A 56,222-nucleotide genomic window follows, 5' to 3' on the forward strand; every position below is an offset into this window, starting at 1 on the left:
GCAGCTCTTCGTCGTCGACCATGTCGACCTTGTTCATGAACACGACCAGCGCCGGAACGCCGACCTGACGGGCGAGCAGGATGTGCTCGCGCGTCTGCGGCATCGGGCCGTCCGCCGCCGACACGACCAGGATCGCGCCGTCCATCTGCGCCGCGCCGGTGATCATGTTCTTCACATAATCGGCGTGGCCGGGGCAATCGACGTGCGCGTAGTGGCGGTTGGCCGTCTCATACTCGACGTGCGCCGTCGAGATCGTGATGCCGCGCGCCTTCTCTTCCGGCGCCTTGTCGATCTGGTCGTAAGCGGTGAAGGTCGCGCCGCCGGATTCCGCCAGCACCTTCGTGATCGCCGCCGTCAGCGACGTCTTGCCGTGGTCGACGTGGCCGATCGTGCCAACGTTGCAGTGCGGCTTGTTCCGCTCAAACTTTGCCTTCGCCATCGCTTTGGTCTTTCGTTCCCGACGTTCCGGACGCACACAATGGCCCGGCCGAGATCGTTCGTACCGAGGCGCGCGCGGGTTGGAGCGGGTGAGGGGAATCGAACCCCCGTCGTAAGCTTGGAAGGCTTCTGCTCTACCATTGAGCTACACCCGCCGAGCCATCCCGCCGGCGCGACCGTCCGGGGCAACACGATCACGGACAAGCCGTGGAAAGTAAATGGTGGAAGGGACTGGATTTGAACCAGTGTACGCTTACGCGGGCAGATTTACAGTCTGCTGCCTTTAACCACTCGGCCACCCTTCCATTCCGCTCCAGGCTGTGCCCGTCGCGGAGTTCGGCACTATCGCGATTTTTCGACCCTTGTCAACAAACAAAAAGGAGTTCACACCAGAAAAATGAACCGACCCCTTGCGGTCGCCGCCACGCCCCCGCCCTCGCCTGTGAGACTCATGACGCGCTCCAAACCCTCTTCGTCCGCCCAAACCTCCGGTCGCCCCACGGGGAAATCCTCGGGCGCTCCGCGCGGGGCGCAGGGCGTTCTGCTCTATGGCCTGCACCCGGTCGCCGCCGCCTGGGCGAACCCGGAACGGCGCGTCCACCGCCTGCTCGCCACCGAGGCCGGACGGGCGGCGCTGGAGGGAACGATCAACGCCGCGCGGACGGCGGGGCTGACCCGTCCCGGCCTGACCCTGGTCGAAAAAGCCGACCTCGACCGCATGCTGCCGCCGGGCGCCGTCCACCAGGGCGTCGCCATCGACGCCGCCCCGCTGCCGGAGTTGGACATCGACGATCTGTGCAACGAGTTGGCGGAGCAACCCCAAGCGGTCATCGTTGTCCTGGATCAAGTCACCGACCCGCACAATGTCGGCGCCATCCTGCGTTCGGCCTCCGCCTTTGGCGCCAAGGCCGTGGTGGTGACGGAACGTCACGCCCCGGAAACCACCGGCGTGCTGGCGAAAAGCGCGTCGGGGGCGCTGGAGTCCGTGCCGCTGATTCGCGTCGGCAACCTCGCCCGCGCCCTGACCGACCTTCAGCAGGCCGGGTTCTGGAGCGTCGGTTTGGCCGAGTCGGGCAAGCAGACTCTGGCCCAGCTCAATCTGACCGGCAAAACCGCTTTGGTGATGGGGGCCGAGGGCAGCGGGTTGCGCCGCCTGACCATGGAACGCTGCGACACCATCGCCCGTCTGCCCACCATGGGGCCGGTCGGCAGCCTGAACGTGTCGAACGCCACGGCGGTGGCGCTGTACGAGGTGGCGCGTTTGCGCTCGTAACCCTTGTTCCCGGCGCGGCGCGGCGCTAATGTGCGCCTCCGCCCCGCTGCGGACGCCGGATTAGCTCAGCTGGTAGAGCAGCTGATTTGTAATCAGAAGGTCACGGGTTCGATTCCTGTATCCGGCACCAGTTCTTCGATGGAACCGCCATCATTTTTGCAAGCCCCGCGCGATTTCGCCGGGGCTTTCGCGTGTCCAACCGGCGGCGGCGCGGCAAGATCCGCATGATTTCTGCGCTCCATTCCCGACGGTTCTGACAAAGGCGACACACCAGCGCGAGCTATGGCGAAAAGCATAGCGCCCCCCCAAACGTCTGCTGTTCGCAATCGCCGCACAAAGACCATGGCCGGTTCAATCAGGATTCCCCCTTATTCCGCGCCAAATTTTCTGTCCTCAGCTCCAATGACGACGCCATCACTGTGGCTCTATGCCGCATCTGCGAAGGTTGCTCTTGGCCTGTTGCCTTCCTACGCTGTTCTCTAATGGAGCGCACTGAAGGACGGACAAGGCGCGAGTCAACGCGCCGCCGTTTTTCGCCGCCGGGCGGCGTGTTCCGGTCCCGCCTTGCCTTCGTCCCGGCGCGAAGGCGGACGCGCTTTGCTTCTTGTGTGCTCATGGACGACATTGGCCGACCGCCGCCCGACGACTTTCAATTGGCCGTTCAGGTGCATCATCGCCTTCGCCGCGCCCATCAGCGCGCGTCGGCCATCTTCCTCGACGCCATCGGCGACTCGCAGTTGACGCCGACCCAGTGGGCGGCGCTGGCCACGCTGCACAGCGAAGGCGCCCTGTCGCAAAACCAGTTGGGCCGCCTGACCTACATGGACCCGGCGACGACGCAGGGCGTCATCCTGCGGCTGGTCGAACGCAATCTGGTGGAGCGCAATCCCGATCCGCAGGACCGCCGCCGCACCAGCGTGGAATTGACGCGAATCGGTCGGTCCCTGGTGGTTGAGCGGATGCACAACGCCATGGTCGCCCACGACCGCACGCTGGAACCGCTGTCGCCGGACGAGCGCGCGCAGTTCCTGGATTTGCTTCAGCGGTTGATGTGACGACGGGGCGCGCGCGTTCTAGACGGTGACTTTTGCGCCGGGTTTGCTATGAACGCAGGGCGCGCGGTTGACCCGGAATTGTTCTGGGGACGACTGCCGTTCGCTCACCGTCACCCCAAGCCGGGACGCCCGCCGATGATGAACCGCCGCCACACCCTTTCGCTGCTGGGCGCCAGCGCCGTCGCGCTGTTCGCCGCCCTTCCGGTCGGAAGCCAACCGGCCTTCGCGCAAGCGGCCCCCCCATCCCCCCCGGTGCGGGTCGGCGAGATCAACAGCTACACCGGCCTGCCCGCCTTCACGATTCCCTACCGCCAGGGCTGGCAGCTCGCCGTCGAGGAGATCAACGCCAAGGGCGGCCTGCTCAGCGGGCGCAAGCTGGAGGTCGTCTCGCGCGACGACGCCGGCAAGCCCGACGACGCCGTGCGGGTGGCGCAAGAGTTGCTGAGCAACGAGAAGGTCGATCTGCTGGCCGGAACCTATTTTTCGCACATCGGGCTGGCCGTCGCCGATTTCGCCGCGCGCAACAAAATCCCCTTCGTCGCCGCCGAACCGCTGACCGACGCCATCACCTGGAGCAAGGGCAACCGCTACAGCTTCCGTCTGCGCCCCAGCACCTACATGCAGGCGGCGATGCTGGTGGAGGAGGCGGCGAAGCTGCCCGCCAAGCGCTGGGCCACCGTCGCGCCGAATTACGAATATGGCCAATCGGCGGTGACGTGGTTCAAACAGTTGCTGAAAGAGAAACGCCCCGACGTCGAGTTCGTCGCCGAACAATGGCCCGCCCAAGGCAAGCTGGAGGCCGGGCCGACCGTCCAGGCGCTGGCCGCCGCCAACCCGGAGGCGATCTTCAACGTCACCTTCGGCGCCGACCTCGCCAAATTCGTCCGCGAGGGCGAGGGGCGCGGGCTGTTCAAGAACCGCGCGGTCGTCAGCCTGCTGACCGGCGAGCCGGAATATCTGGAACCGATGAAGGACGAGGCGCCGGAGGGCTGGATCGTCACCGGCTACCCCTGGGACCAGATCGACACGCCCGAACACAAGGCCTTCCGCGACGCCTACGGCGCGCGTTTCAAGGAAGCGCCGCGCCAGGGGTCGGTCGTCGGCTACAGCACGCTGAAGGCCATCGCCGCCGCCGTGGACAAGGCCGGTTCGACCGACCCGGAAAAACTGGCGGCGGCGCTGAGCGGCCTGTCCATCGTCAGCCCCTTCGGCCCCATCACCTTCCGCGCGTCGGACCATCAGGCGACGATGGGCGCCTATGTCGGGGCGACGACGGTCAAGGACGGGCGCGGCACGATGAAAAACTGGCGCTACGCCGACGGCGCGGCCTATCTGCCAAGCGACGAGGCCGTGCGGGCGCTGCGCCCGGCGGAATAAGGGCGCGCGCCACCGGCCCCCTCCCCAGCCCTCCCCCGCTGCGCGGGAGAGGGGGCCTTTCCGAACAGCGGCGTCCATCCCCTCTCCCGCAACGCGGGGGAAGGTTAGGGAGGGGGCGCCGCAAACATCGCAAGCCCCCGCACGGCCCATGTCCTTCCTGCTCGTCCAGTCTCTCAGCGGACTCGCCACGGCGGCCACGCTGTTTTTGGTGTCGTCGGGGCTGACCATCGTCTTTGGCGTCACCCGGATCGTCAATTTCGCCCATGGCTCGCTCTACATGCTGGGGGCTTATCTCGGCTGGTCGTTGATCGAGCGGTTCGGCGGAACCGTCGGCGGTTTCTGGGCCAGCGTGGCGGCGGCGGCCCTGGGCGCCGGGGCGTTGGGGGCGGCGATGGAGGTCGGCTTGCTGCGGCGGCTGTACCGCTCGCCCGAACTGTTCCAACTGCTGGGCACCTTCGGCGTTGTGCTGATTCTGCAAGACGTCGTCGCCTGGATGTGGGGGCCGGAGGATCTGCTGGGCCGCCGCGCGCCGGGGTTGAAGGGATCGGTCGAGATTCTCGGCCAGCCCTTCCCGCTCTATGACCTGATGCTGATCGGGTTGGGGCCGCTGGTGCTGGCGCTGCTGTGGCTGCTGTTCACCCGCACCCGCTGGGGCGTGCTGGTCCGCGCCGCCACGCAGGACCGCGACATGGCGTCGGCCCTGGGCGTCGATCCGGCGCGGCTGTTCACCGGCGTATTGTTTCTCGGATCGGCGCTCGCCGGGTTGGGCGGGGCGCTGCAAGTCCCGCGCGAGGCGGTGAATTTGCACATGGACATGGCCATCATCGTCGAGGCCTTCGTCGTCGTCGTCGTGGGCGGCATGGGCAGCCTGACCGGGGCCTTTCTCGCCGCGCTGCTGATCGGCCAGTTGCAGGCTTTCGGCATTCTGGTGTTTCCGCAAATCACGCTGGTCCTGGTGTTCCTGTTCATGGCGGTGGTGTTGATCCTGCGCCCGCACGGGCTGCTGGGCCGGGCGGAGGACGCGCCGCCCAGCGCCGCCGCCGCGCACGCCCCGCCGATGGTCGCCGGGCGCGGAGTCGGCTGGGCCGCGCTGGGGCTGCTCGCCCTGCTGGCGGCGGCGCCGCTGGTGGCTGGGGATTACGCCGTCATTCTGCTGACCGAAACGGTGATCCTCGCTTTGTTCGCCGCCAGCCTGCATCTGTTGATCGGGTTGGGCGGGCTGGTGTCCTTCGGCCACGCCGCCTATTTCGGCCTGGGCGCCTATGGCGCGGCGCTGGTCGTCAAGCATCTGGGCGCGCCGATGCCGCTGGCGCTGGCCGCCGCGCCGCTGGTCGCCGGGCTGGGCGCGGTGGCGGCGGGCTGGTTTTGCGTCCGGCGGTCGGGGCTGTATTTCGCCATGCTGACCTTGGCCTTCGCGCAAATCGCCTGGTCGGTCGCCTTCCAATGGTCAGGCTTCACCGGCGGCGACAACGGCGTTTTGGGGGTGTGGCCGTCCGGTTGGGCCAGCGGCAAGGCCGTCTATTATTGGCTGACGCTGGGCCTGTGCGCGGGCGCGCTGGGGTTGCTGCGCCGCGCCGCCTTCGCCCCCTTCGGCTACGCCCTGCGAGCCGGGCGGGATTCCAGCCTGCGCGCCGAGTCGGTGGGCATCGACGTGCGGCGGCATCAGTGGTTCGCCTTCGCTCTGGCCGGATCGGCGGCGGGGCTGGCCGGGGGGCTGTACGCCTTCGCCAAGGGCAGCGTCTTCCCCACCCTGATGGCGGTTCCGGCGTCGGTGGACGCGCTGGTCATGGTGCTGATGGGCGGCGTGCAAACGGTCAGCGGGCCGTTGGCCGGGGCCGGGCTGTTCCATCTGCTGGAAACACAGGTGATGCGGGCGACCGATTGGTGGCGCCTGCTGCTGGGGCTGGTCATCGTCGCGCTGGTGCTGCTGTTCCCCAGGGGGATCGTCGGCTTCCTCGCCGGGCTGCGGGGGCGGTCATGAGTCGGCTGGAGGTGCGCGATCTGTGGCGCGGTTTCGGCGGCGTGCAGGCGGTGCGCGGCGTGTCCTTCACGCTGGAGTCGGGCGACCTTCTGGCGCTGATTGGGCCGAACGGCGCCGGGAAAAGCACTTGCTTCAATTTGCTGAACGGCCAGCTTCGCCCCGATCAGGGCAGCGTCCGGTTGGACGGAACCGATCTGGTCGGGCTGCCGCCGCGCCGGATTTGGGCGCTGGGAGTCGGGCGGACCTTCCAGATCACCGCGACCTTCGCTTCGATGAGCGTGGCGGAGAATGTGCAGATGGTTCTGCTGTCGCGCGCCCGCCGCCTGTTCGGCCTGTGGCGACCGGCGGCCCGCCAGTTCCGCGCGGAGGCGCTGGCCCTGCTTGACCGCGTCGGCATGGCGGCGCAGGCCGACCGCCCTTGCGGCGTGCTGGCCTATGGCGACCTGAAGCGGGTCGAACTGGCGATGGCGCTGGCCAGCGACCCGAAAATTCTGCTGATGGACGAGCCGACCGCCGGGATGGCCCCGACCGAACGGCTGGAACTGATGGCCTTGACCGCCGCCCTGGTGCGCGAACGCGGGTTGGCCGTGCTGTTCACCGAGCATGACATGGACGTGGTGTTCGGCCACGCCACCCGCCTGCTGGTGCTGGATCGCGGCCAACTCATCGCCGAAGGACCGCCAGACGCGGTGCGCGCCGACCCCCGCGTCCAGTCCGTCTATCTGGGAGGCGAGGCGTGACCGCGCAAACCGCAACCGTCCAAACCGCCTCGCCCGAACCGCTGTTGCGCGCCGAGTCGCTGCAAGCCTGGCATGGCCGCGCCCACATTCTGACCGGCGTCGATCTGACGGTCGGACGGGGCGAGGTGGTGGCGCTGATGGGCCGCAACGGCGCGGGCAAGACCACGACGCTGAAAGCGATCATGGGGCTGATCGAGGCGCGATCCGGGCGGGTGACGCTGGACGGACGGCCCATCGACCGGCTGCCGCCCCACCGCATCGCCCGGTTGGGCGTCGGCTATGTCCCGGAAGACCGCCGGATCTTCGCCGATCTGACGGTGGAGGAGAATTTGGCGGTCGGGCGTCAGCCGCCGCGCCCCGGCGCGCCGGAATGGACGCCGGAAAAGCTGTTCGACCTGTTCCCCAATCTGGCGGCGCTGCGCGGGCGACGCGGCACGCGGATGAGCGGCGGCGAGCAGCAGATGCTGACCCTGGCCCGCACGCTGATGGGCAACCCGTTCCTGCTTCTGCTCGACGAACCGTCGGAGGGGCTGGCCCCCTTGATCGTCCGCCAGATGGCCGAGGCGGTGCGCCGCCTGAAGGCCGAAGGCTTGTCGGTTCTGGTGTCGGAGCAGAATGTCGGCTTCGCGGCGGCGGTGGCCGACCGGGCGAGCGTCATTGAAAAAGGGCAAGTGCGCTGGTCCGGCCCAATGGCCGATCTGATGGCCGACGAGTCGGTGCAGCGGGCCTATCTGGCTTTGTAAGGATTTTTGAACGGCGCGCGGTCAGGCGAACATGTCCAGCAGACGCTTGGTGTTCTCCTGCGTCGCCTCGAACACTTTGGCGTTGGCGGCGAAATCGACTTGGGCCGAGGAAATGCTGAGCACCACCGCCGGGTCGAGGTTGCCCGCCGCCAATTGTTCCGCCCCATCGGAAACCCGCGCCTGCGCGTCTTGCAAACCGCTGAGCGCGGTCGCCTGCGGCTGAACGAGCGAGGGGGAGGAGGTGGCGGAACCGATGTCCATGGCCATGGCCTTCAAAACGCGGGAACAACCCAAGCCTAACGCCGCAGGGGTAAAGCCTTGATGAACGCCCTCACTCAACGCCGCCGCACAAAAAAACGGCAGAAACGAAAATTGTCTGGCGATCTGTTGCGCGTTGGCAACAGATCGCCATCAAACATCGCCGCGCAGCCCATGATGACCAGAAGGGCTTGCGGGAAACCCTGATTTTGTTATTTTTGCAGTGCAGCAAGCGATTGCTGCTTCGCCCTTCTTGGGCGTTTCCTCCCTAAACTCAAGGCCGCTGTCTCAGCGGCCTTTTTTCTGCCAGAAATCCAGGGGGTTGGGCAATCCCTAACAAAAGTCATAGAAAACGCGCCAGATCCCGCCTCAGCTCTGGTTGAAGGGCGAAGCCTGTCAGACCGCTTTGCAGGCTTGTGATCGGCAGAAACCACAAGACGCCCATCAAACAATTTTCCATCTCTTCATATCTTTGATTATCCAAGATGTTTCTCCGCTACCCCCGATGAGCTCATTCACCCAGCTCCAGACAAGCCGTCTGACGACTGACGAACGCTTGACGGTCCGGGAGAGCGATGCGGCGACGAGTCGGGTGCAAAAAATTTTGCGCAAATGGCCGCAGCCTTACGGAATCCCTGCCCCCCAGGTCCAAACTGTCGTATAGAGGCCGTCGAACACCGATCATCCCCCCTAGCGATCAGCGGGAGCGTCTCATGGACATCGCAATCATGGTTCTGGCCGTCCTGTTCTTCTTCTGGCAGACCGTTTCTGAATGATTGGTCGGGCGGCGCGCCGCCCTTTCCATCATAGCGACGCCAATAGGGCGGACTCGATGATCGGGTCCGCCCTTTTCGTTTGATGGCCTTGACCCGCGTCCAGAACCGCTCACTCAGCGGCGGCTGACGGCTCCAGCCGCGCTTGCGTGGCGGCGATCAGTTGCAGCGTTTCCATGATTGAACCGATGGCCTCGTGCAAGTCAGCCTGTTCGGTCGAACCCGACACGCTGAACAACACGCTTTCCAACTCGACCGCCGCGTCTTGCAGACTGGCGCAGGCTTGCTCCAAGTGACGGCCCGTCGCCGGACGATTTGCAAAATGCGAACGCGACGCGCTTTTTCCGCCGCGAATCGCGTTCCGGTTTGCAAAATGCAAAACCGCCTCGGCCGCAACGCCGCGCATCCCCAGTTTCTTCCGCATCATGGGCCTATCCCCGCTTGCTCTGACCAATGGCGTAGCAAAATCCACGCCAAAAGTAGGAGATCATCGGTCACTCCGCCAGCCGGACGCCAGCCCGCCAGCGGCCCGCGCTGCGACCTCCATCGGCACGATGGTGAACGCCCAAACCATCCGGCTCTCCGTCGCGGAACTGCCCGGCGAATTGACCGCCATCGGGAAAGCTCATGACCCCCAAGCCCGCCATCAGATCCGCCGTCCATTCCCCTTCGTAAAGCGAGCCGCCGGCAAAGCGGTACACGCCAAAACCATGGCGCTGGGGACGCGCCAAGGCCGCCCCCGCCGCCAACCAGGAGCCGTCGTAACGGTCGCCGTTGGGAAACTCATAGCTCCAAAAGGCGCCGTCATCCCCGGCCCGCGCGCGATCCGCCGCACGTCGGGCCTCCGCCGCCGCCAAAACCGCGCGCCGCCGCATCGTCTCGGCCTCGTCGGACGGCGGGGCGACGGGCGTGGAATCGTCTGGCTTCGCGACCGGAGCCGTTTCGATCACGCCACGTTCCTTGGCGGCCACCGGCGGCGGCGGCTCCCCCCAACGATCCGACAATGTTCCAGCGGTGACGTAGCCGACCCGGCCAGCCCCGTCGCGGATCTTCACCCAGTTTCCAGCCCCCGGCGCGGCCAACACCGTGACCGCCGCCCCCGGCGCCAACGCCGCCACCCCACGGGCGCCAACCGCCGGACGCTCGAAAATCATGCCGGAGCGAACCGCCGTGTAAGCGCCGGGCGGCAAAGCCGATTTTTCCGCCGCCAGCGCCGCCCCGTCAAACAGCCCCGCGCCCAACCAAACGGCCAGCGCCAGACGTCGCAGCATCGCCCTCATTCGCCCCATCCCGTGGCCCCTCGCGTCCCGCGTCCAAGGATTGCGCCGCCTTCCGTCAGGTTGCGCTTTTCCTTTGCGGCAAAGCCGCCTATATGACGCGCTTTCCGATTCGTTCAAAGGAACCCCTCTCATGCCGCCCGCAAAGCCGACCGTCGCCAAGATGACCGACACCGAAGTCGCCCGTGTGCAGGCCTATCTGCGCAAGACGCTCGGCAACGCCAAAATCGTGATCGAGCCGCCAGCCAAGGCAGGTCAGTCGGCGGAGGTCTCCATCGACGGCGAGTTCATCGGCACGCTGCACCGCGACGTGGACGAGGGCGAGGTCTCCTACGATCTGCACATGTCGATCCTGGAAGAAGACCTGCCGGAACTGCCGACGATTCCGCGCCGCTGACACGCGTTTGACGACACGCGTTTGACCGCCCTCCGATAAACCGATTGACCGCCCCGCCCCATCCGGGTTGGCTTGCGGGAAATCGGCTTATCGGCTGTGCGCGCGCAACTCCGCCGACAAAGCCGCCAACAGCGATTCCCCGGACGACAGGCTCAGGCCGCGCGCCAGAACGACGCCCTTCCGTCCGCCGCGCCGGTGCATGACCAACCGGACCCGGCGGCTTCCCGCCGCCTTCATCGCCGCCTTGACCGCGTCGTTGGCGATCACGCCGCCGGTCGCCAACGCCAATTCGGCCTTGTGACCATAGGCGTGCTCCGGCTCGATCCAGGCGAAGAACAGCGGACGCCCCCCGACCAGCGGGTATAAGGCCAGATCGCGAATCACCTCATGCGGATAAACGCGGCTGCCGTCGACCGTCAGACCGGCGGGCGTCACCCCCAACCGCACGGCGCGCCGCCGCACCGTCTCCGTCAGCATCACCACCCACAGCAGCAGAACCGGCACGGCGCAAAAGGCCGCCAACCATTGCAGCATCGTGGCGATGTAATTGGGGGCCAGCCCGGCCCCCGCGATAAAGCCAATCGCCAGCAATCCCGCCATCAAGAGATAGCGCGTGCGGATGCGCGGACTGACCGCCGGGGTGGCGATGAACACAGCCCCGGCGGCGCTGTCCTCACGCGTGATTTCCAAAGGTTGGGAAGCGGACCGCATGGCTGCGACTCTGCGGGCGGGTGGACGCGCCGTCCAGGGGTTTTTTCTGTTTTCCCCCGATAAATCAACCGACTGGCGGCAACCTCTTGTAAGGTTTGGGGACTCTGGCGTCGCGTCGGCGTCGGTGCTAGCGTGACGAACGCCCCACGCATGATCCGCGCAAGAAGGATCCCCCCTCCGTGCACAGCCCGTCACCGCCCCACGCCAGCGGGGCGACCGTCCGCCAAGCGCCCGCCCATCCCGCGCCAATCGTTCAGGCCAAAAACCTGTCGCTGATCTACCCGACCGCCGACGGCAAGCCGGTGACGGCGTTGAGCGAGGTCAGCCTGACCATCGCCAAGGGCGATTTCGTCTCGCTGATCGGGCCGAGCGGCTGCGGCAAGACCACCCTGTTGCGCGTCATCGCCGATCTGGAGCGCCCCACCGCCGGAACCATCACGGTGGAGGGGCTGACGCCGGAACAGGCGCGGTTGAAACGGCTGTACGGCTATGTGTTCCAGGCCCCCGCCCTCTATCCCTGGCGGACGGTGGAGCGCAACGTCATGCTGCCGCTGGAGATCATGGGACTGCCGCGCGCCGAACGGCAGGCCCGCGCGCGGGAGGAGTTGGAGCGCGTCGGCCTGTCCGGGTTCGAGCGCAAATTTCCCTGGCAACTCTCAGGCGGCATGCAGCAGCGCGCCTCCATCGCCCGCGCCCTGGCGCTGAAGCCCGATCTTCTGCTGATGGACGAGCCGTTCGGCGCGCTGGATGAAATCACCCGCGACCATCTGAACCTGCACTTGACGCAACTGTGGCGCGGAACCGGAAAAACTTGCGTCTTCGTTACCCACTCCATCGCCGAAGCCGTCTTCCTGTCCACCCGCATCGTGGTGATGAGTCCGCGCCCCGGTCGGATCCTCGACGTCATCGACTGCGATCTACCGCGCGAGCGCACGCTGGACATCCGTGAATCGCCGGAATTCGCCGCCATCGCCCACCGCGTCCGCGACGGGCTGAAGGAAGGCCACAGCTATGACGATTAAGCGCGGGCTTTCCCCCTCCGTCCTTCCGGTCGCCGTGATGACCTTGCTGCTGCTGGTCGTCTGGTACGCCGGGGCGGCGTGGCTCAATCTGCCACAGGCTGAAGAGGCGTTGACGCGCGCGGGCAAGCCCTTTGGTTTCGCCGATCTGCTGACGCAGGCCTACGGCATGAAGCGCCCGATCCTGCCGACGCCCGACCAAGTGCTGACGGAGCTGTGGACCTCGCTGACGGGGTACGCCCCGACCAGCCCGCGCAATCTGCTGTTCCACGCCGGGGTGACGGCGCAGGCCGCCCTGACCGGGCTGGCGATGGGCGTGGTTCTCGGCACGCTTCTGGCCGTCGGCATCGTCTACACCCGCACGCTGGAAGCCAGCCTGCTGCCCTGGGTCATCGCCTCGCAAACCGTGCCGATCTTGGCCATCGCGCCGATGATCGTCGTCATTCTGGGCAATCTGGGTTTCACCGGCCTGCTGCCCAAGGCGGTGATCTGCATGTATCTCTGCTTCTTCCCGATCACCGTCGGCATGGTCAAGGGGCTGCGGTCGGCGGATCCGTTGTGGCTAGACCTGATGCGGACCTATTCGGCGGGGGGCTTGCGCGCCTTCTGGTCGCTGCGGCTTCCGGCCTCCCTGCCCTTTTTGTTCGCCAGCCTCAAAGTGTCGGTCGCCATCAGCGTGACCGGGGCCATCGTCGGCGAATTGCCGACCGGCGGCCAAGCGGGCTTGGGCGCGCGGCTGCTGTCCGGGTCTTACTACGGACAGACCGTGCAGATTTGGGCGGCGCTGGTGATGGCGGCGCTGCTGTCGGTGCTGTTGATCGCCGTGGTGCGCGGCGTCGAGTTGGTCCTGCTGGGCCGGGGGGGAGCGCGATGAGCCAGACGACGAACGGGCCGGACAACAGCGCCTACCGGACCAGCTTGGGCGCGTCGGTCGATTGGGGGCTGCTGGCCCTGGTCCTGCCGACCCTGGCGGCGCTGACCCAGCCGGTGGGAACGCAAAACGGCGAAGCCCTGTCCTGGTTCGGCGGCTCCATGGCCCCGATGTTCCTGATCGGCGTCGTCCTGACCGTGGTGGGCGGGCGCACCGCGCCCTCGCGCCGCAAAGGCGCCTGGGTCGAGTTGGCGGGCGTCGTCATGGCGTGGCTGCTGCCGCTGCATCTGCTGAACGAAGGCGTCGATCTGTCGGCGGGCTGGGGGGTGTGGCTGTTTCTGATCTCCGCCATCCTGCTGCTGTGGCGGGTGCTGGGCGCGCTGTCCGCCGCGCCGGGCTGGACGCGGTCGGTCGTGGTTCCGGGCCTGTTCGGGCTGGGGCTGCTGGTCGCTTGGGAGGTTCTGGTCCGGGGCTTTCAGGTTCCCGCCATCCTGCTGCCCGCCCCCAGCCGGATCGCCGGAGCGCTGGGCCAGCACGCCCCGGTGCTGTGGGACGATTTCGGCCAGACGGTGCTGACCTCGGTCGCGCGCGGGTATCTGATGGGCTGCGGGGCGGGCTTCGCCGTGGCGATTCTGGCCGACCGCGCGCCCTTTCTGGCGCGCGGGCTGCTGCCGTTGGGCAATCTGGCCAGCGCCATCCCGGTGGTGGGGATCGCCCCGATCATGGTGATGTGGTTCGGCTTCGACTGGCCGTCGAAGGCGGCGGTCATCGTGGTGATGACCTTCTTTCCCATGCTCATCAACACGCTGGCCGGTCTGGCCAGCGCGGAACGCATCCAGTTGGACCTGATGCGCTCCTACGGCGCGGGCTATGGCCGGACTTTGGTCAAGCTGCGGCTGCCGAACGCCCTGCCCTTTCTGTTCAACGGCTTGAAGATCAACTCCACCCTGGCGCTGATCGGCGCCATCGTCGCCGAGTTTTTCGGCACCCCGGTCGTCGGCATGGGATTCCGCATCTCCACCGAGGTGGCGCGGATGAATCTCGACATTGTTTGGGCCACCATCGCAGTGGCGGCGCTCACCGGGTCGGGTTTCTACGGCGCGCTGGCCCTGCTGGAACGGGCGACCACGGCTTGGCACCCATCCATGCGTTCACGCTGAGCAGACTGGAGCGAAGCGGACCAGGGACGTTCTGCGCGTGATGCGGATCACAAATGCGAAATCCGCGCGTTGCAAAATGCTGATGAATTCGCAAATTGACGACGATTCCGCACGAGGCGCGGTGTGGTTTTCCCGTTTCGCCAAGGCGGCATCCCAGAAAAACCCTTGGTTTCCAAGGCATCCACGCTTCGTTCATCCGTTGGCACAACCATTGCTTTGATGATGTCCGTCGGCAAACGCAGCGAGCGCGTCTGTCGGCGTGTTTCCTCCGGGCACTGAACCGACCGCTCCAAGCCCCTCTGCGGTCGGTTCTTTCTCGGGTTTTGTTTGGGAGGTTCCGCCATGGGTCAGGTGATCGTTCTGAAGCATGTCCGTCTGGCCAAAGCGTTCCAGGCCATCGAATCGGCGGCCTATTCCCTGGACAGTGAACTGCGCTCGCTGCACGCGCTGAGCGCCGCCGGACTGCCCGACTTCCCCGAGGAAGCCGCCATGCTGCGCGCCTATGTCCGCACGCTGACCGTGCTGTTGCAGGCGATGACCCCGGACGAGGTGGAGGACGCGGGCTTGAGCGAACGCCACGCCAAGGCCGAGGCGACGGTCGCCCGCTGCGCCGCCAATCTGCGGGCCTTCACCCCGACCGCCCACCCGACCGCGCGCGGCGGCGCCGCGTAAGATCGGCAAATCTGTCCGGTTGGGCGGTCAGTCTTTTCGCCCCACTGTCCAAAACCGCACACAGTCGGCGTGACGCAGCTCCACCCCGATGGCGGAAATCCGCCATTTTCTCTCCGCTTCGCCGCCCGGCACGCGCTTTGCTTTCTCTCGGGATCAGGATTGTTGCGGGTCTTCCGTGGACAATTCCTCCAAAGCGCCTTGCCAGCCGCGTCACGCGGCTGGTCCTTTGCTTTGGTTCGTCATACGCACCTATGCGTCAGCCCTGATTGCGCTATAGTGCCGCCCTTCCCCCCGGAACCAGACGGAACCGACGGCGGAAACGGAACGACCGCAAGGGCGCGATGCGACTGCTCATTTCCCAACTGACCCATCGTTACGACGACCTGACCGTGCTGGACGGCGTTGATCTGGCGCTGAACGAGGGCGAGGTGCTGGCGGTCATCGGCCCCAGCGGTTGCGGCAAATCCACCCTGCTGGGCATCGCCGGGGGCATCGTCGCCCCCACGGCGGGGCGGGTGTCGGTCGATGGGCCGGTTCCCGACGGCTGCCTGAACCCGATCACCTTCATCTTTCAGGATTTCGCCCTGCTGCCCTGGCGGACGGTGGAGGACAACGTCGCCCTGGCGTTGGAGCATCACCCCCTGCCCGCCGCCGAACGGCGCGAGCGGGTGAACGACGGTCTGCGCCGCATGGGGCTGGAGGAGTTCCGCAAGGCGTTGCCCAAGCAATTGTCGGGCGGCATGCGCCAGCGGGTCGGCATCGCCCGCGCGCTGGCCGTGCGCCCGGCCATGCTGCTGCTGGACGAACCGCTGTCCGCCCTCGACGCCCAAACGCGCGAGTTGCTGATGGATGATTTCCTCGATTTGTGGCGGCGGGAAAAAACGACGGCGCTCTACGTCACCCACAATCTGGACGAGGCGCTGCGGCTGGCCGACCGGGTGGTGGTGCTGAGCCGCCGTCCGGGCCGCATCCGCGAGATCGTCACCATCGAAGAGCCGCGCGACCGCCGCCTGGACGCCTCCGCTCAAGCCCATCTGGCCGAGGTGCGCGCCCGGCTGTGGACCTTGATGAAGGCCGAAGCGCAAATGGCTGACCGGGAGATCGCCCGTGCCTGATCCGCAGACCATCCCCGCCCCAGCCGCCGCCCCTCAGCCCGTGCGCTTTCGCGGCGGCGGCTTCACCGTGCGCCGCCACCCCTGGGCGGCGCTGGCCGCCTTCGCCCTGCTGATTGGCCTGTGGGAAGGGGCGAGCCGTCTTGGCTTGGCCAGCCCGCTGTTTCTGCCGCCGCCCAGCGCGGTCGGCGCGGCGCTGGTTGGAATGGTCGCCGACGGCTCGCTGTGGCTGAACCTGAAGGCCTCGCTGCTGCGAATCGGCGTTGGCTGGAGTTTGGGAACGCTGGGCGGCATGGTCGTTGGTTTCGCCATGGGCGTCGGATCGCTGGCGCGCGCCGTCGGCGTGCCGCTGGTGTCGGCCTTTTTCCCGATTCCCAAAATCGCCCTGCTGCCGCTGTTCATCCTGTGGTTCGGCATCGGCGAGCCGTCGAAATTCGCCACCATCGGCTTCGGCGTCTTCTTCCCCACGGTGATCGCCACCTACAGCGCCATCGATTCGGTGCCGCGCAATTTGATCCGCATGGCGCAGAGCTTCGGCCTGCCCTGGCGGTCGATCCTGCGCTCCATCGTCTTGCCGGGGGCGCTGCCGGGGATTCTGGCCGGGTTCCGCATCACCGCCTCCATCGCCTTGATTCTGGTCGTCGCCGCCGAGATGATCGGCGCGGAGTACGGCATCGGCGCCTTCGTGCTGATGGCGGGCAACCTGATGCAGACCGACACGCTGCTGGCGGGCGTTCTGGTCATGTCCGCCCTGGGGTTGACCATCGGCACGCTGCTGTCGGTTTTGGAGCGCCGCCTGCTGGTCTGGCGCTGACCCCATGCCGCTGACCAACCAAAAAATATTACGGAGAGGAACCCGACCATGACGTTTGCAAGCTGGACCCGGCGCGCCGTGTTGGGCGCCGCTGCCGCCGCTCTGTCCGCCGCCGCGATGCCCATCCACGCGCAGACGTTGGAAAAAACGTCCGTCGGCGTGCTGGCGCTGTCCTCCTCCGGCCCGATCTTCATCGCCAAGGCCAAGGGCTATTTTGAGCGCGAGGGGCTGGACGTCACCCTGTCGATGTTCACCTCGGCCCAACAGGTGCCGGTGGCGGTGGCCTCGGGCGACGTGGATTTCGGCGTCACCGGCTTGACGGCGGGCTTCTACAACCTCGCCGCCAAGGGCGCGATCACCATGATCGCCGCGCAGAGCCGCGACGAGCCGGGCTTTCCGCTCAGCGCCTATGTGGCGACCAACGCCGCCCACGCCGCCGGGTTGACCAAGCCGTCGGAGCTGAAGGGCAAGCGGATCGCCATCACCACCATCGGCTCCACCTTTCACTACATGATCGGCATTCTCGGCCAGAAATACGGCTTCACGGTTAAGGACGTGACCATGGTGCCGTTGCAGGACGTGCCGAAGATGGTCGCCGCTTTCAAGGGCGGTCAGGTGGACGCCATCATCGCGCCCTCCACCGTCGCCCGCCAGTTGGCGGCCGACGGCGCCGGTCAGATTTTGGGTTGGGCGGGCGATGAAACGCCCTGGCAGTTGGGTGCCCTGTTCACCGGGCCGAAGACCATTCAGACCCGCCGCCCGGTGGTTGAGAAGTTCGTCCGCGCCTACAAGACGGCGCTGGCCGAATACCACGCGGCCTTCAACGTCAAGGACGCGACGGGCGCGCGGGTCAAGGGGCCGGGTTACGACGGGCTGCTGACCATCATCGCCGAGGCGACCAAGCAGAAACCGGAAATCGTCGCCGCCGGTCTGCCCTACGTCGACCCCAACGCCAAGCTGCTGATCGACGATGTCGTCAATCAGGTGAAATTCTGGCAATCCGAAGGTCAGGTGGACAAGACGCTCGACGCCAAATCCATCATGGATCTGAGCTTCATCGGCCAGTGAACCGCGCGCCGTCTCCCTCTCCCGCCCTGGGCTACGGCATTCACACATGTTGCGGAACGGTAAGCTCCTGTTTGGAAAGAAAAGCCCTTCTCCCCTTGTGGGAGAAGGGTTGGGTTGAGGGGTGCAGACGGCTGAAGGCCGTTGGAAATCTAAGCTTCCACCCCCTCACCCCAACCCCTCCCCCGCGAGGGGAGAGGGGCTTTTCCATTCAATTTCAGATGCTTACCGCGATTGCTAAATGTGTGAATACTGTAGCCCGAAACGGGAGAGGGAGCTTATCGGCGTTTGTTCGCGTAAACTTTCGGCTGCACGAAGTTCAAATGGTCGAGCAGTTCCTTGCTGACGCAGCCGTCCACCGGCAGTTTGGCGGCGCGCTGGTAGGCGCGGATGGCCGACCCGGTCTGTCCACCGGCCTTGCCATCGACCTTGCCCGCCTTGAACCCATGCTCGTTCAACGCCTCCTGCACCCCGGCGACGTAGGTCTTGAACATGTCCGGCGGCATGCTGCCCTGACCACAGGACGCGGCGAAGGCTGGAGCGGCGACGGTCAACGACCCAACCACAAGCGGGGCCGCAAGCAGGGCGATGAGCAAAGGGCGGATCATGGTCGAACGCTCCCGATCTAAGCAGAACACAGGCCACCAACGCGCTGGACGACGATTCCATTCCGCGCCGCGCAGAAAAAAAGCCCCTCTCCTTTGCGAAGGAGAGGGGCTTTCGTCATCAACCCTCCAGATCCTCGTCGAGCTGCCCCTTGATCCGGGAGGCCAGCGCCGCTTCCAGGAAGGGGTCGAGCGCGCCGTCAAGCACCGCCTGACTTTGCGAGGTCTCCACGCTCGTCCGCAGATCCTTCACCATCTGATAGGGGTGCAGGACGTAGGAACGGATCTGGTGGCCCCAACCGATGTCCGTCTTGGTCGCCTCCAGGGCGGCGGCGGCGTCCTCGCGGATCTTCAGCTCCCGCTCGTACAAGCGGGCGCGCAGCATGTCCCACGCCTTGGCGCGGTTCTTGTGCTGGGAGCGCTCCTGCTGGCAGCTCACCGCGATGTTGGTGGGCAAGTGGGTGATGCGGACCGCCGAGTCGGTCTTGTTGATGTGCTGACCGCCAGCGCCGGACGCGCGGTAGGTGTCGATCCGGCAATCCTTCTCGTTGATCTCGATGTCGATCTTGTCGTCGATCACCGGCGACACCGAGACGGCGGAAAAGCTGGTCTGACGCCGCGCCTGGCTGTCGAACGGGCTGATGCGCACCAGACGGTGCACCCCGGCTTCGGTCTTCAGCCAACCATAGGCGTTGTGGCCCTTGATCTGGATGGTGGCGGATTTGATTCCGGCTTCTTCACCGGCGCTCTCTTCCAACCATTCCGTCTTGAAGCCGTGCTGTTCGGCCCAGCGCGTGTACATGCGGACCAGCATCAACGCCCAATCCTGCGCCTCGGTGCCGCCCGCTCCGGCGTTCACTTCGACGTAGCAATCGTTGGCGTCGGCCTCGCCCGACAGCAGGCTTTCCAACTGGAGCTTGGCGGCGCGTTCGCGCAGGGCGTAGAGTTGGGATTCGGCGTCGGCGACCACCGTCGCGTCCTCCTCCATCTCGCCCATCTCGATCAGCTCCAGGCTGTCGGACAGATCGCGCTCCAGCGCCCGATACCCCGTGACCGAGGTTTCAAGCTGGGTGCGCTCGCGCATGATGGTTTGGGCGCGGTTGGGATCGTCCCAAAGCTTGGGATCCTCCGCCAGATTGTTCAGTTCGTCGAGACGACGCAGCGCGTTATCCCAGTCAAAGATGCCTCCTCAGCAGCGCCAGCGATTCTCTGATCTCGCCAGCGGCCGCTTCGATCTCGGCCCGCATGGCGGCGCCTCCTCGTGTGCCTAGAGTTGAAACAATGTCGGGTGCATGTGTAACGGCTTGGCCGTCCGCATGCACCCCCTTTCCTCGGCGGTTCTTCCGCCGGAAACGCTCAATACAGCCCGCCGGTCCCCTGCGCCGCCGCCGCTGGCGGGGCCGCCCCCGCCGACGGGTCGAGCGGGGCGGACGGATCGCCGATCACCGTCGGGCTGGCGTTGGCCGAGCCGTCCAGCACGATTTGCGGACGATCCGGGTTGGGTTCGGTGCCGGGCAGGAAGGCTTCCCAGATCGCCTTGCGGTCGCCGGGCTGGGCCAACTGGCCGTTCGCCGGATTGACCCGCACCAGACGCAAGCCGGGCGGCACGCGGAAGGGGGTGGCGGGGCGGTCCTTCAGGGCTTCCGTCATCACCTCCTTGAAGACCGGGACCGCCGCCGATCCGCCGGTTTCGTGCGACCCCAGGGAACGCGGCTGGTCAAAGCCGATGTAGGTGCCAACCACCAGATCGGGCGAGAAGCCCATGAACCACGCGTCGTTGCTGTCGTTGGTCGTCCCGGTCTTGCCCGCCAGCGGTTTGCCGAGCGACAGCAGCGCCGTCGCCGTGCCGCGCTGCACGACGCCCTCCAGGATCGAAACAATCTGATAGGTGGTGCGTGGATCGTTGATCTGCTCGCGGTTGTCGGGAATCGCCGGCGTCGCCAACCCGTCCCGCCACGTCGGCGCGGCGCAATTGGCGCAAGGCCGGGCGTCGTGGCGGAAGATGGTCTTGCCGTTGCGGTCCTGGATGCGGTCGATGAAGGTCGGCACAACCCGCTTGCCGCCGTTGGCGAGCATCGCGTAGGCGGTGGACAGGCGCAGCACCGTGGTTTCGCCCGCGCCCAGCGCCATCGGCAGATAGGGGTGCAAATTGTCGACGATGCCGAATTTCTCGACCAGCGCCTTGACCTTGTCCATGCCGATGTTCTGGGCCAGACGCACGGTCATGACGTTGCGCGACTTCTCAATGCCGACGCGCAACGGCGTCGGACCATAGAATTGGCCGCTGTAATTTTCCGGGCGCCAGATCGGTTGCCCACCGCCGGGATTGAACTCAAAGGGCGCGTCCATCACCAGGGTGGACGGCGTCAGCCCCTGATTCAGCGCGGTCAAATAAACGAAGGGCTTGAAGGAGGATCCCGGTTGACGCATCGCCTGGGTGGCGCGGTTGAACACGCTCATGTGCGGAGAAAAGCCGCCGACCATCGCCAGCACGCGGCCCGTGTGCGGATCCAACGCGACCAACCCGCCCTGCACCGCCGGAATTTGGCGAAGCGCGTAAAAGCTGCCGGCCCCCAGATCCTTGCCCTTGTCGTCCTTGCCGGTGGTCGGCTCGACCAACAGCAGATCGCCCAGCTTGGCGACGTCCGACGGCTTGCGAATCGCCGGGCCAAGCGCGTCGTCATCCTTGAAGGCGCGCGCCCAACGCAATTCGCTCATCGGAATCTTGCCGCGCGAGCCGTCAGCCAAGCCAATGTCCAACCCGTCGGCCAGATCGTCTTTCAGCACGACCGCCAACTTCCACCCCTCGCTGCCCGCTGGCGGGGCGATGGCGGCGAGCTTTTTCGGCCAAGCGTCAAAGCTCTCCATCTTGCCGACTGGGCCGCGCCAGCCGTGGCGGCGGTCATAGGCGACCAACCCATCGCGCAAGGCCTTGGTCGCCACCGCCTGAAGATGCGGATCCATCGAGGAACGCACCGACAACCCGCCCTCATACAGCGCCTGCTCGCCGTAGAGCTTGACCAACTCGCGCCGGACCTCTTCGGCGAAATACTCCGCCGTCACCATGTCCTGTTCGTCGCGCTTGCGCACCACCAACGGCTTGGCCTGGGCGACGCGGGCCTCCTCCGCCGTGATGTAGCCGTCTTCGGCCATGCGCCCGATCACCCAGTTGCGCCGGGCGATGGCGGCGTCGCGCTGGCGTTCGGGGTGGTAGTTGCTGGGCGCCTTGGGCAGGGCCGCCAGATAGGCGACCTCCTCGATCTCCAACTCGTCCAGCGCCTTGTTGAAGTAGTTCAACGCCGCCGCCGCCACGCCGTAGGACCGGAAACCAAGGAAGATCTCGTTGAGATACAGCTCCATGATGCGGTCCTTGGTGAAGGCCCGCTCGATGCGGATCGCCAGGATCGCTTCCTTGATCTTGCGGGCGAAGGACACCTCGTTGGTCAGCAGCATGTTCTTGGCGACCTGCTGCGTGATCGTGCTGGCCCCGACCGGGCGGCGGTCGCGCCCCAGATTTTCGACGTTCATCAGCACGGCGCGCAGGATGCCGGTCGGATCGACGCCCTTGTGCTCGTAGAAATTCTTGTCCTCGGCGGACATGAAGGCGTTGACGACCCGGCGCGGCATCGCGTCCATCGGCACGAAAATTCGCCGTTCGGAAGCGAATTCGGCCAGAAGCCGCCCGTCGCCCGCGTGGACGCGGGTCGTCACCGGCGGCTGGTAGTTGGCCAGCTTCGTGTAATCCGGCAAATCCTGATTGTAATGGTCGAGCAGGAAAACCAACCCGCCAGCGCCCGCCAGCGCCAGCATCACCAAACCCATCAGCAAAGACAGAAGAAGGCGCATGACCAATCCCAAGAAGACCGACGGGAAACACCGTCCGCACACGACAAAATGGGCGCTCGCGTCCCACAGTGGTTGAAAAACCGCCGCAGCCCGCTTTGAAGCGCCCCATAAGACGCCGCATCCTATCATCATGCGGCCCGGATGCGCGCCCCCATTCCCGACATGCCAGGACAATGTGTCACGCAGAGGGCAGAAATTTTTTCAAACGCGCAGGACGCCCGACTGGGGCGATCACCCCGCCTTGGCGCCGCTCAACCACTTGAAATAGGCGTCGATGGTCCGCGCCAGCGACCGGCCCAGCTTTTCGCGGTGGTCGGCGGTGGTCAGCAGGCTGGCGTCCTGGCGACTCGACAGATACCCCATTTCGATGAGGGCCGACGGCACGTCGGGCGCGGTCAGCACGGCGAAACCAGCCTGCCGGTGCGGCTTGCTGGGTATCAGCTTCACTTCGCGCCCCAAATGCTCCAGGGCGATTTTGGCGAAGCGCGTGGAGTGGTTCATCGTGTCGCGCTGGGCCAGATCGATCAGGATGCTGGCGACCAGATCGTTTTCCCCCGACAGATCCAGCCCGGCGATGGCGTCGGCGCGGTTTTCCTTGGCGGCCAACATTTCCGCCTCGCGGTCGGACGCTTTGTTCGACAGGGTGTAAATCGACAGCCCGCGCATCTCGCCGCTGCCGATGCTGTCGGCGTGCAGCGAAATGAACAGGTCCGCCTCGGCCTCGCGCGCGATCGCCACCCGGTCGCGCAAGCGGATGAACACGTCCTTGTCGCGAGTCAGCCGCACGCGGTAGCGGCCCGTCGCCTCCAACTGGCGCTTGGCCTCGCGGGCGGCGGCCAGCGTGATGTCTTTTTCATAAAGACCGCCCACCCCGATGGCGCCGGGATCGGGACCGCCATGACCAGGATCCAGGACAATCAAGGGCTTTTCGGCCAAGGGTTTTTCGGCCCGAGGCGGAGGCTTTACCGGCGCCGTGACGCTGGGCGGAGCCATCGGCAACGCGGCGGGGATGAGTTGGGCCGACGGCGGCTCATCGGGTTCTGGCGGCGGTCGGGCGGACAGGGCCAACCCCGGCGCCGACGCTCCCTTCCCCTCGCTCCGGCCCACATGTTCGGTCGGATGCTTCGGCGTCGGCGGCGCAACGGCGGCCAAGCGTTGGAACTCCACCGGCGAGGCCCGTTCCAGGTCGAGGACGAAGCGTGTTTGGCGCCCCTCGCGCGGCGGTATCGTGTAAGCCTCGCGCACCTTGGCCGGGCCGACCGTCTCGAAGGTGATGCGCAGGACGCCGGGCGTCGGCGTGGCGTAACTGTAGCGGGCGACAATGCCCTTGCCTTCCATCGGCAGGCCGCCGCCGGACCACGCCACGTCCGGCAGATCGACGATGATCCGATAGGGTTTGGCCAGCGCCGTCACCGTGAAGGAAACCGCGTCGCTGAGTTCCAGCACGAAGCGCGTCTTATCGGGATGAAGCCCCAGCCGGGCGTCGACCACCGCCGCTTTGGTCGGCGGGGTGAGCGACGGCAGAAAGGCCGTGGTTTGCGCCCGCGCGGCGCCCGCCATGACCAACGCCGCCATCACAGCCGCCAGCAACAGCGCGCCAAGCACACGCCCGCCCGCCCTGCCCGCCCCGAGGGCGACAGAATGGAGATGGCGGGTCAGGGGCGGCATGAACTCCACGAGGCACCGGAAAAACGCGTCACTCCCTTCACCTATAGCCAGCCCCAACGACAGTCTCAACGTGGACGATGGGGAGCGGCGTGATTTTCACGCCGGGGCGCCGTTCCTGCCACACCGGATGGGAAGGGAAACAGCCCCGACTCGACGAAACGTCGGCGCCCGGCGAATCGTCATATTTCCGCGTTGTGCACGGCGGATCTCTTGTCTATGGTATCGCTGCGACAAACCGCAATTCGCCAGTTCCTCGAACCCACGCCGTTCCGATCATCCGATCAAGGCTCATGGTTCAAGGATTTGCGGCGTCGCCCGCGAGCAACAGGCTCTGACCGGCAGCCAAGCCGGAAGCCTGTCGTTGGGTGACGCGTTCGGATTGCCGGTGAGAGGACGAAACCTCGAAGCTGGTTGCGGCTGCAAGGCCGCCGCCCGGCGCTTGTCGACCGACCCGTCCTGGCTGCTTTTATCAGCGCCGTTCGACGGCGCCGGTCCCTGCGCCGCACGCTTCGCCCACAACAGACGATGCCTCCAGGCGGCCCTGTCGGTCGCGCGGGTCAGCCGGGATCGCGTCGTTGAGGAACGTGTATGGCCAAGCGCATGCTGGTGGACGCCACGCACCCGGAAGAAACCCGGGTCGCCGTGGTGAGTGGAAATCGGCTGGAAGAACTCGATTTTGAGATCGCCAGCCGCAAGCAATTGAAGGGCAACATCTACCTCGCGAAAGTCACGCGGGTTGAGCCTTCGCTTCAGGCGGCCTTTGTGGAGTATGGCGGCAACCGCCATGGCTTCCTCGCCTTCTCGGAAATTCATCCCGACTATTACCGCATCCCGGTCGCCGACCGCGAAGCGCTTCTGGCTGAAGAGCGCCGCCTGGACGAGCAGGCCGAGGCGCGCGCCGAAGCCGCCGCCGACGGCGCCGTGATGGCCGAGCCGGTGCGCCCCGAGCCGGTGGTCGACGAATCCTCGCCGATGCCCTCGCCGATCGCCCCGGACTCGGGCGACAACGACGCGATGAGCGCCGAAGGCTCCGACGAGGCCAACGGCCATGGCGACGACGTCGCCCCGCCGGAAAACCCCGACGTGCTGGGCGGCGACGAAGAGGAAGAGGTCGAGGAGGTTCAACGCCGCCGCGCCCGTCCGCTGCGCAGCTATAAAATCCAAGAGGTCGTCAAGCGCCGCCAGGTCATGCTGGTGCAGGTGACGAAGGAAGAGCGCGGCAACAAGGGCGCCGCGCTGACCACGTACCTGTCGCTGCCGGGCCGCTACTGCGTGCTGATGCCCAACACCGGGCGGGGCGGCGGGATCTCCCGCAAGATCACCAACCCGGCGGACCGCAAGCGCCTGAAGGAAATCCTGTCCGATCTGGACATTCCCGACGGCATGGCGGTCATCCTGCGCACCGCCGGTCTGGAGCGGTCCAAGCCGGAAATCAAGCGCGATCTGGAATATTTGCTGCGCCTGTGGGACGACATCCGCGAACAGACGCTGAAGTCGTCGGCCCCCTGCCTCATCTATGAAGAGGCGAACCTCATCAAGCGGTCGATCCGCGACCTCTACGCCGCCGACATCGACGAGATTTGGGTCGAGGGCGAGGCTGGGTTCCGCACGGCGCGCGAGTTCATGGGCATGCTGATGCCCGGCCACACCCGCCGCGTGCAGCAATACCGCGACGACACGATCCCGCTGTTCCACCGCTATCAGGTGGAAACCCAGATCGACGCCATCCACAGCCCGGTGGTGCAGCTTCGCTCCGGCGGCTACATCGTCATCAACCCGACCGAGGCGCTGGTCTCCATCGACGTCAACTCCGGGAAATCGACCCGCGAGCGCAACATCGAGGAAACCGCCTACAAGACCAATTTGGAGGCCGCCGACGAGGTGGCGCGCCAGTTGCGTCTGCGTGATTTGGCCGGTCTGATCGTCATCGACTTCATCGACATGGAAGAGGCGCGCAACAACGCCTCGGTCGAACGTCGGATGAAGGAGGCGATGAAGAACGACCGGGCGCGCATCCAGCTTGGCCGGATCTCCGCCTTTGGCCTGTTGGAGCTGTCGCGTCAGCGTCTGCGCCCGTCGCTGTTGGAAACCAACTTCGAGCGCTGCCCGCACTGCTCGGGCACCGGCGTCATCCGCTCCGTCGAATCGGCGTCGCTGCACATCCTGCGCGCCATCGAGGAAGAGGGCATCCGCAAGCGGTCGGCCGAGATCACCATCTATGTGCCGACGCAGATCGCGCTCTACATCCTCAACCAGAAGCGCGCCGAACTGACCAAGATCGAGGAGCGTCACGGCTTCCACGTCATGGTCCAGGCCGACGACACGCTGATCGCCCCCGATCACCGGCTGGAGCGCAACCGCGCCCGTCTGCCGGACGAGGATGGTCCGCTGGTCAGCGCCGACCGCGCGATGGCCGAAACCGACCGCGCGCTGGCCGCCGAGCCGGTTGACGACGTCGTCGAAGAGGTTGACGTCGCCGAAGCGGTCGAGGCCGAGGACGAGGTTGACAGCGCCGCCGCCCCCGAAGGCGCGGCGGAAACCGCCGAAGCCGCCGAACGCCGCCGCCGCCGTCGCCGTCGTCGCGGTCGTGGCCGTGGCGAACGCGAGGATGGCCGTGGCGAGACCGCTGCGGACGGCGAAGCCGACAGCGACGTCGAAGCTGAGACCGCCGACGAAACCGCCGAACTCCCCGTCAGCATCCCGACCGACGCCGTCAGCGAACATGGCGGCGACGCCGAGAATGACGCCGAGGCCGACGAGGATGAGGACGGCGAAGACGAGGGTGGCGATGAGGCGAACGACCGCAACGCGGACGGTCGCAAGAAGCGCCGTCGCGGCAAGCGCGGCGGCCGTCGGCGGACCCGTCGCGACGGCTCTGAAATCACGGATGAGGCGGCGCCCGCCGAATCCGCGACCGACGACGTGACCGACGCCACGGCGCCGGTCGCGGTGGCGCCGGTCGCGGTGGCCCCCGCCCTGGACGTCATCGACTTCGACGAAATCCTCGCCCCGACCAGCGAAGCGCCGGTCGCGGCGGTGAACGAGGCTCCGGCCCCGGTCGTCGTTGATGAGGCTCCGGCCAAGAAGCCCGCCCGCAAGCGCAAGACCGCCGCCGAGGCGCCGGTCGAAGCCCCGGCGGCGACGGTTGAACCCCCGGCTCCGAAGGGGCGCCGCAAGGCTCCCGCCAAGGCCGTTGAAGCCCCGGTCGCCGCCGAAGAGGCCCCGGCCAAGAAGGCCCCGGCCCGCAAGCGCAAAACCGCCGTCGAGACGCCGGTCGAAGCTCCGGCGGCGGCGGTTGACGTGGCCCCGGCCCCCAAGGGACGCCGCAAGGCTCCCGCCAAGGCTGCCGAGGCCCCGGTCGCCGAAGAGGCCCCGGCCAAGAAGGCCCCGGCCCGCAAGCGCAAGACCGCCGTCGAGACGCCGGTCGAAGCCCCGGCGGCTCCGGCAGCGGTTGAGGCTCCGGTGGTTGAGGCTCCGGCCCCTGTGGTCGAAACCCCGGTCGCTGAAACGTCCGGCGCCGAGGCGTCCGCCGAAAAGCCCCGCCGGGGTTGGTGGCGGCGCTAAGCCAAACGGCGAAGCACCATGAGTGAGGGAAAGGCGCCGAAAGGCGCCTTTTCCGTTTCCCCCGTCCGCTTCTGTTTGTCAGGCCCGATCATGAGCAAGGCGTTCACCCGCGAGAACGACAATCCCGACGACGACGAGGAGTTGGAAGAGCCGCAACCGCTGCCCAAGGGACTGAAAAATTACATGACGCCGCCCGGCTTCCAGCGGATGCAGGAGGAGTTGCGCCATCTGCTGCGCGTCGAGCGGCCAAAGGTGGTGGAGGTGGTGTCCTGGGCGGCGGGCAACGGCGACCGTTCCGAGAATGGCGACTATCTCTATGGCAAAAAGCGCCTGCGCGAGATCGACCGCCGCATCCGCTTTCTCAACAAACGGCTGGAATCGGCCAGCGTGGTCAACCCGCAAGACCAGAAAAACCGCGAACAGGTCTTTTTCGGCGCGACCGTGACCTACGCCCGCGAGGATGATTCAGAAAACACCGTCACCATCGTTGGCGTGGACGAGGTTGATTCCGACCATGGCCACATCAGTTGGATTTCCCCCATCGCCCGCGCCCTGCTGAAAGCCCGCGAAGGCGACGTGGTCGAGGTGCGAACCCCGGCGGGGGTGGAAAAGCTGGAAGTCCTGGAGATCCGGTACGCCGGGTGAGGCTGGGAAATGCTCGTCACCCGGTTTGCTCATGACCAAATCGGCGGGGTTTGTCTCCGATGAACGCTGACAAACACAAATGACCGGGGATGAGTGGTCGCCAGATGGGCGGCGCCCACCCAAACACAGGACGGTCTGTGTTCAGCGGCGTCCCAAAAAAAACCACGTCGCCCGCGCCGATTGAGGCTGTGGACGTTCCATGGTAACAGACGCGACCATTTCTTTCCAACGACAGCCGGATTGCGGCCACCATGACGACGACCCCCTCCTCGGATTTCCTGCGCACGCTGCAAGAGCGTGGCTTCATCCATCAATGCACCGACCTCGCCGCCTTGGACGAGCGGGCGCAAAAGGGGCCGATCGTCGCGTATATCGGCTTCGACTGCACGGCGGACAGCCTGCATGTCGGCAGCCTGCTGCCCATCATGATGCTGCGCTGGCTGCAAAAGACCGGGCACAAGCCCATCGTTCTGATGGGCGGCGGCACCACCCGCATCGGCGACCCGTCGGGCCGCGACGAGGCGCGGCAGTTGCTGACCGACGAGGTCATCGCCAGCAACATGGCGGGCATCAAGCGCATCTTTGGCCGTTACCTGACCTTCGGCGACGGCCCGACCGACGCGGTGATGGTCAACAACGCCGATTGGCTGGACGGCCTGAAATACATCGAGATGCTGCGCGACGTTGGCCGTCATTTCAGCATCAACCGCATGTTGAGCTTCGATTCGGTCAAGCTGCGGTTGGACCGGGAACAGTCGCTGACGCTTCTCGAATTCAACTACATGATTCTCCAGGCCTATGATTTCGTCGAGTTGAACCGGCGCTTGGGCTGCGCCTTGCAGATGGGCGGATCCGACCAGTGGGGCAACATCATCAACGGCGTCGAGCTGGGCCGCCGCGCCGACGGGGCGGAGCTGTTCGGTCTGACCACGCCGCTGCTCACCACCTCGTCGGGCGCCAAGATGGGCAAGACGGCGGCGGGGGCGGTCTGGCTGACCGGCGACAAGCTCAGCAGCTATGATTTCTGGCAGTACTGGCGCAACACCGAGGACGCCGACGTCGGCCGCTTCCTCCGCCTGTATACCGAACTGCCGTTGGACGAGGTCGCCCGGCTGGAAAGCCTGCCCGGCGCGGAGATCAACGAGGCCAAGAAGATCCTGGCCAACGCCGTCACCGCGCTGGCCCATGGCGAAGAGGCCGCGCGCGACGCCGCTGAAACCGCCCGCCGGGCGTTCGAGGAGGGCGCCGCCGCCGAGGGGCTGCCGACCATTGAGATCGCGCGCGGCGATCTGGACGCCGGAATCGCTGTGGTCGATCTGCTGGTCTCCGCCGGTCTGGCGGCGTCGAAGGGCGAGGCCCGCCGTCTCATCAAGGGCAACGGGATCAAGCTGAACGACGCCACGGTGTCGGACGAGGCCGCCAAGGCCAGCGCCGCCGATCTGAACGCCGACAACGCGGTGAAGCTCAGCGCGGGCAAGAAGCGCCACGTCCTGGTCAAGCCGGTCTGACCATCGCGCGTAAGCCCGCGCGGGGGGAGAGGAGACGCCCCTTCGCCCGCGCGGGCGCGCTGGAGATCGACGCGTTGCCCGGCATCGTCGAGGATTGCCGAATCGCCGCCCGCAACGCGGTGGCCGCTGGATTCGACGCGGTCGAGGTTCACGCGGCCAACGGCTATCTGATCGACCAGTTCCTGCGCGACGGCACGAATCAACGGACCGACGCCTATGGCGGCAGCGTCGAAAACCGCGCCCGCTTCCTGTTCGAGGTGTTGGACGCCGTGGTGGGTGAGATCGGCGTCGACCGCGTCGGCATCCGCCTGTCGCCGCTCAGCCCCAGCAACGACGCGCAGGAAAGCGACCCGCAAGCGACCTACAGCCCGGTGATCGAGCGGTTGCGAATCGACGCTCCGCTGGCGGAGCCGGACAGCAAGACCTTCTACGGCGGCGACGCGCGCGGTTACACCGATTATCCGACGTTGGGCGCGGCGATGGTGTAACCCGCGTCGCGGCGTCTTCCGCCCTGGCGTGATTGTGGGCAATCTGTTGTTGTGCGACGCAGCATCAACAGGGCGCCTGCGACAAATGAAAGAGAATCAGTCTTCTTTCTTTTGGCGGGCTTGACGGATGGTCGGATCCCTGTGACAAAGGATCTTCGGCACACTCTATGAGCTTGAAGACACATGTTCGACCGCCCGCCCCGCCAGGGCTTCCGCGCTCCCGAGATCACCAAGTCCAACGTCACCGCCACCGTGAAGTGGTTCAACCCCACCAAGGGGTTCGGCTTTGTGTCGCCTGAGGACGGTTCGCCCGACGCCTTCCTGCACGTCTCTGCGGTTCAGGCCGCTGGCTATGACGCGCTTGACGAAGGCACCACCATCTCCTGCGATCTGGCCCGTGGTCCCAAGGGACCGCAGGTCGCTTCCATCCACTCGGTTGACGCCTCCACGGCGCAAAGCTCCCCCCGTCCGCCGCGCGCTGGCGCCGGTGGCGGCGGCTTTGATCGTGGCGGTTACGACCGTGGCGGCTATGACCGTGGCGGCTACGACGCCGGCGGCGGCGGCGAGGAAGTCAGCGGCACCGTGAAGTGGTTCAACGCCGACAAGGGCTTTGGCTTCATCACGCCGAGCACCGGCGGCAAGGACGTGTTCGTTCACGTCAACGTGCTGCGCCGCTCGGGCATGCAGACCCTTCAGGAAGGCGATCAGGTGCGCGTCACCGTTCGCCAGGGCCAGAAGGGTCCGGAAGCTGGCAAGGTCGAGTACCTCTAAGGTCTCGGCTCTGGGTTGACGCCATGGCGGCCCTTCGTTCGTAAGAGCGGGCGTCGCCTTGGCGGACCAGCGTTTACCGGCGTTCGCGTCGGGTTAGGCGCACGGCGTCCCGAAAGGGTGCGCCGTGCGTTTTTGTCTCTGGGCACGGCGGTGTTCAACGTGGCGGGGCGCCACTGGAGAGTTTCGCGGTGGCGTCGCCCAGCGCGGTCAGCGCGCTGACGCAACCGATGATTGGCGCGTGAGTCCGATGTTCGATCTTTCGATTGATCTCTCTCCGACCCAACTCATCGGCTATCTTGGCACGTTGGGGGGTATGGTCTGGCCCCTGTTCCGGGGGCGGGTGAGCATTCTTCTGGCCCAGCTTGCGCCGTCCTTTTGCTTCATGATTCATTTTTGGCTGTTGGGCGGATTAACCGCGGCGGTTCTGAATCTGCTGGCCATTCTGCAAGGGCTGGCGGCGATTCCGTTGGGGACGCGGCCAAATTTCCGCGTCGTGTATCTGATGATTCTGCCGGTCATCGCTGGATTGATGGCGATCACCTGGACCGGTTGGCTGTCGCTGTTCGCCGCGCTGGCGCTGGCCCTGGTCAGTGTGGCGCGCTATCAAACGGGGGGGACGCGCTTTCGTCTGTTCATGGCGCTGGCCTTGCCCTGTTGGTTCACCCACAGTCTCCTTATCGGTTCGGCCCCGGGAATGCTGTCGGATGCGGTGGGAATGACGGTCAATCTGTGGATGCTGGCCCGCAGCGGGGCGTTCGGGGCCTTCTGGTCCAAGACGCGGCTGCTTTTCAACCCCGACTCGGGATCATCCGGCCCATGAGCGAGACATGAGCGAAACGTCCAATCCACCCGCCCGCGCCCTGCCGCCCCACAGTCTGTCGGCGCAGGACGTCGCGGCGTTGCGGGCCATCCCGCTGTTCGCCAAGCTGTCGGATCGGGCGTTGGCGCTGTTGGCCGGGGTGGCGCAGGTGCGCGCCGTGGCGCGGGGCGTGACGCTGTTTGTGCAGGATGAACCGGCGGATCGTTTTTTCGTGCTGCTCGATGGCTGGGTGAAGCTGTTCCGCCTGACCCGCGAGGGGGCGGAGGCGGTGGTCCACGTCATCGGCCCGGCGGAAAGCTTCGCCGAAGCGGCGATGTTCGCCGACGGCAAATTTCCGGTCTGCGCCGAGGCTGTGACCGATGGGCGGGTGATGACGCTGACCGCCGACGGCTTCGCCCGCTGTTTGCGCGAGGATGAGCGCATCGCCTTTGGCATGCTGGGATCGCTGTCGCTGCGGCTGCGGGATCTGGTGTCGCAGATTGAACAGCTTCAGGTTCAACCGGCGCCCCAGCGGGTCGCCGCCTTTCTGCTGCGCTTCTGCCCTGTGGGAGAGGGGGCGGCCAACTTCGCCCTGCCGTTCGACAAGGCGCTGGTCGCCCGCCGTCTGGGAATGCAGCCGGAAACCTTCTCACGCGCGCTGGCCAAGCTGCGGGCGGTGGGGGTGGACACCCAAGGCGGGGCGGTGACGGTGGCCGATCGCGGCGCGCTGCGGCGCTTTGTCGAAACGACGACCGATTGACGAGGCGGGTGATTAACCGGGTATGCGTGTTTCGCGCGCGCCAGAGGCCGACGAGCGATGGTTGACGGGGTGGCGCCTGCGTGCGAGTTTGCACCCCTTCAACGGTGAGACGATGGCGGGGGCGTCCGCTGTGTTTGGCTCCGCCGTCCGCTATTCAGGAAGTTTGAGGACGCGATGAGCGACACGACGACGACGGTGACGACGGCGCAGGATCCCGCCACGGATCTCGTGTCCTTCGCCGGGGACCGGCGTTTCGCCACCGTGATGGCGGACCCGCCTTGGCGCTTCGTCAACCGCACCGGCAAGATGGCCCCGGAACACCGTCGCCTGTCCCGCTATGGCACCATGACCATCGAGGATATTTGCGCGCTGCCGGTCGCCGACATCGCCGCCCCCACCGCGCATCTCTATCTGTGGGTGCCCAACGCCCTGCTGCCCGAAGGCTTGCAGGTGATGAGCGCCTGGGGATTCGAGTACAAGACCAATCTGGTCTGGCACAAGATCCGCAAGGATGGCGGGTCGGACGGGCGCGGCGTCGGTTTCTACTTTCGCAACGTCACCGAACTGATTTTGTTCGGCGTGCGCGGCAAGAACGCGCGGACCCTGCCGCCGGGCCGCACCCAGGTCAATTGCATCAGCACCCGCAAGCGCGAGCACAGCCGCAAGCCCGATGAACAGTATGAGTTGATCGAGGCGTGCAGCCCCGGCCCCTATCTGGAAATGTTCGCGCGCGGCGCCCGCCCCAACTGGGCGGTGTGGGGCAACCAGGCCGACGACAGTTACGAGCCGACCTGGAAGACCTACGCCTACAACTCCGCCGCCGACCGCGAAGCGGTCACAGAGTAAGCAACCGGCGGAGTGAAGGGGCGGCGTTACAGCAGCCCGAACCCTTCCAAATCCCGCCGCAGGGCTTCGGCGCCCGCGAAATGATGCGCCGTCATGCCGACGGACCGCGCGCTTTCGACATTGTCGGGATTGTCGTCGATGAACAGGCAATCCGCCGCGTCGAGTCCGTAACGATCCAGTAGAATCCGGTATATTTTCGGATCCGGTTTGATGACTTTTTCGATCCCGGACACAACGATTCCGTCAAAGCCGTTCAGGAAGTCGAAGCGCTTTTGCGACAGGACGAATTTGTCGGCGGAAAAATTGGTGATGGCGTAGACGGGAACCCCGCGCGCCTTCAGTTCGGCCAGAATCTCCGGCGTGCCGGGGATCGGGCCGGGGACCATCTGTTCCCATTGCTCGTCATAGACGCGGATCAATTCGGCGCAATCCGGGTGCTCGGCGGTCAACTGCGCCACCGCCTCGGCCCAGGGGCGCCCGCGATCCTGCTCCAGATTCCAGGCGGGGGAACAGACGTTGTCGAGGAAATCCTCCATCAGATCCTCATACCCGTCGAACAGGTCGCGGTAGAGGTGACGCGGATCCCATTCGATCAGCACCTGCCCGATGTCGAAGACGACGATCTTCGGGGGGATCTTGGGAGGATTTTCCATTCCGGTCATGGAACGACCCTTTTTAGCTCTTGCTGCGCGCGGCAGCGACCAGACGCTTCATGTCCTCCAGCTTGATCGCGCCGGGAACCAGATCGCCGCCGAAAACGAAGCCCGGCGTGCCGTGGATGCCGAGATTTTCGGCCAGGGTCTGGTTGGCGGCGATCACCGACAGGACGTCGCGGCTTTCCATGTCCTTCTTCAGACGGTCGGTGTCGAGACCGACCGACTTGGCCAGACGCAGAACCACGTCCTCGTCGATCTGGCCGCGCTGGGCCATCAAGGCGTTGTGGAATTCCAGATATTTGCCCTGCGCGCGCGAGGCCAAGGCCGCCTTGGAGGCGATGACCGACGCCGGGCCGAGGATCGGCAGCTCCTTGAAGACGAAGCGCAGCTTGCCGTCGTCCTTGATGAGCCGTTGGACGTCGGCCTGGACGGCCTTGCAATAGCCGCACTGGTAATCGAAGAACTCGACCACCGTCACGTCGCCCTGCGGGTTGCCCGCCACCGGATCGGCGGCGTTGCGGGTCAGTGCCTGTTGGTTTTCGGCCAGAGCCTTCTTGGCTCGTTCCGCTTCCGCAACCTTTTCACGCTGCTGGAGCGATTCGACGGCCTGGAGGATGACCTCCGGGTTCTTCATCAGATAATCCCGAATCACGGTCTCGATGGCGGCGCGTTGGGCGTCGTCCATCGCCGCCGATTGGGCTTGCGCTGTCGTCGGGGTCAGGACCGTCGTGGTCAGGGCCAGAGCGGCGACAGGCAGCGCGAGAAGAGCGGAACGAAACAGCGACGGCATGGTGGGCGGTCTCCGAAGACGACGAAAGCCGCCCACACTGTACCGACAATTGTGGCGGAACAAGCGCTATCAGCGGGCGCGCAGCAACTCCCCAACCTTCAGCAGGGCGATTTCGTCGCCGTCGGCCTTGCCGATGGTCCGGCCGGTCGAATAGGGCAGGTTGTTGTCGTTCACCACGACGATGTGCTCGGCGTCGACGATCCCGACGCCCTCCGGCCCCAGATGGGGCATGACGAAGCGGTCGGACGGCTCGCCGATCCGCGCCTTGTGGTCGGGGTCGGCGATGTCGGTCAAATCGATGTAGCCGATCTTGCGGACGAAGCCGTCGGCGTCGGCGCCGGCGATGTCGATCTTGTAGATCCGCTTGAAATTGGCCGGGGCGTTGAAGCAGTCGGGCTTGATCTCGCCCTTGCAGGCCTGGGACTTCGCGCCTTCGGTGGCGTCGTCGCGCTCGATCACCAGGGCGCTGCCCGCGTCGATCATCGCCATGTCGGCGACGACGTTGGCGTTGTCCTCCAACAGATATTTCCACGACCGCCCGGTGTAGGCGCGCTTTTCGACGTCGAACTCCAGAACGCGGGTGTAGAGGCGCCCGTCCTTGTTCTCAAAGGCCTTGGCCTCGGCGTTCCACAGCGGGCCTTCCAGCGCCGGATACAGGGTCTTGCCGTCGGGCGACACGCCCATCGGCTCGAACCCGCGCGAGCGGCGAACCTCGAAGGACACCGCGCCGGGGATGTTGGGCAGCCCGCCGTTGCGGTAATGGTCGGGCGAGCGGGCGGGCTTGCCGTCCACCAGCGTCTCATGCACCGCCAAAACCACGCCGTCGCGGTCCAGTTCCAGAATGTAGGGGCCGAACTCGTCGCCGATGAACAGGCGGTCGTTCTGGACCACCAACGATTCCGGATCGAAATCGGCGCCGGTCAGATAGCGGCTGGTCGTGTTCTCGTTGACGATGGCGAAGGGAACTTTCTTGTTCGGGTCGCGCAGGAACAGCGTGTCTTCGCGGTTCAGCGCGCCGGTCGCCCAATCGGCCTTCACGCGATGGACCATCAGCAGCGCGTCCACCGAATTGACCTTCGAGCCGAACCCATTGTCGGTCAGCGTCAGGAAGACGTCCTTGCCCTGCGGCACGACGGCGGAAAAGCCCTGGACCGCTTGCCCGGCGACCGGCAGACCAATCTCAGTCTGGCGCGGCGCCTTCGGATTGGCGGCGAAGGAGGTGGCGATCAGGCTGCCCAGCGTCTCGACCCGCTTGCGGTCGGGGGCGGTGAATTTCCCGGCGGTGGCGAACAGCGGCCCGGCGTCCGCCGGGGCTTGCGCCAGAGTCGCGGCGGGCAAAGCGGCGTGCCCGGCCAGCGTGGCGGGAAAACGGGTGGCGCCCTCCGCGCGCGCCGGAGTCGCTGACAGAAGGGCGAGAACCGCCGTGGCGCACAGGGCGTCACGCAGGTGACGGGGGGTGAGCATGGGACAGGCTTTCCGCAAGAGGAAGGACACATCCGGGTGTGCGGATGATCGTTCCTGGCGGCATAGCAACTGTGCGTGACGGGCGTTGGTCGGTTGGATGACCGTTGCGTGACGCGTGGGGTTCGAGGGATTTTGACACCGATGAACACAGATAAACACAGATGAATAATGATGACCCTCATTCGACCAGCGGCGCGCCGGAGAAAGCATCATCAATTTTCATTTATCTGTGTCTCTATTCATCTGTGTCCATCTGTGTTCATCGGTGTCACAAAATAAACTCAACACGACATCCTGTCACCCAAGAATCCCAACGCGACCCATGCCCTTCACTTCGGCTTGTCCAACGCCCCCGTCTGCCCCCGGATGTCTTGCGCGCGCAGCCAGCCGGGCGACCCGGCGGGCAGGAGTTTTTCGGCGCGTTCGGCCTGCGCCTTGGCCATCGGCAGATCGCCGCGCGCCAGCGCCTCTTCCGCCGTCGAGTAGGCCAGCATGCCGGGGTTGTTCTTCATGCTCCAGGCTTGCGCCGTCAGCCGCCAGAGGAAGGCGGATTGGGCTTGTGACTTCGAGGCGATTTGCAGGTTTTTCAGCGCTTCGTCGGCCAACTTCGGATCATGCTGCTCCAACAGGGCGTGGGCCAGCGAAACGCGGATGACGCCCGCTTCGCTCCCAGCCAGTTCCACCGCCTTGCGGTAGGGGGCGACCGCGTCGGCGGCGCGCCCGGTTTGCAGCATCAGATCGCCCTTCATCTCGTGCAGATAGGGGTTTTTCGGCTCCTCGGCGATCAGCCCATCGACCAGCGGCGCGGCCTGCTTCACGTCGCCCTGGCGGAAATAGGCGTAGGCGCGGCCATAGCGGGCGACCGGGCTGCGGTCGTCGGCCTTGTAGCGGCGCAGCGCCCCCAGCGGGTCGAGATAGGCCGTCAGCTTGGCCTGGATGCGGCGGAAATCCTCGTTCACGCTGGCCGGGGTGGGAAGCTTGGTGAAGCGGGATTTTTCGATGAAGTTGCGCACCGCCTCGATGCGTTCGCGGGTCAGCGGGTGGGTCAAGCGATAACCCGCGTCGCGGTCGTTCAACAGCGGTTCGCCGACCCCCAGCTTTTCCAGAAAGGTCAGCATGCCCATCGACGACAGGCCCGCATGCTCCATATAGGACAATCCGGCCTGGTCGGCGGACGCTTCTTGCGTGCGGGAAAAGGCCATCAGATTCCGTTCGGCCAGATGCTGGCCCAGCATGACTCCGGCCATTCCCGCGTTGCTGTTGCGGGCGGCGACCCCCGCCGCGATGCCCAGCCCCATGCCGACCAGCGAAGAGAGAAAGGCGTTCTCCATCGCGTCGGTCCCGCGCACCAGATGCCCGCCGGAAATGTGGCCGGTTTCATGGGCGATGACGCCCAGCAACTGGCCGACGTCGTCGACGCTCAGCAACAGGCCGGTGTGCAGGAAGATGTTCTGCCCCCCGGCGACGAAGGCGTTCAGGGTCGAATCATTGACCAACAGAATGGTCACGGCCTCCGGGTCGATGCCCGCCGCCTGGAAGATTGGCCGGGCCATCTTGCGGATGATATGGTCCGTCTCGGCGTCGCTGAGGATTTGCATCTCTGGCCGACGCTGCGCCTGTGCGGGTGGCGCTCCCCCCACCAGCGACACGACCAACACGGATATGATGGCGACGACCGAAACCAGCCTGCTGGGCTTGCGCACCGTGACGACCTCCGGCTCTTGTGAACGGACACCCGCGCGACGGCGCCCGGCGTCCAGCTTGCGAATGTGGCGACGCGCGGGCGCGATTGCCATAGCTGCATCACTGCTGACGGGCTGCGTCAACACCAAGTTCAAGACCAACGCCCTGGTGCAAAGTTTTGTCATCGCCGACGAACCGCGCGCCGCCGCCATCGGGCGCGACGTGCTGCTTCAGGGCGGGCTGGCGGGCGACGCCGCCGCCGCCATGGCCTTGGCGATGACCGCCAGCCTGCCGTCGCGCGTTGGTTTGGCGGGCGGCGGCGTTTGCGTGCTGTTCGACGCCACGAAGAAGCAGGCGCGCACGGTCGATTTCCTGCCGCGCCCGGCGGGCGCCGGCGGGGTGGCGATGCCGACCATGCTGCGCGGCCTTTACGCGGTGCAGGCGCTGGCGGGAAACCAGCGTTGGGAGCAAGTCGTCTCCCCGGCGGAGCAGTTGGCGCAATTCTCGCCAGGGGTCAGCCGGGCGTTGACGCAGGATTTGGCCGCCTTCGGCAACCGTCTGGCTCCGGATTCGGAGCTGCGCAAGCATTTCCTGGTCGGCGGCGCGGTTCCGGCGGTCGGCGCGCTGGTCAGCCAGCCCGAACTGTCGGCCACCCTGTCGATCCTGCGGCGCAACGGCGTTGGCGCGTTCTACAGCGGCCCGCTGGCGACGGTTGTGGCGCAGGGGTTGGGCATTGATCCGGCGGCCTTGCGGGCTTATCAGCCGCGCGTGACCGGCGCCCGCTCGGTTCCGCTGGGGCTGGTGTCGTTGAATCTGCCCGACACCGATCTGCCCGACTCGGGCGCGGCTCTGGTCCAGGCGTGGAACGCGGCGGCGGATCTGCCGCCCGCCCAGCGCGCCGCGCGCGTCGCCTCGGCGCTTGGCGCCACCGGCCAGGGGGCGACCGCCGCCGGGGCTGGGTTGATGGTGATCGACCGGGAGGAAAACGGCGTGGCCTGCGCGTTGACCCAGGGCGCGCCCTTTGGCGCCGGACGAAGCATCGTCGGCACCGGCGTTCTGGCGGCCCAAGGGGTGGATCGCGGCGGTTTCGGCACGCCCGCCCTTGTGACCAACGCCATCGTCGGCCGCACCCTGTTCGCCGGGGTCGGCACGGCCAACGGCGACGACGGTCCGGCGGCGGGACCAATGGCGGTGCTGACGGCGGCCTTGCCCGCCGCGTTGGACGGCGCGCTGGGCGACGCGATTCTCGCCAACCGCCCGGCGACCGCGCCGGGGCGGGTCAATCTGGTGGCCTGCCAGGTTTCCATTGAAAACGGCTTCCGCGATTGCCAATCCGGTACGGATCCGCGCGGCAACGGCTTGGCCGTGGTCGTTGAAACCGTGCGCGAGCGTTGATCGGGTTTTTGCAGAGACGAATGAGAATGAGCAAGCAGCCGAAAGTGTCCAAACGGGGCGCGATTCCGCCCTTCTTCGTCATGGAAGTGATGCGCGCCGCCGCCGAGCGGGAAGCCGCCGGGGGCGAGGTGCTGCACATGGAGGTCGGCCAACCCTCCACCGGCGCGCCAAAAGCGGTGTTGGACAAGGCCGCGTCGCTGCTGACGGGCGGCGATCCGCTGGGCTACACCGGGGCGCTGGGCATTCCGCCGCTGCGCGCCGCCATCGCCCAATGGTATCGGGACCGCTACGGCGTCGCCGTGCCGGAGAGCCGGGTGGTCGTCACCACCGGCTCGTCGGGGGCGTTTCAGCTTGGCTTTCTGGCGGCGTTCGATCCGGGCGACCGGGTGGCGATGGCCTCGCCCAGCTATCCGGCCTACCGCCACACGCTGACCGCCATCGGGGTGGAGCCGGTCGAACTGCCGACCGGGCCGGAGCACCGCTTCCAACCGACCATTGACCTGTTGGAACAGCTTGATCCGCCGGTCCAGGGCCTGATCGTCGCCAGCCCGGCCAACCCGACCGGCACGATGCTGAGCCGCGAGGAGCTGACCGCGCTGTCCGACTGGTGCAAGGCCAACGGCGTGCGCATGGTGTCGGACGAGATCTACCACGGCCTGACCTATGGAACCGACGCGGTGACGGCGGCGGAGATCAACGAGCAGGCGTTGGTGGTCAACAGCTTCTCGAAATACTTCTCGATGACCGGCTGGCGGCTGGGTTGGATGATCGTGCCGGACGATCTGATCCGTTCGGTCGAATGTCTGGCGCAGAACCTCTTCATCTCGGCCCCCACCATCAGCCAGATCGCGGCGGTCGAAGCCTTCGCCTGCACGGACGAGTTGGAGGGCCACATCGCCCGTTACGCCCGCAACCGGGCGCTGCTGCTGGAAGAGTTGCCGAAGGCCGGATTCAGCAACCTCGCCCCGGCGGACGGCGCGTTCTACATCTACGCCGACGTGTCGGCGATGACCGACGACAGCGAGGCGCTGGCCAAGCAAATCCTGGACGACGCCGGGATCGCCTGCACGCCGGGCATTGATTTCGATCCAGCGCGCGGACGCCGCTTCCTGCGCTTCAGCTTCGCCGGATCGGAAGCGACCATCGCCGAAGCGGCGCGGCGGCTGATCGCGTGGAGCCAGCGTGAGGCGCTTGTGAAGCGCTGATGGGGACGGGGTTTTTGGCGCCTTCATCTGCGTTCATTGGCGCCTGAAACCAAAACTCAACCACCCCTCACCTTTGATCGACGGAGCATCCCATGACCATCCGCACCGTGATTGGGCTGATGAGCGGAACCTCGATGGACGGCGTTGACGCCGCCTTGCTGCGCACCGATGGGATCACGCGGGTGGAGCCGATGGCGTTCGTCACCATTCCCTATGAGGATGGTTTCCGCGCCGCCCTGCGCGGCTGTCTGGGCGGCAAGGGGCCGGTGGCGGAGGTGGAGCGCGCCTTGACCGACGCCCACGCCGACGCGGCGCGCCATGTGCTGGACAAAGCCGGGGTCGCCCCCGCCTCGGTCGATCTGATCGGCTTCCACGGCCACACCATCCACCACGCGCCCGACCAGCGGCGGACTTGGCAGATCGGCGATGGCGCGCGGCTGGTGGCGGCCATCGGCATCGCCGTGGTCAACGACTTCCGCAGCGCCGACGTGGCGGCGGGTGGTCAGGGCGCGCCGCTGGTCCCGCTGTTCCACCGCGCGCTCGCCACCGGCTTGCCGCGCCCGCTGGGGGTGCTGAACGTCGGCGGCGTCGCCAACGTCACCTGGGTTGGGCCAACCTGGGTTGGCGAAGACGGGAACGGGGCCGTCGTCGCCTGCGACACCGGGCCAGGCAACGCGCTGATCGACGATTGGGTGTTGCGCCATGGCGGCGGGCGTTTCGACGCCGACGGCGCGCTGGCGGCGACGGGCCGGGTGGACGCGGCGGCGCTGGCGGCCCTGCTCTCCCACCCCTATTTCAGCCTGCCGACGCCGAAATCGCTCGACCGCGACGCCTTCGATCCGGCCCCGGTCGCCGGTCTGTCGCTGGCCGACGGCGCGGCGACGCTGACCGCCTTCACCGCCGAATCGGTCGCCCGCATCGTCCCCCATCTGCCCGCCGCCCCGGTCGGTTGGCTGGTCTGCGGCGGCGGGCGGCGCAACGCCACGCTGATGGCGATGCTGGCCGAACGGCTGGGCGCGCCGGTGGCGGCGGTCGAATCGGTGGGCTGGGACGGCGACGCGCTGGAGGCGCAGGCCTTCGGCTATCTGGCGGTGCGCAGCCGCCTGGGCCTGCCGCTCAGCGAACCGGCGACCACCGGCGTGCCGACGCCGATGACCGGCGGGCGCTTTCACCCGCTGGCGGCGTAACGGCGTTACAGCGTAACGGTTTTACAGCGGCGCGCCGTCCAGCAGGGCGGCGACCGCCTGGGTCTGATCGACGGCGGCGAAGCGGGTGGGCCGCTCCAGCGCGTCGTTCAGGCGGCGGTGATACTCGGCGCGCGGGATTTCCTCCGCCCCGAAATGGCTGAGATGATCGGTGACGAATTGGGTGTCGAGCAGGGTGAAGCCCGCCGCCCGCAACCGCGCCACCAGATGGACCAGCGCCACCTTGCTGGCGTCGGTCTCGCGGCTGAACATGCTTTCGCCGAAATAGGCCGCGCCAATCGACACGCCATACAGCCCGCCGACCAGCCGCCCGTCGCGCCAGCATTCCACGCTGTGGGCGAATCCGGCCTGAAACAGTTCGGTGTAAAGCCGGACGATGTCGTCGTTGATCCAGGTCTTGGGACGGTCTTCGGTGGTTTCGGCGCACAGCTCCATCACCGTGCGGAAGGCGCTGTCACAACGCACCTCGAACACCCCGCGCCGCACCGTCTTGCGCAGGCTGCGCGCGACGTGGAAGCGGTCGAGCGGCAAGATGCCGCGCCGCTCCGGGTCGAACCAGTGAAGCTCTTTCGAGTCGGCGCTTTCGGCCATCGGGAAGATCCCGGCGGCGTAGGCGCGCAGCAGCAGCGGGGCGGAAAGCGTGAACATGCCCCCACTATAGCCACAGCCGGGCCGCGCGGCGACAGCGCATCCTAACCCTCCTTGATCCTGCGGACATTGATGCGAACAGGTGACGCCGCACCAACGTCCAGAGGAGAGGTTCCGTCAGTTCCGAACCGCCAGCAGCCCTTCCGCCAAGCACCGAAACGCTTCAACGGCCTTTGCGAGCACATCCTGCGGATGGTCGTTTGCGGCAATCCAGAGGGCGGCGTTGAGGGCGGCTCCGCTCAAAAGACGGGCCGCCGCTTCCGCGTCGATTGGTTTGATGATTCCTTGCGCCATCAGGTCTTCGACCTTCCGCAACGTCGCCTGAAGGCAATTGTTCTGGCTCGGCCACTGCGACGGATCGCCAAGGACGGCGGGACCATCAAGCAAAACGATGCGTTGAACCTCTGGCTTCAGCGCCATTTCGATATAGGCGACGCCCTCCGCCATCAAGGCGTCCCAACCATTGCCGACCTGACCGCCGACCGCCGCCGCATGGGCCGCCATTTCTCCGTCAATCTGATTGACCACGGCCAGCAACAGCCCCCGTTTGTCGCCAAAATTATGATACAGCGCGCCCCGCGTCAGCCCCACCATGGCCGTCAGGTCATCCATCGAGGTGGCCGCGTAGCCTTTTTCAGCAAAGACGTGACGCGCCGCTGAAATCAGCTTTCCGCGCGTTTCCTCCATCATTTTGGAGCGTCGCTCACCCGCCATGCTCGTCTCCTTTCAGCGCGCACGCGCGCCGCGCGCCCATTGACATACGTTCCGTATGAGAGATACGTCCACATACGCAACGTATGTGACGTTGCTCGCCCATCCTGAAACCATGCGACCGATCAATCCACGCTGGCGTCGTCCCGCCCAACCAGTTCCGGCGGAACCAGCCCTGTCCGCGCAACGCCCGCAACAGAGTTAGGAGTTGATGAATGACCCAACGCGAAGCCGTCTTTCCAGCCAACAAAGGGCGACACGCTCTTTACAACATGCATCGCTATTCCGCAGCCATTCGATCAGGAGACCTTCTGTTCGTATCCGGTCAAGTCGGCAGCCGAGAGGACGGATCGCCTCATCCAGATTTTGAAGGTCAAGTGCGCCTTGCTTTTGAAAATCTCAACAATGTCCTCAAGGCCGCCGGTTGTTCGATGCCCGACGTGGTGGACGTCACAACGTTCCACACCGACCCGGCCAATCAGATCGAGACTGTTCTGGCCGTGCGTGAGGAGATGATCGGCGATCCGCCCTATCCAAACTGGACTGCGGTCGGCGTAAACTGGCTGGCGGGATTCGATTTCGAGATCAAGGTGATTGCCCGCATCCCAAAATCCGCCTGACTTTCGTGACGAGAAAGGCCCTTCCCGAAAGAACGGCCTTTCCCTTGCTCCAACAGGCGGCGGTGAAGGCTGGCCACGATGAATTTCCCCGACGGCGCTCTTGCGGCGCGCATCCCGGTTGTGGATTATGCAATGATTGGACGCATCGCTTGGGGAAACTGTCGTCATGCGGAAACACGCCGCGTTGTTCCTGTCCGCTTTGGTTGCCGCGCTGTTCGCCGTCAGCCCGTCCTGGGCGCAGAAGCGGGCGGAGCCGGGGAGCTTCGATTATTACGTGCTGACCCTGTCCTGGTCGCCGACCTATTGCGCGCGGGCCAAGGGAGCGCCTGACCCCGACCAATGCGGCGCCGACCGCAAATTCGGCTTCGTCGTCCATGGGCTGTGGCCGCAGAACAAGGACGGCGGCTACCCGGCCTCCTGCACCCGCGACCGGAGCCTGCCCAAGGCGGTGGTCGATCAGACCATGCCGGTGATGCCCAGCGTCGGGCTGATGGTGCATGAATGGAGCAAGCACGGCACCTGTTCAGGCCTGAACGCCACCGATTATTTCGCCAAGCTGCGCGCCGCCCACGCCAAAGTCGTCGTTCCCGACGGATTGAAAACCCCCGGCGCCACCGTTCCGGCCATGCAAGTCGAGCGGCTGTTTCTGGAAGCCAACCCCGGCCTGACGGCGGAAGGCGTGGCGGTCGTCTGCTCCAAACGCGACGTGTCGGAGGTGCGGATCTGCCTGGACAAGGATCTGGGCTTCGTGGCTTGCGGCCCCAAAGTGGTGGACCGCTGCCGCGACCGCAGCGCCGTCCTGTCGGCCAACCCGGCCCCGCCGCTCCCCGTCACCAAGTGACGCCTCGCTCTGAAACCATCGGCGCGGGCAACATTCCCGTCGCGCCGCCGCCCGCGCCGTTGTAGGAGGAAGGCTGAAGCCGCAACACCCGCAGGAGCGTTCCGCCATGGACATCGGCGTCCCCTATCGCGATCTCGGCGCCATCGACGTGTCGGGGCTGACCGCGCTGGTCGCCGGGCTGGACGACGCGGCCTGGAACCGCAACACCTTCCGGCAAGAGGCGCTGGCCGCGAAAAACCACGAGGCGAGCCGCGCCATCGTTTATTGGCACGAATGGGACATCCAGGCCAATTCGCTGGGCTTTCCCTATATGGAGCAGCTCGTCGCCCGCTGGGCGCGGGCCAAGGGCCTGCCGCTGGCCCCCTTTCTGCCGGTCGAGGCCATCGTCACCGACATGGGCCGCGTCTACGCCTTTCCCGATTGGCTGGGCGTCCGCGACGTGATGACCCCGGTGATCGAGCAGGTGGTGGAGCGGCTGGGTTGCGGACGGGCGGTGGTGACGCGGCTGGCTCTGGTGTCCCTGGCCCCGAAGGTGAAGATCACCCCGCACGTCGATGGCCAGCCGATGGCGACCAAGGCCCACCGGATTCACATCGCCCTGACCGACAGCCCGAAGGTGACGTACCGCATCGGCAGCCGCGATTTCACCATGAAGCGCGGCCATGCGTACGACTTCAACAACCGGCGCAAGCACGCGGTGGAAAACCGGGGCGACAACGACCGGATCAACCTGTTCCTGGACGTCTACCCGAATCCGGCCTTTTCCATGCGCGCCGACGTGCTGAGCGTCTGACCCCTGCCATCTATCGGTCTTGCGATCCCGACGGGGGCCGCCCGGACGAAGACGGCGCGTTCGGCTTCGGGGCCGATGGCCCGCCTTCGCCCAGAAAGAACAGGTTGCGCAGGAAACCCGGCGCCAAAATGGCCAGCGGGTTGACGGTGACGTCGGGGTCGGCCAGCCGCCCGCGCACCCGCCAGGTGGCCGAGAAGATCCCCTGCCCCTCGCCGCCGCTCAGCAGATCGCCCAGCAGCGGGATTTGCCCAACCAAACGGTTCAGCCCATAGATCGGCACGATGGTCCCGCGCAGATTGGCGGTTTCACGGTCCAGATCGACATCCCCCTCCAGCGTCAGCCCCAAGGCCGAACCGGAGGTGCGCAGATCGGCCAAGCTCAGCTTTGGCCCCTGCTTGCGGAAATTGGCCGACATCCGCCCGAAATTCACCCCCTTGCCGCCTTCGAGAAATTCGGCGAAGCCCGAGGGCGAGATGGCGTTGAGCAAACGCGCCAGAACCGGCACGTCGATCAGGGTGTAGTTGAGGATCTCGGCCTGCCCCTCGATCGGCGAATCGGCGCGCGGTTCGGTGGTCCGCCCGGTGACGTGCAACCGCCCGCCGCGCACCCGGTCGTTGATGTCCATGGCGCTGAGCGCCGCGCCCAGATCGTCCGCCCGGATCGCCACGTCGAACAACCCCTTCGCGCCGGGCTTGTAGGACAACGACACCGCGCCATCCTGCCCCGCCCCGCTCCGCCCGGTGACGTCCAGAAATGTCCAGGCGGCAGCGTCGCGCCGCACGGTCCCGGCCACCTGCCGCAAACGCCGCCCGTCGCCGAACACCACCGAATTCAGCTTCAACTCCAAATCCAGCGGCGTCTTCTTGACGTCGGGCGGTTCGGGCGGCGGCGGCGGTTCGCCCGGCTCGCCCTTGCCCATCAGCTTGCGCGCGTCCAGGCTCTCGCCGCTGATGGTTCCGGCGTAGCCGACCGGCGTCGTCCCGCTTTTCGGGCGCACCGTCACATCGGCCCGCAGATCGGTCTGCCCGACCTTCAGCGACGGAACCACCACCCGCGCCACCCGACGGCCGCCGTCGGCCAACTCCACACTCGCCTGCGCCTTCAACCCCCCGGCGTCCACCGTCAGACCGCTGATCCGGGTGGGCCGGTCCTTGTTGAACTCCAGCCTCAGTTTGCTGGTTCCCGGTTGGCCCGGCGGCTTCTCCCACCCCAGTTCGGCGATGGACAGGCGGGTCTTTTCCAGATTCATCGTGGCGCCCAGCGCCAGCTTGTGGTTGCGGTCCACCGTGAACAGGATGTCGGCCCCCATCGGCCCCAACACCCGATCCTCCAGATCAACGCCATGGCTGCGCAAATCGGCGGCGTCCACGTTGCCCTTCACCGCGATGCGCGTGCGCGGCCCACGCCCGTCCGATTCAAAGGATTCCTTCCAATCGACGCTGACCGGAATCCCATCCAGCTTGGTGGTTCCCTTGATCGCCATGGACTTAAGGTCGAGCGCCAACGACAGGTCGCCGTCCGTCGCGTTCATCCCCGCCGCGACCTTTTCCACCCCGACGCCGCGCATCCGCCCAACCACGTCCAAATTCAGATCGTCAAAGGTCAGATCGGCCAGCAGGGGAAAGGCGAAATGCAACTGGGCCTCGGCGGTTCCCTGCGTGCGTTTGGGGTCCAACTCCAGCTTGCTGGGATAGCCCAGCGGCGGGGTGTCGAGCAGGGTGAGGATGGAGCGGACCGGGCCGGAAACCGGAACGCGGATGTCCATCGTCTCCTTGCCGATCTCCAACCCGCCAATCACCACCGTGCCGTCGCCGACGTCGATGTCGCCGACCCGCCCGCCCTTGGTTTGAATGTTGAATGTTTTGCCGTCGGTCGTCGCCTCCATCGCCGCGCCGGTGGCGGGCGGCAGATGGCGGAAATAGCGGACGCTGGCGTTTTCGCCGCGCAGAACCGCGCCGAAACGCGTCACGTCCGCCGCCGCCGGGTTGGCGAGCGGCACGGTCAACGCGGCGGTCGCCGTCGCCTCCGTCACCACGCCGACGGCGACATTCTGCGTCACCCACTCGCGCGCGTTGGCGCCAACCGGCTTGGGCCAATAATGGACCAAATCGTCGAGCGGCACGCCGCGCGCCGTCACCGACGTGTTGACCGAGGCGATCCCACCGCGCTCGCTCACGCTCGCCTTGCCCTCGATTCGCGGGCCGGTCGCCGCGTCGCCCAGAGCAAGCGCCAGACGGTCAATCTCCAAACGGCTGTCCGCCCCGCTGTCCGCGCCCCGCTCCCCATGCAACCGCAACTCCGCCGAAGCCACCGGCAGCGGTTGGTCGAACAGGTCGGGGCGGCGGACCAGCCCCGCTCCGGCGGTGACGGCCAGACGCCCGCGCAGCGGCTCGAAATTGTGGTCGAGCGCGACCTCCGCCTCGCCCGACAGCGGCAAGGCGACGGCGGCGAGCGGAGCCAAAGCCGGGGCCAGGGCCGCCAAACGGTCGGGCCGCAGATCGGTCAGACGCAACGTCGCGTTCAAGACCCGGTCGGGGCCATGCGCGCCATTGATCGCGACCGTCGTCGTCTGTTGGGAACCGCCAGCGTTGGGCGTCGTCAGCGTCAGCGTGCCGTTGCCGGTCCGCGTGTCGTCGCGCTCCGCCACCGCGCCTTGCGCGGACAGGCTCAGCGCGTCCTCACCCGCCAGCGACAGGGAGAGCGCGTCGAGCGTCACCGCGCGCCCGCTCAGATCCAGCGAGCCGCGCGCGCTCATCCCCGCCACGGCGTAGGGCTGCGGACGCAACGGCGCGACGGTCACGCGCCCCGCCCCGCCCTTCAGATCAAAGGCGACGCGGGTTGGTCGGAACCCGTCGTCAAGCCGGGCCTCCGTCCGCCCGCTCAGCGGAAACTCCACCGCCGCCAAGGGGGCCAGCGCCGGACCAAAGGACGCCAGCGACGCCGGGTTCAATCCGTCAAACGCGACGATCAACTCTGTGGCCGCGTCGCCATTGCGGTAGCTGCCGCTGGCGTCCACCGTCACCGGGCGGTCGCCGTCCCGCTGCGAAACGTCCAGAGTCAGCCGCGCCTTGCCTTCCGTTCCCCGCGCGTCGCGCGTCAGCACGATGTCGGCGCGCTTGGCGTGCCAGGACAGGCCCAGCATCCGGTTGACCACCGTCAGATCGGCGCCCGTCACCGACAGGCGGCGCAACGCCCCCATCGGGCGGTTGAGGTCCGGCGCGCCGCGCAGGCTGGCCAGCAGCTCCCGCATCGGGTCGGTCTGCTCCGCCTCCAGCGCGTCGGGCTGGTCCGGGTCAACGGGAGCGGGCGCCGAACGCACGTCAAACGCCAGACTGCCGTCGGCCCGCCGCAACACCGTCATGCGTGGGCGCGCCAAATCAAGCCGCGTCGGCGCCAGCTTGCCCAGAAACAGACCGGGGATGGAAAAACCAATGCCCATTTCCGGCGCGGCGGCCAACTCCGCCCCGTCGGCGTTCACCACCCGCACCCGACGCGCCCGCACATCGATCCGGCGCGGCCCGGCCCCAACCTCGCCCACCGAGTCCTCGGCCTCCAGCGACAGCACCAGCTCGCCAACCTGAGCTATGAAGCGCCCGTCGGGGTCGCTCAGCGCCTCTTCGACCATCGGAATGAAGGGGTCGAGGGCGATAGGCCCCTGCGCCAGCCGCCAGACGAACAGCCCCGCCGCCGCCGCGACGACGACGACGGCCCCGGCGGCGGTCAGCCCCAAAATCTTTGCGGTCCGCCTTATCACGCGGGCCACCGTCCAGCGGCGATGACGGCGGCGCCCCGCGACGCCCCGGCGCGAGAAAACGCCCAATTGACGCAACCCGGCAAGCCGTGCAGGTTTTTGCCCATGATTTGTGCAGGAAAGCCGACCGCCATGCCCTTCGCCACGCTCGCCGCCGCCACCTTCCCCCAGCCCTTCGACCCGGCGCAAGCCGCCTTGGGGCTGGAGCGATGGCGCCAACAGGCCGCGTCGTCCACCGATCCCGACCTGAAGGGCTGGGCCGAGGGCTTCGCCGATTCCGCGCCGGGCCGCGCCTTGATCGACGCCGTGTGCGGCAACAGCCCGTATCTCAGCCTCAACCTGTCACGCGAATTGCCCTTTGTCCGTCGGGTGGTGGAGGACGGCTTCGCCCCCACCTTCGACCGGCTGATGTCGGCGCTGGAAACGGAACAGGCGCAGGAACGTTCCATCGACCGGCTGATGGCGGCGTTGCGGATCGCCAAGCGGCGGGCGGCGCTGCTGATCGCGCTGGCCGACGTCACCGGGGCCTGGACGCTGGAGCAGGTCACGGGCGCGCTGTCGGAAACCGCCGAAACAGCCGTGCGGCTGGCCGCCGCGCATCTGCTGCGGCGGGCGGGGGAAGCGGGGACGTTGACGCTGCCGGATGCGGAGCGTCCATGGGTCGGCTCGGGCCTGATCGTTTTGGGCATGGGCAAACTTGGCGGGCGCGAACTCAACTATTCCAGCGATATCGACCTGATCGTCCTGTACGACGACGCCGTTGTGAAGACGCCCCAGCCGGACAACCTCGCGCGGACGTTCATCCGTCTCGCACGGGATCTTGTCCGCATTATGGATGAACACACCAAGGACGGCTACGTCTTCCGCACCGATCTGCGGCTGCGCCCCGATCCGGGCGCCACCCCGCTCGCCGTCTCCGTCTCGGCGGCGGAGGTCTATTACGCCAGCGTCGGCCAGAATTGGGAACGGGCGGCGATGATTAAGGCCCGCGTGGTGGCGGGCGATTTTGAGGCCGGGGCGAATTTCTTGCGCTATCTGGAACCCTTCATCTGGCGGCGCAATCTGGATTTCGCGGCGATCCAGGACATCCATTCGATCAAGCGCCAGATCAACGCCCACAAGGGCCACCGCGAGGTGACGGTCAACGGCCACGACATCAAGGTCGGGCGCGGCGGCATCCGCGAGATCGAGTTTTTCGCCCAGACCCAGCAACTGATCTTTGGCGGGCGCGACGCCCGCGTGCGCGTCGCCCCCACCCTGCGGGCCAATCAGGCGCTGTGCGACATTGGGCGGGTGCCGCAAACGGCGGTGGACGAGTTGGCGGAGGCCTACAATTTCCTGCGTCGGGTCGAACACCGCATCCAGATGATCGACGACCGCCAAACCCACCGCATCCCGGTCGAGGATGCGGGCGTCGCCCATCTCGCCACCTTTCTTGGCTACGCCGATCCCGCCGTCTTCCGCGCCGATCTGCTGGCCCGTCTGGGCCGGGTCGAGGACCGTTACGCCGAGTTGTTCGAGGAAGCGCCGTCGCTGTCCGGCCCCGGCAATCTGGTCTTCACCGGCACCGACGACGACCCCGGCACGGTGGAGACGCTGACCGGCATGGGCTATCGCGACGCCAGCCGGGTCATCGCCGTGGTGTCGTCCTGGCACCGGGGCCGCTACCGCGCCACCCGTTCGCCCCGCGCGCGCGAGCTGCTGACCGAACTCACCCCCACCTTGCTGACGGAGTTGGCCAAGACCCCGGCCCCCGACACCGCGCTGATGAATTTCGACGGCCTCCTGGAAAAATTGCCCGCCGGGGTCGGCCTGTTCTCGCTGTTCGTCGCCAACCCCTGGCTGATGGAGTTGGCCGCCGAGATTCTGGGCACCGCGCCGCAACTGGCCGCCACCCTGTCGCGCAACCCCTCGCTGCTCGACGCGGTGATCTCGCCCGATTTCTTCGACCCGTTGCCCGGCAAGGACAGCGGGCTGGCCGCCGATTACGCCCGCGTCATCAGCGCGGCCCACAATTTTGAAGACGCGCTGACCCTGTCGCGGCGCTGGACCAACGACCAGCGGTTCCGCGCCGGAACCCACATCCTGCGCGGCATCACCGACGGCGACCGCTGCGGCGCCTTCCTGGCCGACCTCGCCGACATCGTGGTTCCCGATCTGGCCACCCGCGTGGAGGCGGAGTTCGCCGCCCGCCATGGCCGGATTCCCGGCGGGGCCTGGGTGGTGGTGGCCATGGGCAAGCTGGGCAGCCGCCAATTGACCATCACGTCGGACATCGACCTGATCGTGATCTACGACGTGCAGGGCGGGGCCACGCTGTCCGACGGGGCGAAACCCCTGTCGCCGAACGAGTATTACATCAAGCTGACCCAGCGCCTGACCAACGCCATCACCGCGCCGATGGCCGACGGGCGGCTGTACGAGGTGGACATGCGGCTGCGCCCGTCGGGCAACGCCGGGCCGCTGGCCACCGCGCTCGACGCCTTCCTGAACTATCAGGCGACCGACGCCTGGACGTGGGAGCAGATGGCCCTGACCCGCGCGCGGGTGATCGGCGGCGATCCCGCCCTGGCCGAGCGGGTGGCCGCGTCCATCCGCGCCGTGCTGACCGCGCCGCGCGATCCCGACAAGCTTCTGTGGGACGTCGCCGACATGCGCCGCCGGATCGACAAGGAGTTCGGGACCAAGAATCCCTGGAACGTCAAATACGCGCGCGGCGGCCTGATCGACATCGAATTCACCGCGCAATATCTGCAACTGCGCCACGGCCATGAGCGGCCCGAGATTCTGCACATCGGCACCGCCAAGGCCCTGCGCAACGCCGCCCGCAGCGGGGCGCTGGCCCCCGAGGTGGCGACGGAGTTGGAGGCGACCCTGCGGCTGTGGCGGCGGGTGCAGGGATTCCTGCGCCTGACCACCGCCGGAGCGCTGGACCCCGAACAGATCTCCCCAACCCTGCTGGCCGGACTGGCCCGCGCCGCTTTCCCGGATCGCGATCCGGCCCAAAACTCGACTCAAAATCCGGCTGTGGTTGACTTCGCCGAACTCGACACCACAATCCGGTCCATCGCCGCCCGCGCCCATGGCCATTATGTCGCCCTGGTCGAGGAACCGGCGTCGCACATCGCCCCGCCCGCCTCTCAACAGGACCAGAAACTGCCATGAGCGTTGACGTCGGAACCACCGCCCCGGACTTCACCATGCCGACCGACGGGGGCGGCAGCGTCACCCTGTCGGCCCTGCGCGGCAAGCCGGTGGTGCTGTATTTCTACCCGAAGGACGACACGTCCGGCTGCACCTCCGAAGCCTGCGGCTTCCGCGACCAATTGCCGGATTTCTCCGCCGTGGACGCGGTGGTGATCGGCGTGTCGAAGGACAGCGTCGCCAGCCACGACAAGTTCAAGGCCAAATACGAGCTGCCCTTCGCCCTGGCGGCGGACGTTGACGGCTCCGTGTCGGACGCCTACGGCGTTTGGGTGGAAAAAAGCATGTATGGCCGCAAATACATGGGCCTGGAGCGCGCCACCTACCTGATCGACAAGGACGGCGTCGTCCGCAACGTCTGGCGCAAGGTGAAGGTGACGGGCCATGTCGCCGCCGTGCTGAAGGCGGTTCAGGCGCTGTAAAGGGTTTTGGTTGTTTGGACGCCGGGAACCGTCGCAAAACCGTTTCCCGGTTCCGTCCACAGCGGCGCAACCCGGCGCATGACAGCCGGGCGGATTGTCGGTAGGCTCAAGCGGTCGTCACAACCGGGCCGCTCCGTGCTCCGCCATCTTCTGCTGTTGCTTGCCTGTCTTCCGCTGTTGGCCGGGTGCGGCGTTGACGCCGACCAGGAATTGCTGTGCCGAAAGCTGATTCCAGCCTTTGAGGACGAGTCCTTCACCGGCGTGTCCGCGCGGATGCTGGCCGACGACCCGCGCGCCATCCGGCTGGATTACCAATCCGCCGGGGAGTCGCACTGGATCACCTGCCGATTCGCCGGAAGCTCGACCGAAGCCGGACGCACCCAATTGGCCGCCGTCGCCACCGATCGCACCGGCTGGTTGTCCGGCATCCATTATGCCATGCTGGAGCAATGGATCCGCATCAAGCCCCCGCGCAACGACGCCGCTCCGGCGGCGAGCTTCGTGCGCGGCGTCGAAACGCTGTGGACGCCGTTCCTGTTCCTGCTGCAACAGGTCATCAACGCGGCGACGGTGGCCTGCGTCTATGGGCTGCTGGCGCTGGGCTACACGCTGGTTTACGCCATCATCGGCCAGATCAATCTGGCGATGGGCGAATTGACCATGCTGGGCGCGATGATGACGGCGATGGCCGCCGCCGGGCTGGGCATGGCCGGGTTGGCGAGCTGGCCGCCCGCCTTGCTGGGGGTGCTGCTGCTGGCGATGGGCTTCACCGCCGTCCAGGGCTGGACGATGCACCGGCTGGTCTTCCGGCGGCTGCGCGGCGTGCGTTCCCACACGCCGCTCATCATCGCCGTCGGGCTGTCGGTGGCCTATCAGGAGGGGATGCGGTTGCTGCACGGCGCGCGCGACTGGTGGCCGACTCCGGCGCTGGCCGACCGCCATGATCTGATCGGCGATGGGGCCTTCACGGTGACGGCGCTGTCCTCGCAACTGGCGATCCTCGGCCTGACCGCCGGTCTGTACGCGCTGCTGTGGGGCGTCATCCAGAAAACCGCCTATGGCCGGGCGCACCGCGCCTGCGCCGACGATCTGGCGGCGGCGGAGCTGGTCGGGGTGGACGTCAACCGCACCGTCGCCGTCACCTTCGCCATCGGCGGCGGGCTGGCGGCGGCGGCGGGATCGGTCATCGCCTTTTATTACGGCGGGGTCAGCTTTTTCACCGGCTCGCTGATCGGCTTCAAGGCGCTGGCGGCGGCGGTGGTCGGCGGCATCGGATCGGTGCCCGGCGCGATGCTGGGCGGGGCGCTGCTGGGCTTGGTCGAAACCTTTTGGTCGGCCTATTTCGTCATCGCCTACAAAGACATCGTGGCCTTCGGGCTGCTGACGCTGTTCCTGATCTACCGCCCGCAAGGGCTGCTGGGTCAACCGCGCGGGCGCGGCGACTGAGGCCAGGGGACCAGGCGGCGGCGCAATACCCCCACGCGAAAGCTTGTCTTTCCTATTGGCCGGTCGCTGCATTAGGGTGCCGCTCCCCAGCGACACGGCCAGCGAGAAGGAACCCGCGATGTCCGACGATTTGAAATGCCCCCAGTGCAATTCCGAACATGTCTATCAGGACGGCAGCCTGTGGATCTGCCCGGAATGCGCCCATGAATGGAACCCGGACGCGGCGGCCAGCGCCCCCGCCGCCGATGGTTCGGAGATCCGCGACGCCAACGGCAACGTGCTGGCCGACGGCGACAGCGTGACCGTCATCAAGGATCTGAAGGTCAAAGGATCGTCGCTGGTCATCAAGGGCGGCACCAAGGTCAAGAGCATCCGCCTGACCGACGGGGCCAACGGCCACAACATTTCCTGCAAGATCGACGGCGTCGGCGCGATGGATTTGAAGTCCGAGTTCGTCAAGAAAGCCTGACGCTCGCTTCGGCCCGATTCGCAGTGATCGTTCTTCTGTCGATCATCCATGGTCGTCCCCGCTTCCGGCGGGGATGACAGCCTGTGTTTCTTGAGACGTCGGCGAGCGAGCGTCCAGCGGCACGGCGAGTCACGCTCGCAAGCGACGGCCATCCAGCGTCGTTTGCAGCGAATCCACCAAGGCGACCCGCGACAAAAAATCACATGACAAAGGTTGTATGAAATATTTGATCCGCGCAATCAAGGTCAAGGGCGGTGTTTAGTCTCCAAAACATCCCCTCTCTTACCGGGCATTCACTACGCCCGTTACCAATGGTTACAGAAAATCTCTTTGCCGACATGCTACCGTTACAGAGTGGGTGTTCAATGTCCGTGAGAGGGCAGACCATCCGCTCTCAACTGGAGGCAACCATGAAAACGATGCTGATGGCGGCTGTCGCCGCCGTTCTTCTGATGTCCGGCAGCGCCGCGTTTGCGCAGCAAGGTCAGGGGCAAGGCCCTGGATCCGGGAAGCGCGCCGCTCAGCACGCGGCCATGATGAAGGCGATGGACGCCGACGGCAACGGCAGCGTGTCGCTCGACGAATTTCTGAACGCGCCGCGCGGCAATTCCAAGCAGTCGGCGGACACGATCAAACAGCGCCGGACCGCTCATTTCAAGCAGCTTGACCGCAACGGCGATGGCGTCTTGTCGCTCGACGAATTGCCGACGAAGCGGCCGTAAACTTAGCCCATCGGTCATCACAAAGCCGGATGCGCGCGTCCTCCGCATCCGGCTTTTCCATGCGGACAACCCTCTCAAAAAGCACGGACGCCAAAACTCAGACTGCCGCCCCCCGACCCACAACAACGCCCATGGCCGCCAGAGCGCTCCGCAGCGCCGCGACGCTTTCCGCGCTGGACAAGATCGCCGCCGCTTCCTCCGGCGTTTTTCCCATCAGGGGAATGGTGACGCTGGCCTCCTCCACCAGCCGGGCCGACATCACCGTCAGCACCTCCGCCAAGGCCGCCCGCGCGTAGGATGAACGCGGCGAGGCGTGCAGCAGCGCCGTCGGCTTGTCCACAAACTCGCCGCTCGCCACCACCCAATCCAGCGCGTTCTTCAAGGCGCCCGGCACGCCATGGGCGTATTCCGGGCAGGCGATCACCACCGCGTCCGCCGCGACCAGCGCCGCCCGAAACGCCCGCACCGTCGGCAAGGCCGGGTCGCCGTCGCCATCCTCGCCGTCGTCATCCGGGTTGAAGGGCGGCAGACCGCCGACCCCGCGCCCGTCCAACCCGGCAAAGACCGTGACGGTCATGCCCTCCGGCGCAACCGCCGCCGCCGCCCGCAACAGCGCGCTGTTGGTGGACGCGGCGCGCAAACTGCCGGAGATCGCCAGAATGGTCAAAACGCCACCCCCGCGCGCGCCCACGTCAGAACGGCTCTGCGACACGAAAATACCCCTTGATGCTGTCGGCCCGACAGACCGCGACCTGAACATGGGTTTTCGCGCGAAAACCACTTCCGGGAAACAGGGGGGCGGATTCGGTGAACAGCCCGCGCACGGTGTCGAAGGCCGTTTCCCCGCCATCTTCCATGGAGGCGTGCAAGCGGCGGATCACCGCGCAATCCAGATAACGCAAAAGATGATCCTCATCCGCCCCATAAGCCTTCCTGTTCTGCGGCAGGGGGCCAAGCGACG

The 56,222-nt window shown here is 66.6% G+C and carries 51 protein-coding genes and 3 tRNA genes (1 of these 54 running past the window's edge); 34 read left to right on the plus strand and 20 right to left on the minus strand.

From position 1 onward, the window contains the following. From ACODS4_RS07245 to ACODS4_RS07255, 3 genes are all read right to left on the minus strand, one after another. The coding region (locus tag ACODS4_RS07245) for a GTP-binding protein (RefSeq protein WP_488862164.1) at window positions 1-439 on the minus strand (439 nt) is incomplete at its 3' end. A gap of 80 nt (window positions 440-519) precedes the next feature. Beyond that, a tRNA-Gly gene (locus ACODS4_RS07250) sits at window positions 520-593 on the minus strand. A gap of 64 nt (window positions 594-657) precedes the next feature. After that, window positions 658-743: transfer RNA gene (locus ACODS4_RS07255), tRNA-Tyr, on the minus strand. A gap of 92 nt (window positions 744-835) precedes the next feature. Between ACODS4_RS07255 and rlmB the strand changes: the two genes are divergently transcribed. The 7 genes from rlmB (at window position 836) to ACODS4_RS07290 (ending at window position 7,607) form a co-directional block, all read left to right on the plus strand. After that, a complete protein-coding gene (gene rlmB / locus ACODS4_RS07260; RefSeq protein WP_488862166.1) occupies window positions 836-1,711 on the plus strand; it encodes a 23S rRNA (guanosine(2251)-2'-O)-methyltransferase RlmB in 876 nt (291 codons plus the stop codon). A 54-nt stretch (window positions 1,712-1,765) separates the two neighbouring features. Further along, window positions 1,766-1,841 (plus strand) — tRNA-Thr (locus tag ACODS4_RS07265). Window positions 1,842-2,325: 484 nt separating this feature from the next. After that, window positions 2,326-2,766 (plus strand): MarR family winged helix-turn-helix transcriptional regulator, encoded by a 441-nt coding sequence (locus ACODS4_RS07270; RefSeq protein WP_488862169.1) that lies wholly within the window; start codon window positions 2,326-2,328, stop codon window positions 2,764-2,766. A gap of 135 nt (window positions 2,767-2,901) precedes the next feature. Next, window positions 2,902-4,143 (plus strand): ABC transporter substrate-binding protein, encoded by a 1,242-nt coding sequence (locus ACODS4_RS07275; RefSeq protein ID WP_488862171.1) that lies wholly within the window; start codon window positions 2,902-2,904, stop codon window positions 4,141-4,143. A gap of 148 nt (window positions 4,144-4,291) precedes the next feature. After that, window positions 4,292-6,124: an ABC transporter permease gene (locus ACODS4_RS07280; RefSeq protein ID WP_488862173.1), complete on the plus strand. Its 1,833-nt coding sequence runs from the start codon at window positions 4,292-4,294 to the stop codon at window positions 6,122-6,124. Further along, window positions 6,121-6,864 (plus strand): ABC transporter ATP-binding protein, encoded by a 744-nt coding sequence (locus ACODS4_RS07285; RefSeq protein WP_488862175.1) that lies wholly within the window; start codon window positions 6,121-6,123, stop codon window positions 6,862-6,864. The genes ACODS4_RS07280 and ACODS4_RS07285 overlap by 4 nt, the downstream gene beginning before the upstream one ends. Continuing rightward, the gene (locus ACODS4_RS07290) at window positions 6,861-7,607 is read left to right on the plus strand and encodes an ABC transporter ATP-binding protein (RefSeq protein ID WP_488862177.1); all 747 of its coding nucleotides are present in this window, start codon (window positions 6,861-6,863) and stop codon (window positions 7,605-7,607) included. The genes ACODS4_RS07285 and ACODS4_RS07290 overlap by 4 nt, the downstream gene beginning before the upstream one ends. A 21-nt stretch (window positions 7,608-7,628) precedes the next feature. Here the strand turns inward: ACODS4_RS07290 and ACODS4_RS07295 are convergent, their stop codons facing one another. The 3 genes from ACODS4_RS07295 to ACODS4_RS07305 form a co-directional block, all read right to left on the minus strand. Further along, a complete protein-coding gene (locus ACODS4_RS07295; RefSeq protein ID WP_488862179.1) occupies window positions 7,629-7,868 on the minus strand; it encodes a hypothetical protein in 240 nt (79 codons plus the stop codon). A gap of 882 nt (window positions 7,869-8,750) precedes the next feature. Then, on the minus strand, window positions 8,751-9,065 hold the full coding sequence (locus ACODS4_RS07300) for a hypothetical protein (RefSeq protein ID WP_488862181.1): 315 nt from the start codon (window positions 9,063-9,065) through the stop codon (window positions 8,751-8,753). Between the two features lie 67 nt (window positions 9,066-9,132). Then, window positions 9,133-9,918: an SH3 domain-containing protein gene (locus ACODS4_RS07305; RefSeq protein WP_488862183.1), complete on the minus strand. Its 786-nt coding sequence runs from the start codon at window positions 9,916-9,918 to the stop codon at window positions 9,133-9,135. A gap of 130 nt (window positions 9,919-10,048) precedes the next feature. Here ACODS4_RS07305 and ACODS4_RS07310 point away from each other — a divergent pair, with 130 nt between their 5' ends. Then, the gene (locus tag ACODS4_RS07310; protein WP_298373910.1) at window positions 10,049-10,312 is read left to right on the plus strand and encodes a DUF3126 family protein; all 264 of its coding nucleotides are present in this window, start codon (window positions 10,049-10,051) and stop codon (window positions 10,310-10,312) included. 87 nt (window positions 10,313-10,399) lie between these two features. On the opposite strand, the gene ACODS4_RS07315 is transcribed toward ACODS4_RS07310, so the two are convergent. Next, window positions 10,400-11,023, minus strand: coding sequence for a hypothetical protein (locus ACODS4_RS07315; protein WP_488862185.1), 624 nt, complete (start codon window positions 11,021-11,023; stop codon window positions 10,400-10,402). Window positions 11,024-11,271: 248 nt separating this feature from the next. Here ACODS4_RS07315 and ACODS4_RS07320 point away from each other — a divergent pair, with 248 nt between their 5' ends. From ACODS4_RS07320 to ACODS4_RS07350, 7 genes are all read left to right on the plus strand, one after another. After that, complete coding sequence (locus ACODS4_RS07320; protein ID WP_488862652.1) at window positions 11,272-12,045, plus strand: ABC transporter ATP-binding protein; 774 nt, start codon at window positions 11,272-11,274, stop codon at window positions 12,043-12,045. Beyond that, on the plus strand, window positions 12,035-12,916 hold the full coding sequence (locus tag ACODS4_RS07325) for an ABC transporter permease (protein WP_488862187.1): 882 nt from the start codon (window positions 12,035-12,037) through the stop codon (window positions 12,914-12,916). The genes ACODS4_RS07320 and ACODS4_RS07325 overlap by 11 nt, the downstream gene beginning before the upstream one ends. After that, the gene (locus tag ACODS4_RS07330; RefSeq protein WP_488862189.1) at window positions 12,913-14,073 is read left to right on the plus strand and encodes an ABC transporter permease; all 1,161 of its coding nucleotides are present in this window, start codon (window positions 12,913-12,915) and stop codon (window positions 14,071-14,073) included. The genes ACODS4_RS07325 and ACODS4_RS07330 overlap by 4 nt, the downstream gene beginning before the upstream one ends. Before the next feature lie 342 nt (window positions 14,074-14,415). Next, window positions 14,416-14,745, plus strand: coding sequence for a hypothetical protein (locus tag ACODS4_RS07335; protein ID WP_488862191.1), 330 nt, complete (start codon window positions 14,416-14,418; stop codon window positions 14,743-14,745). 341 nt (window positions 14,746-15,086) lie between these two features. Continuing rightward, window positions 15,087-15,860, plus strand: coding sequence for an ABC transporter ATP-binding protein (locus tag ACODS4_RS07340; RefSeq protein WP_488862193.1), 774 nt, complete (start codon window positions 15,087-15,089; stop codon window positions 15,858-15,860). Further along, window positions 15,853-16,671: an ABC transporter permease gene (locus ACODS4_RS07345; RefSeq protein ID WP_488862195.1), complete on the plus strand. Its 819-nt coding sequence runs from the start codon at window positions 15,853-15,855 to the stop codon at window positions 16,669-16,671. The genes ACODS4_RS07340 and ACODS4_RS07345 overlap by 8 nt, the downstream gene beginning before the upstream one ends. Window positions 16,672-16,719: 48 nt before the next feature. Then, window positions 16,720-17,739: an ABC transporter substrate-binding protein gene (locus ACODS4_RS07350; RefSeq protein ID WP_488862197.1), complete on the plus strand. Its 1,020-nt coding sequence runs from the start codon at window positions 16,720-16,722 to the stop codon at window positions 17,737-17,739. A 275-nt stretch (window positions 17,740-18,014) separates the two neighbouring features. Here the strand turns inward: ACODS4_RS07350 and ACODS4_RS07355 are convergent, their stop codons facing one another. From ACODS4_RS07355 to ACODS4_RS07370, 4 genes are all read right to left on the minus strand, one after another. Beyond that, window positions 18,015-18,344, minus strand: a complete 330-nt coding sequence (locus ACODS4_RS07355; RefSeq protein ID WP_488862199.1) for a peptidoglycan-binding domain-containing protein — start codon at window positions 18,342-18,344, stop codon at window positions 18,015-18,017. Between the two features lie 118 nt (window positions 18,345-18,462). After that, a protein-coding gene (gene prfB / locus ACODS4_RS07360) for a peptide chain release factor 2 (RefSeq protein ID WP_488862201.1) occupies window positions 18,463-19,588 on the minus strand; the annotation gives its coding sequence in 2 pieces (ribosomal slippage) (window positions 18,463-19,518 and window positions 19,520-19,588; 1,125 coding nt in all). 109 nt (window positions 19,589-19,697) lie between these two features. Beyond that, complete coding sequence (locus ACODS4_RS07365; protein ID WP_488862203.1) at window positions 19,698-22,187, minus strand: penicillin-binding protein 1A; 2,490 nt, start codon at window positions 22,185-22,187, stop codon at window positions 19,698-19,700. 231 nt (window positions 22,188-22,418) lie between these two features. After that, entirely contained in the window at window positions 22,419-23,855 is a 1,437-nt protein-coding gene (locus tag ACODS4_RS07370) for an N-acetylmuramoyl-L-alanine amidase (protein ID WP_488862205.1), read from the minus strand. A 588-nt stretch (window positions 23,856-24,443) separates the two neighbouring features. Between ACODS4_RS07370 and ACODS4_RS07375 the strand changes: the two genes are divergently transcribed. The 8 genes from ACODS4_RS07375 (at window position 24,444) to ACODS4_RS07410 (ending at window position 33,236) form a co-directional block, all read left to right on the plus strand. Then, window positions 24,444-27,419 (plus strand): Rne/Rng family ribonuclease, encoded by a 2,976-nt coding sequence (locus ACODS4_RS07375; RefSeq protein ID WP_488862207.1) that lies wholly within the window; start codon window positions 24,444-24,446, stop codon window positions 27,417-27,419. A 90-nt stretch (window positions 27,420-27,509) separates the two neighbouring features. Next, window positions 27,510-28,064 (plus strand): transcription elongation factor GreB, encoded by a 555-nt coding sequence (greB, locus tag ACODS4_RS07380; RefSeq protein WP_488862209.1) that lies wholly within the window; start codon window positions 27,510-27,512, stop codon window positions 28,062-28,064. 251 nt (window positions 28,065-28,315) lie between these two features. Next, window positions 28,316-29,572 carry a tyrosine--tRNA ligase gene (gene tyrS / locus ACODS4_RS07385; protein ID WP_488862211.1) on the plus strand — a complete coding sequence of 419 codons (1,257 nt, stop codon included), beginning with the start codon at window positions 28,316-28,318 and terminating at the stop codon, window positions 29,570-29,572. 74 nt (window positions 29,573-29,646) lie between these two features. Next, the gene (locus tag ACODS4_RS07390; RefSeq protein ID WP_488862213.1) at window positions 29,647-30,060 is read left to right on the plus strand and encodes an oxidoreductase; all 414 of its coding nucleotides are present in this window, start codon (window positions 29,647-29,649) and stop codon (window positions 30,058-30,060) included. Between the two features lie 183 nt (window positions 30,061-30,243). Then, window positions 30,244-30,831, plus strand: a complete 588-nt coding sequence (locus tag ACODS4_RS07395; RefSeq protein ID WP_298374275.1) for a cold-shock protein — start codon at window positions 30,244-30,246, stop codon at window positions 30,829-30,831. Window positions 30,832-31,078: 247 nt separating this feature from the next. Continuing rightward, entirely contained in the window at window positions 31,079-31,651 is a 573-nt protein-coding gene (locus ACODS4_RS07400) for a YgjV family protein (protein ID WP_488862216.1), read from the plus strand. 7 nt (window positions 31,652-31,658) lie between these two features. After that, window positions 31,659-32,390, plus strand: a complete 732-nt coding sequence (locus ACODS4_RS07405; RefSeq protein ID WP_488862218.1) for a Crp/Fnr family transcriptional regulator — start codon at window positions 31,659-31,661, stop codon at window positions 32,388-32,390. A 174-nt stretch (window positions 32,391-32,564) separates the two neighbouring features. Next, the gene (locus ACODS4_RS07410; RefSeq protein ID WP_119832056.1) at window positions 32,565-33,236 is read left to right on the plus strand and encodes an MT-A70 family methyltransferase; all 672 of its coding nucleotides are present in this window, start codon (window positions 32,565-32,567) and stop codon (window positions 33,234-33,236) included. A gap of 26 nt (window positions 33,237-33,262) precedes the next feature. Here the strand turns inward: ACODS4_RS07410 and ACODS4_RS07415 are convergent, their stop codons facing one another. From ACODS4_RS07415 to ACODS4_RS07430, 4 genes are all read right to left on the minus strand, one after another. Then, window positions 33,263-33,898, minus strand: a complete 636-nt coding sequence (locus tag ACODS4_RS07415) for an HAD family hydrolase (protein WP_488862220.1) — start codon at window positions 33,896-33,898, stop codon at window positions 33,263-33,265. Window positions 33,899-33,911: 13 nt separating this feature from the next. Further along, a complete protein-coding gene (locus tag ACODS4_RS07420) occupies window positions 33,912-34,682 on the minus strand; it encodes a DsbA family protein (protein ID WP_488862222.1) in 771 nt (256 codons plus the stop codon). Between the two features lie 69 nt (window positions 34,683-34,751). Then, a complete protein-coding gene (locus ACODS4_RS07425; protein ID WP_488862224.1) occupies window positions 34,752-36,146 on the minus strand; it encodes an esterase-like activity of phytase family protein in 1,395 nt (464 codons plus the stop codon). A gap of 329 nt (window positions 36,147-36,475) precedes the next feature. Next, complete coding sequence (locus ACODS4_RS07430; RefSeq protein ID WP_488862226.1) at window positions 36,476-37,942, minus strand: M48 family metalloprotease; 1,467 nt, start codon at window positions 37,940-37,942, stop codon at window positions 36,476-36,478. Window positions 37,943-37,997: 55 nt separating this feature from the next. On the opposite strand from ACODS4_RS07430, the gene ACODS4_RS07435 reads away from it, so the two are divergent. The 3 genes from ACODS4_RS07435 (at window position 37,998) to ACODS4_RS07445 (ending at window position 41,616) form a co-directional block, all read left to right on the plus strand. Next, on the plus strand, window positions 37,998-39,224 hold the full coding sequence (locus ACODS4_RS07435; RefSeq protein ID WP_488862228.1) for a gamma-glutamyltransferase: 1,227 nt from the start codon (window positions 37,998-38,000) through the stop codon (window positions 39,222-39,224). A gap of 26 nt (window positions 39,225-39,250) precedes the next feature. Beyond that, window positions 39,251-40,429 (plus strand): pyridoxal phosphate-dependent aminotransferase, encoded by a 1,179-nt coding sequence (locus tag ACODS4_RS07440; protein ID WP_488862230.1) that lies wholly within the window; start codon window positions 39,251-39,253, stop codon window positions 40,427-40,429. 92 nt (window positions 40,430-40,521) lie between these two features. Then, complete coding sequence (locus ACODS4_RS07445) at window positions 40,522-41,616, plus strand: anhydro-N-acetylmuramic acid kinase (RefSeq protein WP_488862232.1); 1,095 nt, start codon at window positions 40,522-40,524, stop codon at window positions 41,614-41,616. Window positions 41,617-41,637: 21 nt separating this feature from the next. Here the strand turns inward: ACODS4_RS07445 and aat are convergent, their stop codons facing one another. Next, the gene (gene aat, locus ACODS4_RS07450; protein ID WP_488862234.1) at window positions 41,638-42,282 is read right to left on the minus strand and encodes a leucyl/phenylalanyl-tRNA--protein transferase; all 645 of its coding nucleotides are present in this window, start codon (window positions 42,280-42,282) and stop codon (window positions 41,638-41,640) included. A gap of 117 nt (window positions 42,283-42,399) precedes the next feature. After that, window positions 42,400-42,996: a TetR/AcrR family transcriptional regulator gene (locus ACODS4_RS07455; RefSeq protein WP_488862236.1), complete on the minus strand. Its 597-nt coding sequence runs from the start codon at window positions 42,994-42,996 to the stop codon at window positions 42,400-42,402. A gap of 212 nt (window positions 42,997-43,208) precedes the next feature. Between ACODS4_RS07455 and ACODS4_RS07460 the strand changes: the two genes are divergently transcribed. The 3 genes from ACODS4_RS07460 to ACODS4_RS07470 all read left to right on the plus strand — a co-directional run bounded on the left by ACODS4_RS07460 (window position 43,209) and on the right by ACODS4_RS07470 (window position 45,247). After that, complete coding sequence (locus ACODS4_RS07460; protein WP_488862238.1) at window positions 43,209-43,613, plus strand: RidA family protein; 405 nt, start codon at window positions 43,209-43,211, stop codon at window positions 43,611-43,613. Window positions 43,614-43,779: 166 nt separating this feature from the next. Beyond that, window positions 43,780-44,454 (plus strand): ribonuclease T2 family protein, encoded by a 675-nt coding sequence (locus ACODS4_RS07465; RefSeq protein ID WP_488862240.1) that lies wholly within the window; start codon window positions 43,780-43,782, stop codon window positions 44,452-44,454. A gap of 106 nt (window positions 44,455-44,560) precedes the next feature. Beyond that, on the plus strand, window positions 44,561-45,247 hold the full coding sequence (locus ACODS4_RS07470) for an aspartyl/asparaginyl beta-hydroxylase domain-containing protein (protein WP_488862242.1): 687 nt from the start codon (window positions 44,561-44,563) through the stop codon (window positions 45,245-45,247). A gap of 10 nt (window positions 45,248-45,257) precedes the next feature. Here ACODS4_RS07470 and ACODS4_RS07475 read toward each other — a convergent pair whose 3' ends face one another. Next, entirely contained in the window at window positions 45,258-49,001 is a 3,744-nt protein-coding gene (locus tag ACODS4_RS07475; protein WP_488862244.1) for a YhdP family protein, read from the minus strand. Window positions 49,002-49,103: 102 nt separating this feature from the next. Here ACODS4_RS07475 and ACODS4_RS07480 point away from each other — a divergent pair, with 102 nt between their 5' ends. The 5 genes from ACODS4_RS07480 (at window position 49,104) to ACODS4_RS07500 (ending at window position 55,261) form a co-directional block, all read left to right on the plus strand. Further along, window positions 49,104-52,163: a bifunctional [glutamine synthetase] adenylyltransferase/[glutamine synthetase]-adenylyl-L-tyrosine phosphorylase gene (locus ACODS4_RS07480; RefSeq protein ID WP_488862246.1), complete on the plus strand. Its 3,060-nt coding sequence runs from the start codon at window positions 49,104-49,106 to the stop codon at window positions 52,161-52,163. Beyond that, window positions 52,160-52,624: a thioredoxin-dependent thiol peroxidase gene (gene bcp, locus ACODS4_RS07485; protein WP_488862248.1), complete on the plus strand. Its 465-nt coding sequence runs from the start codon at window positions 52,160-52,162 to the stop codon at window positions 52,622-52,624. Before ACODS4_RS07480 ends, bcp begins: the two co-directional genes overlap by 4 nt. A gap of 135 nt (window positions 52,625-52,759) precedes the next feature. After that, entirely contained in the window at window positions 52,760-54,070 is a 1,311-nt protein-coding gene (locus tag ACODS4_RS07490; protein ID WP_488862250.1) for a branched-chain amino acid ABC transporter permease, read from the plus strand. Window positions 54,071-54,188: 118 nt separating this feature from the next. After that, window positions 54,189-54,539, plus strand: a complete 351-nt coding sequence (locus ACODS4_RS07495; RefSeq protein WP_119832532.1) for a zinc ribbon domain-containing protein YjdM — start codon at window positions 54,189-54,191, stop codon at window positions 54,537-54,539. Window positions 54,540-54,949: 410 nt separating this feature from the next. Next, the gene (locus ACODS4_RS07500; RefSeq protein ID WP_488862253.1) at window positions 54,950-55,261 is read left to right on the plus strand and encodes an EF-hand domain-containing protein; all 312 of its coding nucleotides are present in this window, start codon (window positions 54,950-54,952) and stop codon (window positions 55,259-55,261) included. A 97-nt stretch (window positions 55,262-55,358) separates the two neighbouring features. On the opposite strand, the gene ACODS4_RS07505 is transcribed toward ACODS4_RS07500, so the two are convergent. Together ACODS4_RS07505 and ACODS4_RS07510 are read right to left on the minus strand one after the other, a co-directional pair. Next, window positions 55,359-55,973 carry an NADPH-dependent FMN reductase gene (locus tag ACODS4_RS07505; RefSeq protein WP_488862255.1) on the minus strand — a complete coding sequence of 205 codons (615 nt, stop codon included), beginning with the start codon at window positions 55,971-55,973 and terminating at the stop codon, window positions 55,359-55,361. Next, window positions 55,954-56,222: the 3' portion of a hypothetical protein gene (locus tag ACODS4_RS07510; RefSeq protein WP_488862257.1), read on the minus strand. It continues 325 nt past the right edge of the window; the window shows 269 of its 594 coding nt (coding positions 326-594); its start codon lies off the right edge, out of view; it ends in the stop codon at window positions 55,954-55,956. The genes ACODS4_RS07505 and ACODS4_RS07510 overlap by 20 nt, the downstream gene beginning before the upstream one ends.

Source organism: Azospirillum sp. FG154 (genome assembly GCF_057809575.1).

Excerpts from the sequence above, each read along its gene's own strand:
- rlmB (WP_488862166.1), top strand. The coding sequence starts at position 836 with ATGAACCGACCCCTTGCGGTCGCCGCCACGCCCCCGCCCTCGCCTGTG.
- ACODS4_RS07270 (WP_488862169.1), top strand. The coding sequence starts at position 2,326 with ATGGACGACATTGGCCGACCGCCGCCCGACGACTTTCAATTGGCCGTT.
- ACODS4_RS07275 (WP_488862171.1), top strand. The coding sequence starts at position 2,902 with ATGATGAACCGCCGCCACACCCTTTCGCTGCTGGGCGCCAGCGCCGTC.
- ACODS4_RS07280 (WP_488862173.1), top strand. The coding sequence starts at position 4,292 with ATGTCCTTCCTGCTCGTCCAGTCTCTCAGCGGACTCGCCACGGCGGCC.
- ACODS4_RS07285 (WP_488862175.1), top strand. The coding sequence starts at position 6,121 with ATGAGTCGGCTGGAGGTGCGCGATCTGTGGCGCGGTTTCGGCGGCGTG.
- ACODS4_RS07295 (WP_488862179.1), bottom strand. The coding sequence starts at position 7,868 with ATGGACATCGGTTCCGCCACCTCCTCCCCCTCGCTCGTTCAGCCGCAG.
- ACODS4_RS07300 (WP_488862181.1), bottom strand. The coding sequence starts at position 9,065 with ATGATGCGGAAGAAACTGGGGATGCGCGGCGTTGCGGCCGAGGCGGTT.
- ACODS4_RS07305 (WP_488862183.1), bottom strand. The coding sequence starts at position 9,918 with ATGAGGGCGATGCTGCGACGTCTGGCGCTGGCCGTTTGGTTGGGCGCG.
- ACODS4_RS07310 (WP_298373910.1), top strand. The coding sequence starts at position 10,049 with ATGCCGCCCGCAAAGCCGACCGTCGCCAAGATGACCGACACCGAAGTC.
- ACODS4_RS07315 (WP_488862185.1), bottom strand. The coding sequence starts at position 11,023 with ATGCGGTCCGCTTCCCAACCTTTGGAAATCACGCGTGAGGACAGCGCC.
- ACODS4_RS07325 (WP_488862187.1), top strand. The coding sequence starts at position 12,035 with ATGACGATTAAGCGCGGGCTTTCCCCCTCCGTCCTTCCGGTCGCCGTG.
- ACODS4_RS07330 (WP_488862189.1), top strand. The coding sequence starts at position 12,913 with ATGAGCCAGACGACGAACGGGCCGGACAACAGCGCCTACCGGACCAGC.
- ACODS4_RS07335 (WP_488862191.1), top strand. The coding sequence starts at position 14,416 with ATGGGTCAGGTGATCGTTCTGAAGCATGTCCGTCTGGCCAAAGCGTTC.
- ACODS4_RS07340 (WP_488862193.1), top strand. The coding sequence starts at position 15,087 with ATGCGACTGCTCATTTCCCAACTGACCCATCGTTACGACGACCTGACC.
- ACODS4_RS07350 (WP_488862197.1), top strand. The coding sequence starts at position 16,720 with ATGACGTTTGCAAGCTGGACCCGGCGCGCCGTGTTGGGCGCCGCTGCC.
- ACODS4_RS07355 (WP_488862199.1), bottom strand. The coding sequence starts at position 18,344 with ATGATCCGCCCTTTGCTCATCGCCCTGCTTGCGGCCCCGCTTGTGGTT.
- ACODS4_RS07365 (WP_488862203.1), bottom strand. The coding sequence starts at position 22,187 with ATGCGCCTTCTTCTGTCTTTGCTGATGGGTTTGGTGATGCTGGCGCTG.
- ACODS4_RS07370 (WP_488862205.1), bottom strand. The coding sequence starts at position 23,855 with ATGCCGCCCCTGACCCGCCATCTCCATTCTGTCGCCCTCGGGGCGGGC.
- ACODS4_RS07375 (WP_488862207.1), top strand. The coding sequence starts at position 24,444 with ATGGCCAAGCGCATGCTGGTGGACGCCACGCACCCGGAAGAAACCCGG.
- greB (WP_488862209.1), top strand. The coding sequence starts at position 27,510 with ATGAGCAAGGCGTTCACCCGCGAGAACGACAATCCCGACGACGACGAG.
- tyrS (WP_488862211.1), top strand. The coding sequence starts at position 28,316 with ATGACGACGACCCCCTCCTCGGATTTCCTGCGCACGCTGCAAGAGCGT.
- ACODS4_RS07395 (WP_298374275.1), top strand. The coding sequence starts at position 30,244 with ATGTTCGACCGCCCGCCCCGCCAGGGCTTCCGCGCTCCCGAGATCACC.
- ACODS4_RS07400 (WP_488862216.1), top strand. The coding sequence starts at position 31,079 with ATGTTCGATCTTTCGATTGATCTCTCTCCGACCCAACTCATCGGCTAT.
- ACODS4_RS07405 (WP_488862218.1), top strand. The coding sequence starts at position 31,659 with ATGAGCGAAACGTCCAATCCACCCGCCCGCGCCCTGCCGCCCCACAGT.
- ACODS4_RS07410 (WP_119832056.1), top strand. The coding sequence starts at position 32,565 with ATGAGCGACACGACGACGACGGTGACGACGGCGCAGGATCCCGCCACG.
- ACODS4_RS07415 (WP_488862220.1), bottom strand. The coding sequence starts at position 33,898 with ATGACCGGAATGGAAAATCCTCCCAAGATCCCCCCGAAGATCGTCGTC.
- ACODS4_RS07420 (WP_488862222.1), bottom strand. The coding sequence starts at position 34,682 with ATGCCGTCGCTGTTTCGTTCCGCTCTTCTCGCGCTGCCTGTCGCCGCT.
- ACODS4_RS07425 (WP_488862224.1), bottom strand. The coding sequence starts at position 36,146 with ATGCTCACCCCCCGTCACCTGCGTGACGCCCTGTGCGCCACGGCGGTT.
- ACODS4_RS07430 (WP_488862226.1), bottom strand. The coding sequence starts at position 37,942 with ATGGCAATCGCGCCCGCGCGTCGCCACATTCGCAAGCTGGACGCCGGG.
- ACODS4_RS07440 (WP_488862230.1), top strand. The coding sequence starts at position 39,251 with ATGAGCAAGCAGCCGAAAGTGTCCAAACGGGGCGCGATTCCGCCCTTC.
- ACODS4_RS07445 (WP_488862232.1), top strand. The coding sequence starts at position 40,522 with ATGACCATCCGCACCGTGATTGGGCTGATGAGCGGAACCTCGATGGAC.
- aat (WP_488862234.1), bottom strand. The coding sequence starts at position 42,282 with ATGTTCACGCTTTCCGCCCCGCTGCTGCTGCGCGCCTACGCCGCCGGG.
- ACODS4_RS07455 (WP_488862236.1), bottom strand. The coding sequence starts at position 42,996 with ATGGCGGGTGAGCGACGCTCCAAAATGATGGAGGAAACGCGCGGAAAG.
- ACODS4_RS07460 (WP_488862238.1), top strand. The coding sequence starts at position 43,209 with ATGACCCAACGCGAAGCCGTCTTTCCAGCCAACAAAGGGCGACACGCT.
- ACODS4_RS07465 (WP_488862240.1), top strand. The coding sequence starts at position 43,780 with ATGCGGAAACACGCCGCGTTGTTCCTGTCCGCTTTGGTTGCCGCGCTG.
- ACODS4_RS07470 (WP_488862242.1), top strand. The coding sequence starts at position 44,561 with ATGGACATCGGCGTCCCCTATCGCGATCTCGGCGCCATCGACGTGTCG.
- ACODS4_RS07480 (WP_488862246.1), top strand. The coding sequence starts at position 49,104 with ATGATTTGTGCAGGAAAGCCGACCGCCATGCCCTTCGCCACGCTCGCC.
- bcp (WP_488862248.1), top strand. The coding sequence starts at position 52,160 with ATGAGCGTTGACGTCGGAACCACCGCCCCGGACTTCACCATGCCGACC.
- ACODS4_RS07495 (WP_119832532.1), top strand. The coding sequence starts at position 54,189 with ATGTCCGACGATTTGAAATGCCCCCAGTGCAATTCCGAACATGTCTAT.
- ACODS4_RS07500 (WP_488862253.1), top strand. The coding sequence starts at position 54,950 with ATGAAAACGATGCTGATGGCGGCTGTCGCCGCCGTTCTTCTGATGTCC.